This is a genomic window from Duganella vulcania (genome assembly GCF_009857655.1).
Classification (GTDB): Bacteria; Pseudomonadota; Gammaproteobacteria; order Burkholderiales; family Burkholderiaceae_D; genus Rugamonas; species Rugamonas vulcania.
Genome location: NZ_WWCX01000040.1, coordinates 1 through 57,671, shown reverse-complemented (window position 1 = coordinate 57,671; position 57,671 = coordinate 1). Strand labels below are relative to the sequence as shown.

33 protein-coding genes and 1 pseudogene (1 of these 34 running past the window's edge) are annotated in these 57,671 nt (G+C 63.9%); 23 read left to right on the top strand and 11 right to left on the bottom strand.

Translation table 11 applies throughout. The features are described from left to right. The 5 genes from GTP90_RS20235 to GTP90_RS20215 form a co-directional block, all read left to right on the top strand. Window positions 1–215, top strand: the end of a protein-coding gene (locus GTP90_RS20235) for a sterol desaturase family protein (protein ID WP_161085222.1). It extends 781 nt beyond the left edge of the window; 215 of the gene's 996 nt are visible here — the last part of the coding sequence; the start codon falls outside the window, past its left edge; its stop codon occupies window positions 213–215. Then, the gene (locus GTP90_RS20230; protein ID WP_161085221.1) at window positions 215–1,027 is read left to right on the top strand and encodes an EI24 domain-containing protein; all 813 of its coding nucleotides are present in this window, start codon (window positions 215–217) and stop codon (window positions 1,025–1,027) included. The genes GTP90_RS20235 and GTP90_RS20230 overlap by 1 nt, the downstream gene beginning before the upstream one ends. Before the next feature lie 15 nt (window positions 1,028–1,042). Further along, the gene (locus GTP90_RS20225) at window positions 1,043–1,828 is read left to right on the top strand and encodes a competence/damage-inducible protein A (RefSeq protein WP_161085220.1); all 786 of its coding nucleotides are present in this window, start codon (window positions 1,043–1,045) and stop codon (window positions 1,826–1,828) included. Window positions 1,829–2,182: 354 nt separating this feature from the next. Further along, window positions 2,183–5,302, top strand: coding sequence for a transglycosylase domain-containing protein (locus GTP90_RS20220; protein ID WP_161085224.1), 3,120 nt, complete (start codon window positions 2,183–2,185; stop codon window positions 5,300–5,302). Between the two features lie 140 nt (window positions 5,303–5,442). Continuing rightward, on the top strand, window positions 5,443–6,807 hold the full coding sequence (locus GTP90_RS20215; RefSeq protein WP_161085219.1) for a TAXI family TRAP transporter solute-binding subunit: 1,365 nt from the start codon (window positions 5,443–5,445) through the stop codon (window positions 6,805–6,807). Between the two features lie 3 nt (window positions 6,808–6,810). Here GTP90_RS20215 and GTP90_RS20210 read toward each other — a convergent pair whose 3' ends face one another. Further along, the gene (locus GTP90_RS20210) at window positions 6,811–7,269 is read right to left on the bottom strand and encodes a rhodanese-like domain-containing protein (protein WP_161085218.1); all 459 of its coding nucleotides are present in this window, start codon (window positions 7,267–7,269) and stop codon (window positions 6,811–6,813) included. A gap of 311 nt (window positions 7,270–7,580) precedes the next feature. Here GTP90_RS20210 and glnA point away from each other — a divergent pair, with 311 nt between their 5' ends. From glnA to corA, 5 genes are all read left to right on the top strand, one after another. Then, a complete protein-coding gene (glnA, locus tag GTP90_RS20205) occupies window positions 7,581–8,996 on the top strand; it encodes a type I glutamate--ammonia ligase (RefSeq protein WP_161085217.1) in 1,416 nt (471 codons plus the stop codon). Window positions 8,997–9,121: 125 nt separating this feature from the next. After that, a complete protein-coding gene (locus GTP90_RS20200) occupies window positions 9,122–9,625 on the top strand; it encodes a DUF4124 domain-containing protein (RefSeq protein WP_161085216.1) in 504 nt (167 codons plus the stop codon). Beyond that, window positions 9,622–10,716 carry a nitrogen regulation protein NR(II) gene (gene glnL, locus GTP90_RS20195; protein WP_161085215.1) on the top strand — a complete coding sequence of 365 codons (1,095 nt, stop codon included), beginning with the start codon at window positions 9,622–9,624 and terminating at the stop codon, window positions 10,714–10,716. Before GTP90_RS20200 ends, glnL begins: the two co-directional genes overlap by 4 nt. A gap of 69 nt (window positions 10,717–10,785) precedes the next feature. Beyond that, window positions 10,786–12,279, top strand: a complete 1,494-nt coding sequence (ntrC, locus tag GTP90_RS20190) for a nitrogen regulation protein NR(I) (RefSeq protein ID WP_161085214.1) — start codon at window positions 10,786–10,788, stop codon at window positions 12,277–12,279. Between the two features lie 91 nt (window positions 12,280–12,370). After that, entirely contained in the window at window positions 12,371–13,339 is a 969-nt protein-coding gene (corA, locus tag GTP90_RS20185; protein WP_161085213.1) for a magnesium/cobalt transporter CorA, read from the top strand. Window positions 13,340–13,409: 70 nt separating this feature from the next. Here the strand turns inward: corA and GTP90_RS20180 are convergent, their stop codons facing one another. The 3 genes from GTP90_RS20180 to GTP90_RS20170 form a co-directional block, all read right to left on the bottom strand. Next, on the bottom strand, window positions 13,410–16,181 hold the full coding sequence (locus GTP90_RS20180) for a TonB-dependent receptor (protein WP_161085212.1): 2,772 nt from the start codon (window positions 16,179–16,181) through the stop codon (window positions 13,410–13,412). Between the two features lie 372 nt (window positions 16,182–16,553). Beyond that, window positions 16,554–18,194 carry an NAD(P)/FAD-dependent oxidoreductase gene (locus GTP90_RS20175; protein WP_161085211.1) on the bottom strand — a complete coding sequence of 547 codons (1,641 nt, stop codon included), beginning with the start codon at window positions 18,192–18,194 and terminating at the stop codon, window positions 16,554–16,556. Between the two features lie 323 nt (window positions 18,195–18,517). After that, the gene (locus GTP90_RS20170) at window positions 18,518–19,246 is read right to left on the bottom strand and encodes a 16S rRNA (uracil(1498)-N(3))-methyltransferase (protein WP_161085210.1); all 729 of its coding nucleotides are present in this window, start codon (window positions 19,244–19,246) and stop codon (window positions 18,518–18,520) included. Between the two features lie 597 nt (window positions 19,247–19,843). Here GTP90_RS20170 and GTP90_RS20165 point away from each other — a divergent pair. The 4 genes from GTP90_RS20165 (at window position 19,844) to GTP90_RS20150 (ending at window position 27,107) form a co-directional block, all read left to right on the top strand. Continuing rightward, a complete protein-coding gene (locus GTP90_RS20165) occupies window positions 19,844–22,867 on the top strand; it encodes a TonB-dependent receptor (RefSeq protein ID WP_254451961.1) in 3,024 nt (1,007 codons plus the stop codon). A gap of 165 nt (window positions 22,868–23,032) precedes the next feature. After that, window positions 23,033–25,027 (top strand): transketolase, encoded by a 1,995-nt coding sequence (tkt, locus tag GTP90_RS20160; RefSeq protein WP_161085208.1) that lies wholly within the window; start codon window positions 23,033–23,035, stop codon window positions 25,025–25,027. A gap of 48 nt (window positions 25,028–25,075) precedes the next feature. Further along, entirely contained in the window at window positions 25,076–26,086 is a 1,011-nt protein-coding gene (gap, locus tag GTP90_RS20155) for a type I glyceraldehyde-3-phosphate dehydrogenase (RefSeq protein ID WP_008445703.1), read from the top strand. Window positions 26,087–26,231: 145 nt separating this feature from the next. Continuing rightward, entirely contained in the window at window positions 26,232–27,107 is an 876-nt protein-coding gene (locus tag GTP90_RS20150) for an ATP-dependent Clp protease proteolytic subunit (protein ID WP_161085207.1), read from the top strand. Between the two features lie 64 nt (window positions 27,108–27,171). Here GTP90_RS20150 and GTP90_RS20145 read toward each other — a convergent pair whose 3' ends face one another. The 4 genes from GTP90_RS20145 to glnE form a co-directional block, all read right to left on the bottom strand. Then, window positions 27,172–30,129 (bottom strand): TonB-dependent receptor plug domain-containing protein, encoded by a 2,958-nt coding sequence (locus GTP90_RS20145; protein WP_175048164.1) that lies wholly within the window; start codon window positions 30,127–30,129, stop codon window positions 27,172–27,174. A 142-nt stretch (window positions 30,130–30,271) separates the two neighbouring features. Beyond that, a complete protein-coding gene (locus GTP90_RS20140) occupies window positions 30,272–33,193 on the bottom strand; it encodes a TonB-dependent receptor domain-containing protein (RefSeq protein ID WP_161085206.1) in 2,922 nt (973 codons plus the stop codon). A gap of 192 nt (window positions 33,194–33,385) precedes the next feature. Then, window positions 33,386–33,847 carry a cache domain-containing protein gene (locus GTP90_RS20135; RefSeq protein WP_161085205.1) on the bottom strand — a complete coding sequence of 154 codons (462 nt, stop codon included), beginning with the start codon at window positions 33,845–33,847 and terminating at the stop codon, window positions 33,386–33,388. 121 nt (window positions 33,848–33,968) lie between these two features. Then, window positions 33,969–36,716: a bifunctional [glutamate--ammonia ligase]-adenylyl-L-tyrosine phosphorylase/[glutamate--ammonia-ligase] adenylyltransferase gene (gene glnE / locus GTP90_RS20130; protein WP_161085204.1), complete on the bottom strand. Its 2,748-nt coding sequence runs from the start codon at window positions 36,714–36,716 to the stop codon at window positions 33,969–33,971. Between the two features lie 197 nt (window positions 36,717–36,913). On the opposite strand from glnE, the gene GTP90_RS20125 reads away from it, so the two are divergent. Genes GTP90_RS20125 through tldD form a run of 3 tightly spaced genes read left to right on the top strand, consistent with a single transcriptional unit; the run spans window position 36,914 to window position 43,408 of the window. Beyond that, window positions 36,914–41,098, top strand: coding sequence for a YhdP family protein (locus GTP90_RS20125; protein WP_161085203.1), 4,185 nt, complete (start codon window positions 36,914–36,916; stop codon window positions 41,096–41,098). A gap of 11 nt (window positions 41,099–41,109) precedes the next feature. Further along, window positions 41,110–41,907 (top strand): carbon-nitrogen hydrolase family protein, encoded by a 798-nt coding sequence (locus GTP90_RS20120; RefSeq protein ID WP_161085202.1) that lies wholly within the window; start codon window positions 41,110–41,112, stop codon window positions 41,905–41,907. Window positions 41,908–41,947: 40 nt separating this feature from the next. Beyond that, the gene (gene tldD / locus GTP90_RS20115; protein ID WP_161085201.1) at window positions 41,948–43,408 is read left to right on the top strand and encodes a metalloprotease TldD; all 1,461 of its coding nucleotides are present in this window, start codon (window positions 41,948–41,950) and stop codon (window positions 43,406–43,408) included. A 19-nt stretch (window positions 43,409–43,427) separates the two neighbouring features. Here tldD and GTP90_RS20110 read toward each other — a convergent pair whose 3' ends face one another. Continuing rightward, window positions 43,428–43,664 (bottom strand): hypothetical protein, encoded by a 237-nt coding sequence (locus GTP90_RS20110; protein WP_161085200.1) that lies wholly within the window; start codon window positions 43,662–43,664, stop codon window positions 43,428–43,430. A 23-nt stretch (window positions 43,665–43,687) separates the two neighbouring features. Between GTP90_RS20110 and aroG the strand changes: the two genes are divergently transcribed. Both aroG and GTP90_RS20100 read left to right on the top strand, forming a co-directional pair. After that, window positions 43,688–44,767, top strand: coding sequence for a 3-deoxy-7-phosphoheptulonate synthase AroG (gene aroG / locus GTP90_RS20105; RefSeq protein ID WP_161085199.1), 1,080 nt, complete (start codon window positions 43,688–43,690; stop codon window positions 44,765–44,767). 280 nt (window positions 44,768–45,047) lie between these two features. Further along, window positions 45,048–47,969 carry a TonB-dependent receptor domain-containing protein gene (locus tag GTP90_RS20100; protein ID WP_161085198.1) on the top strand — a complete coding sequence of 974 codons (2,922 nt, stop codon included), beginning with the start codon at window positions 45,048–45,050 and terminating at the stop codon, window positions 47,967–47,969. 55 nt (window positions 47,970–48,024) lie between these two features. Here the strand turns inward: GTP90_RS20100 and GTP90_RS20095 are convergent, their stop codons facing one another. Further along, window positions 48,025–50,883: a TonB-dependent receptor domain-containing protein gene (locus GTP90_RS20095; protein ID WP_371875093.1), complete on the bottom strand. Its 2,859-nt coding sequence runs from the start codon at window positions 50,881–50,883 to the stop codon at window positions 48,025–48,027. Between the two features lie 94 nt (window positions 50,884–50,977). On the opposite strand from GTP90_RS20095, the gene GTP90_RS20090 reads away from it, so the two are divergent. Further along, window positions 50,978–51,226, top strand: coding sequence for a hypothetical protein (locus GTP90_RS20090; protein ID WP_161085196.1), 249 nt, complete (start codon window positions 50,978–50,980; stop codon window positions 51,224–51,226). Between the two features lie 129 nt (window positions 51,227–51,355). Here the strand turns inward: GTP90_RS20090 and GTP90_RS20085 are convergent, their stop codons facing one another. After that, window positions 51,356–54,205, bottom strand: a complete 2,850-nt coding sequence (locus GTP90_RS20085; protein ID WP_254451959.1) for a TonB-dependent receptor domain-containing protein — start codon at window positions 54,203–54,205, stop codon at window positions 51,356–51,358. A gap of 533 nt (window positions 54,206–54,738) precedes the next feature. On the opposite strand from GTP90_RS20085, the gene GTP90_RS20080 reads away from it, so the two are divergent. From GTP90_RS20080 to GTP90_RS20070, 3 genes and pseudogenes are all read left to right on the top strand, one after another. After that, complete coding sequence (locus GTP90_RS20080; RefSeq protein ID WP_161085194.1) at window positions 54,739–56,523, top strand: ABC transporter substrate-binding protein; 1,785 nt, start codon at window positions 54,739–54,741, stop codon at window positions 56,521–56,523. Beyond that, window positions 56,520–57,458 carry an ABC transporter permease gene (locus GTP90_RS20075; RefSeq protein WP_117013199.1) on the top strand — a complete coding sequence of 313 codons (939 nt, stop codon included), beginning with the start codon at window positions 56,520–56,522 and terminating at the stop codon, window positions 57,456–57,458. The genes GTP90_RS20080 and GTP90_RS20075 overlap by 4 nt, the downstream gene beginning before the upstream one ends. Next, window positions 57,455–57,671 (top strand): annotated as a pseudogene (locus GTP90_RS20070) (ABC transporter permease); the annotation flags it as partial. The gene GTP90_RS20075 and the pseudogene GTP90_RS20070, both read left to right, overlap by 4 nt.

Sequence of the window (57,671 nt, the reverse complement as noted above, 5' to 3'; positions counted from 1 at the left end):
GCAATTTCGCCGTGCTGCTGCCGATCTGGGACATCATTTTCCGCACCGCCAATTTCACGCCGGCCTTTGTCGCCACCGGCATCCGCGACCAGCTGCCGCAGACCGACGCCCAGGGCACGGTCACGCCGGGACGCGAGTACGGCAAGGGCTTCTGGTCGCAGCAGTGGCTGGGCCTGAAGCGCATGGTTGAATACGCACGCAAGGATGTGGTCTGATGAGCAATGTAATCCGTTCCTGGGGGCGCGCCTTCCTGTCGCAATGGCATGGCAAGATGCTGGCGATGAGCCTGGCGCCGTTCCTGCTGGCGGTCGGCGTGTGGGCCGTGGCCTTGTACTTCTGGCTGCAGCCGCTGATCGACTATGTGCACGCGCAGTTCGCCGAGCACAACCTGTTCGCGCCGGCCGGCAACCTGCTCACCTCGCTGGGCCTGGCCTTCCTGAAGACCGTGATGCCGCCGCTGATCGCCATGCTGCTGTTCCTGCCGCTGATGATCCTGACCGCGCTGATCTTCATCGGCGTGATCGCCATGCCGCTGATCGGCCGCCACGTCGGCCTGCGCCACTACCCGCAGCTGGAGCAGCGCAAGGGCGGCAGCCTGGTCGGCAGCGCCGTTACCGCGCTGGGCGGCATGGCGATCTTCATCGGCCTGTGGATCGTCACGCTGCCGCTGTACTTCTTCCCGCCGCTGGCGATGGTTGTGCAGGCGCTGCTGTGGGGCTGGCTGACCTGCCGCGTGATGGTCTATGATGCCCTGGCCGACTACGCCTCGGCAGACGAGCGCCGCCATATCCTGGCCGAGCACCGCTGGCGCCTGCTGGCAATCGGCGTGATCTCCGGCCTGGCCGGCGCCCTGCCAGGCTCGATCTGGCTGGGCGGCAGCCTGGCGGTGGCGTTCTTTCCCTTCGTGGCGGCGGCGTCGATCTGGCTGTATGTGCTGGTGTTTATTTTCACCGGCTTGTGGTTTGCGTATTATTGTCTCGATGCGCTGGCGCGCTTGCGCGCCGAGGCGCTGGTGTCCACCCCTTAAAGAAAGCAGGCAAGCATGGCGATCGGTCTCATCATCATCGGCGACGAAATCCTGTCCGGCAGGCGCGTCGACCAGCATTTCCCCAAAGTCGTGCAGATGCTGGCGGCGCGCGGCCTGCAGCTGAACTGGGCCGAGATCCTGGCCGACGATCCCGAGCGCATCACGGCCACGCTCAAGCGCACCTTCGCCAGCGACGACATCGTGTTCTGCTGCGGCGGCATCGGCGCCACGCCGGACGACCACACGCGCCTGGCCGCGGCCAACGCGCTGGGCCTGCCGCTGGTGATGCACGAGCAGGGCAAGATCAACATCCAGCAGCGCATCCTGCAAATGGGCAAGGACGCCGGACAGGAGGTCGACCTGAACTCGGAAGAAAACCTGCACCGCCTGAAAATGGCCGAGTTCGCGCAGGGCGCGGCGCTGATTCCTAACCCATACAACAACGTTGCCGGCTTCGCGCTGCACAAGCATTACTTCGTGCCGGGCTTCCCGGTGATGGCCTGGCCGATGATCGAGTGGGTGCTGGACAACCACTACGCCGACCTGTTCAACCGCGAGCCTCGGCTGGAGCAGTCGGTGCTGGTGTACGAGGCGGCCGAATCGGCGCTGACGCCGCTGATGGTGGCGATCGAGGCGCAGTTCCCGCGCGTGAAGGTGTTCAGCCTGCCGAGCGTGGGCGACGCCAACACGCGCCGGCATATCGAGCTGGGGGTCAAAGGCGAAGCGGCCCAGACAGCCACAGCGTTTCTGCATTTGTGCGCGGAGCTCAAGAAGATGAATGTAGAGTTCAGCAACACCTAGTATCACACTGCTATCAGATGGGTCCGGACGGCGTTCTTTCCTCGGAGAGAGCGCCGTTGTTTTTTTGCGAAAAACAAACCGCGCAGTGAAATTATTCTGCCTTCGCGGCGGTTGACGCGCCGCCGATGTGGTGCAATGGAAGCTAGCAAGTCCGAGTAAGTTTTACTGAAACAGCTGACCGGTTTGAATCATATGTTAAGCAATCGTCGTTTCCGCCGGCCCCGTCTTGTTGTCCGCGCAGTGCGCAAATTGCGCGCAGGCGCCGCAGCGTTTGGCTATCGCCGTCCACGGCACTTGCGTGTCGTGCCAGCCCCCACTCCCGAGCAGACCGAGGCCCACCTGGCCCAGGCCCAGATGGACGCGCCGCCGCCCACCGCACCACCGAAGAGCAAGCGCTCGCGCAACGCTTTCCTGCTGGTGCTGCTGGTCGGCCTGTCGTTCGCGGTGTACTGGGGCATCCAGGAGACCCGCACCTCCAGCATGCAGGCGCGCATCTTCACCGACCTGGTCGGCAAGATGACGTACAAGATGGAACCGGGCCCGAGCAAATCGATCCGCTTCCCGAAAGACAGCCCGTACGACGAGCGGCTCGGCTACGCCGGCCTGCCGGACTACCTGGGCAAGCTGAGCGCGCGCGACTACCAGGTCAGCGCGCAGGTGCGCATCTCGCCCAAGATGGCCGAGCTGGCCGACATGGGCGTGTTCGCCACCTACCGCGAAAAGACCAAGACCGGCCTGACGATCTACGACTGCCGCGCGCAGCAGCTGTTCGCGGCCAGCTATCCCGAGCGGGTCTACAACAAGTTCGAGCAGGCGCCGATGGCGCTGGTCAACAGCCTGCTGTTCATTGAAAACCGCGAGCTGCTCGACACCAAATATCCGACCCGCAATCCGGCTGTCGAATGGGACCGGCTGGGCAAGGCCGTGATTGAAAAGAGCGTCAGTTCGGTCGCCGGCGGCCACCGCGCGGCGGGCGGCAGCACGCTGGCCACGCAGATCGAAAAATACCGCCACTCGCCGGAAGGACGCACCGGCTCGATGAAGGACAAGCTGCAGCAGATGGTCTCGGCCAGCCTGCGCTCCTACCAGGACGGGCCGGACACCACCAAGGCGCGGCGCCGCATCGTGATCGACTACCTCAACACGGTGCCGCTGTCGGCCAAGCCCGGCTACGGCGAAGTGAACGGCATTGGCGACGGCATGTGGGTGTGGTACGGCCGCAGCTTCGCCGACTTCAACCGCCTGCTCGGTGGCAAGCTCGATAATCCCGACGCGGATACCGCGCTGACCTACAAGGAAGCGTTGAGCCTGATGATCGCGCAGCGCCGCCCCAGCTACTACCTGGGCAACGGCGCGGCCGACCTGGAGGTGCTGGCCAACAGCCACCTGCGCATCCTGGCGCAGGACGGCATCATCACGCCGGCCATGCGCGACATGGCCTTGCAGCAGAAGCTGCATCCGGCCACCGGCAACGGCGTGGAGTCGGCGCCGGCCATGACCTTCGTGTCGCGCAAGGCGTCGAACGCGATCCGCAACCACCTGGCCAACCTGCTGGGCGACAACCGCATGTACAACCTGGACCGCCTCGACCTGAGCGTGGTCAGCACGCTGGACGCGCAGGCGCAGACCGCCGTCACGCAGGTGCTGCGCGACCTGCGCGACCCCGAGAAGGCCAAGGCCGCCGGCCTGACCGGCAAGGGCATGCTGGGCAATGGCGATCCGGCCAATGTGGTGTACAGCTTCACCTTGCTGGAGAAGGGCGAGCAGAACAACCTGCTGCGCCTGCAGACGGACAACTTCGACCAGCCGCTGGACATCAACGAAGGCGCCAAGCTGGACCTGGGCTCGACCGCCAAGCTGCGCACGCTGGTGACCTATCTCGACATCGTCGACCAATTGCACAAGAAGTTCGGCGGCATGGACGCGGCCGCGCTGGGCAAGGTGACGGTCGATCCGCAGGATAAATTGTCGCAATGGGCGCTGGAGTATTTCAAGGCGCTGCCGTTGGACAAGGGCGGACGCGAGTTGACGCCGATGCTGAACGCGGCCATGGAGCGCAAGTATTCCGGCAATCCGGGCGAGGGCTTCTTCACCGGCGGCGGCCTGCACCACTTCGGCAACTTCTCCAAGGAAGACAACGGCAAGATCCTGACCGTGACCGAGGCGCTGCGCCACTCCACCAACCTGGTGTTTGTGCGCCTGATGCGCGACGTGGCCAAGTACTACATGTTCCAGACGCCGGGTTCGTCGGCGTCGCTGCTGGCCGACTCGGACGACCCGCGCCGCGCGCAATACCTGGCGCGCTTCGCCGACAAGGAAGGCAAGGAATTCCTGGCGCGCTTCTACCTGAAGTACAAGGGCAAGCCGGAGTCCGAGCTGGACAAGATCCTGCTGGCCAACATCCGCAGCACGCCGGTGCGGCTGGCGGTGATCCACCGCACCGTGTATCCGCTGGCCAGCCAGCAGCAGTTCGCCGCCTTCCTGAAGGACAACCTGCCGTCGCAAAACGAAGTGCCGGAAGAGCGCGTGGCCAAGCTGTACGACCAGTACGCGATCGACAAATGGTCGCTGGCCGACCGCGGCTACCTGGCCAGCGTGCACCCGCTGGAGCTGTGGATGGCGGCGTACATGCGCCTGCATCCGGGCGCGACGCTGTCGCAGATGACGGCCGCCAGCGAGAAGGAACGGCAAGAGGTCTACCAGTGGCTGTTCAAGACCCACCACAAGCACGCGCAGGACAAGCGCATCGCCGGGCTGATCGAGGTGGAAGGCTTCATGGAAATCCACAAGCAGTGGAAGAAGATGGGTTATCCGTTTGAATCGCTGGTGCCGTCGTATGCGACCACGCTGGGCGCGTCGGCCGACCGTCCGGCCGCGCTGGCGGAGCTGATGGGGATTATCGTCAACGGCGGCGTGCGCAAGACCAGCCAACGTATCAGTTCGCTGCACTTCGCCGAGGGCACGCCGTACGAGACCATCGTGAGCAAGGCCAAACCGACCACCAACGAACAGGTCATATCGCCGGAAGTGGCGCGCGTGGTGGCCGACGCGATACGCGGCGTGGTGTCGGACGGCACCGCCAAGCGGGCGCGCATGGCCTTTGTCGGCTCGGACGGCAAGGTGATTCCGGTGGGCGGCAAGACCGGCACCGGCGACCAGCGCTTCGACGTGTACGGTGGCGGCGGACGGCTGATTGAATCGCGCTACGTGAACCGCTCGGCGACGTTTGTGTTCAACATCGGCGAGCGCTTTTTCGGCTCAATGACGGCCTACGTGCACGGGCCGGACTCGAAGCACTACGACTTCACCAGCGCGCTGCCGGTGCAGTTGCTGGTGGTGCTGGCGCCTAGCCTGATGCCGCTGATCGAACCGCATCCGGTCGCCAAGCCGGGGGCTGTGCCGCCGGCGATCGTCAAAACCGGCGGCAACGCCACCGCATCCACCACGCCGCCCCTGCAAGCTTGCGGCGGCTAAACATTGGGGTCAAGTCTGACATTCGGACACGAGCTCTAGCGTAGGCGCGTCCTACGGCTGAGCACGTGTCCGAATGTCAGACTTGACCCCACGTTGATTTGTGGGCAATGTATCAGCCCATGAAACCGATACGCCACCACATGTCCAAAATCCTCAAGTTCACGCAGTTTTCGTTGCGGGACTTGTTTGTCGCCGCCGCTCCTTCCATCGCCCTGATCGCCGGCGTCTGCGCGCTGGCCTACTGGCTGGTGGACCCGCAGCCGCCGCGCACGGTGCGCCTGGCGACCGGCCAGGAAAACAGCGCCTATTCGGAATTCGGCAAGAAATACGCGGCCGCGCTGGCCAAGCACGGTGTGAAGGTGACGCTGGTGCCGTCCGCCGGGTCGGGCGAAAACCTCAGGCGCCTCAAGGCCGGCGAGGTCGATATCGCCTTCGTCCAGAGCGGCTCCACCAACGAGGAGGCGGCCGAGCGTGAAGGCCTGACTTCGCTGGGCAGCCTGTTTGTCGAGCCGCTGTGGCTGTTCCTGCGCGAGACCAAGGGCAAGCTGCCCATCACCCAGCTGACCCAGTTGCGCGGCTTGAAGATCAACTACGGCCCCAAGGGCGCCGGCGCGCCGCGCCTGTTCCGCCAGGTGCTGGAGCTGAACGGCGTCGAGAAGGGCGAGGTGGAGCGCTTCTCGCTGGCCAACACGCCGGCCACGGTGGAGCTGCTGGAGGGCCGCATCGACGGCCTGGTGTTCACCTCGGCGCCGGAAGCGCCGTTGATCCAGATGCTGCTGCAAACGCCGGGCATCAAGCTGTTCAATTTCAACCAGGCCGAAGCGTACGCGCGCAAGCTGCCGTTCCTGACGCATGTGGTGCTGCCGCAGGGGATCGTCGACCTGGGCCGCGATATCCCGGCCGAGGACTACAACCTGATCGCCCCGACCGCCACGCTGGTGGCGCGCGACGACCTGCATCCGGCGCTGGTGGACCTGTTCGTGCAGGCGGCCAGCAGCATCCACGGCGGCGCGGGATGGTTCTCGCAGCAGGGCCAGTTCCCGTCGGCCAAGTACACCGAGATCCCGGTCGACGCCGAGGCGGCCAAGTACTACAAGAGCGGCCCGCCGCTGTTGCAGCGCTACATGACGTTCTGGCTGGCCAATTTCCTCGACCGCATGTGGGTGGTGGTGGTGGCGCTGGGCGCGCTGATCCTGCCGCTGTCCAAGGTGGTGCCGCCGCTGTATGTGTGGCGCATCCGTTCGCGCGTGTACCGCTGGTACGGCCAGCTGCGCGCGGTGGAGCAGGCGGTGGAGGAGGCGCCGGAGGAGATCCGCATGCAGGTCTATGAACGCCAGCTGGTGCGCCTGAACGAGATCGAGGACCTGGTCAACCAGGTGTCGATCCCGCTGTCGTTCGCGGATGGCTTGTACGGCTTGCGCAGCCACATCCAGTTCGTGCGCAAGCGTATCCAGTTCCTGATGGGCGAGTCGGCGCCCGCTCCGGACGAGGCCGCGGCGGTGTAGAACCTAGGCGCCGATCCAGGGCAGGTCAGCCTTGCACCAGCCGTTGATGTTCTTGCGGTGGCCGCGCTCGTCCTTCTCGCCCTCGAAGCCTTCGAGGATGTCGTAGCAGTGCTGGTAGCCGTGCTCGGTGGCCAGCTTGGCCGCGCCGCGCGAGCGCACGCCCGAGCGGCACAGGAACAGGATCACCTGGTCCTTGCGCGCCACCGAATTGAGCTGCTCGATGAATTCATGATTGGCGATCCCGCCCGGATACAGGCTCCACTGCACCGCACCATGTTGGGCCTCCGGAATGGCCACCCGGCCGACCCAGTCGCGCTCCGCATGGGTGCGTACATCGACCAGCTTGACCGCGTTGTCCGCGCTGACCAATTCATACGCTTCCTGCGGCGTGACGGCGCCGGCATAGGGCCAGTCTTTGCTGCGGCTGCGCGCCAGCGCAAGAATATCGTCTATTTTGCTCATGTCATGTTCCAGAAATAAGTTTGAGTTTATTATAGGCCTCCTGCGTACGCACCACACGCAGGCGCACCAAAGCCGTGCAATTTTCGGGAAATTTCCCGAAATGCACAGATACGGTGCAAAATCTCGAATATGCACTGAGTTGGTGCGGTGTTGAACTGCCTCAAATAGCGTCACTTGGACTTCCCCGTGAATTTTAGATTCATTTGGCGGCGAGTTCAAAGACGCTACCGACACAAGCCCCGGAAGTTTGGGCTGGCACGGATACTGCTTACCAAGAGCGCACGAGCCCCACATTCCTTTAGGAGATACGCATGGCAATGACAGCCGCAGAAGTTCTGAAAATGGTCCAGGAAAACGAAGTCAAATTCGTTGATTTCCGTTTCGCCGACACCCGTGGTAAAGAACAGCACGTCACCGTGCCTGTGTCGCACTTCGACATCGACAAGTTCGAATCGGGCCACGCCTTCGACGGTTCCTCGATCGCCGGCTGGAAAGGCATCGAAGCTTCGGACATGATTCTGCTGCCAGATCCAAACACCGCGAACATCGACCCGTTCATGGAAGAGACCACCCTGTTCATGCAGTGCGACGTGATCGAACCGTCGGACGGCAAGGGTTACGACCGCGATCCACGCTCCATCGCCAAGCGCGCTGAAGCCTACCTGAAATCGTCCGGCATGGGCGACACCGCCTACTTCGGCCCGGAGCCAGAGTTCTTCATCTTCGACAGCGTGCGCTGGAAGATCGACATGTCCGGCTGCTTCGTCAAGATCGATTCCGACGAAGCTTCGTGGACCACCGACAAGGAAATCGAAGGCGGCAACAGCGGCCATCGTCCGACCGTCAAGGGCGGCTACTTCCCAGTGCCACCAGTGGACAGCTTCCAGGACATGCGTTCGGAAATGTGCCTGATCCTCGAATCGCTGGGCATCCCGGTCGAAGTGCACCACCACGAAGTGGCCGGCGCCGGCCAGAACGAAATCGGCACCAAGTTCTCGACCCTGGTCGAGCGCGCCGACTGGACCCAGAACCTGAAATACGTGGTCTGGAACGTGGCCCACAGCTATGGCAAGACCGCCACCTTCATGCCTAAGCCTATCGTTGGCGACAACGGTTCCGGCATGCACGTGCACCAGTCGATCTGGAAAGACGGCGTCAACCTGTTCGCCGGCGACGGCTATGCCGGCCTGTCGGAAACCGCGCTGTTCTACATCGGCGGCATCATCAAGCACGCCAAGGCGCTGAACGCGATCACCAACCCAGGCACCAACTCGTACAAGCGTCTGGTTCCAGGCTTCGAAGCACCGGTCAAACTGGCGTACTCGGCCCGTAACCGTTCGGCTTCGATCCGTATTCCACACGTGGCCAATCCAAAAGGCCGCCGTATCGAAACCCGCTTCCCGGATCCACTGGCCAACGTGTACCTGTGCTTCGCCGCGCTGCTGATGGCCGGCCTGGACGGTATCGCCAACAAGATCCACCCGGGCGAGGCAGCATCGAAAGATCTGTACCACCTGCCGCCGGAAGAAGACGCGCTGATCCCGACCGTGTGCTCGTCGCTGGAAGAGGCACTGGACGCACTGAACAAGGACCGCGAGTTCCTGACCCGTGGCGGCGTGTTCAGCGATTCCATGATCGACGCCTACATCGAACTGAAAATGCAGGACGTCCAGCGCATGCGCATGACGACTCACCCTGCCGAGTTCGACATGTACTACTCGCTGTAATAGCAACGCATCGGCCACGCCGGTGCCTGTAGCGCAGCAAAAAACGCGGGGCGAGCATGGCTTTCCCCGCGTTTTTCTTTGGATGTTGTATATTCGGGATGGATAGTTTCACCCATGGATTTCGAATGACAACTAGCTTGAAACGATGCGTGTCGATGGCGTCGCTGGCGCTGCTGGGCTGCATTGCGATGCAGGCCCAGGCGCAGATCTACAAATGCGTATCGCCCAGCGGCAGCATCGAGTACACCGACGTCAACCGCGGCAGCCATTGCAAGTCCATGGATTTGCCGGGCGCCGTGATCCCGGCGCCGCCGCGCCGCCAGGCCGCGCCTGCGCGCGGCAACGTGCCGGCGCCGGTCACCACGCCGGGCGATTTTCCCCGCGTCGACAGCGCCGAGCAGCGCGCGCGCGACGCCGACCGCCGCGGCATCCTGGAGGACGAGCTCAAGAGCGAGACGCAAAAGCTGGCCGAGCTGCGCAAGGAGTTCAACAATGGCGAGCCGGAACGGCGCGGCGACGAGCGCAACTACGCCAAATACCTGGACCGGGTGGCCGGCATGCGCGACAGCATCAGCCGCTCGGAAAAAAATATCGAAGCATTGAAACGTGAGATCGCGAACATCCGATGACGAGTCTACATAACGCCGGCAAGCACCGGCCGGCCGCCCTGGCGGGCCTGGAGCTGCTAGCCTCGGCCGTGGTGCTGCTGGACCCCGAGGGCCGCTTCGTGTATGCCAACGCGGCCGCCGAGAATCTGCTGGAGAGCTCGCTCAAGGCCCTGTCGCGCCAGACGCTGAGCGCGCAGTTCCTCAACCCCAGCGAGCTCGACAACATTTGCACGCAGGCGCGCGAGCACAAGTTCTCCGACCTGCGCCAGGACCTGACGCTGGAGCGCGCCGGCCGCGATCCGCTGCATGTGCACAGCATCGTCTCGGCGCTGGACGATCCGGCCGGCCACGTGCTGATCGAACTGCGCGAGCACCTGCAGCACCTCAAGCTGGACCGCGAGGAGCGCATCCTCGACCAGAGCCAGGTCAACAAGGAGCTGATCCGCAACCTGGCGCACGAGATCAAGAACCCGCTGGGCGGCATCCGCGGCGCGGCGCAGCTGCTGGAGATGGAACTGCCGGCGCTGCACGCCGGCCAGTTGCGCGAGTACACCCAGGTCATCATCAAGGAGGCGGACCGGCTGCAGACCCTGGTCGACCGCCTGCTGGCGCCGCACCGCCGGCCGCACATCGTCGGCGACGTCAACATTCACGAAGTGCTGGAGCGCGTGCGCAGCCTGATGCTGGCCGAGTTCCCGTCCGGCCTGACCATCCTGCGCGACTACGACGCCTCGATTCCCGAGTTCCGGGGCGACAAGGAACAGCTGATCCAGACCGTGCTCAACATCGCGCACAACGCCGCCCAGGCGCTGGCCGCGCGCATCGAGGCGGGCGATGCGGAGATCGTTTTCAAGACGCGCGTGGCTCGCCAGGTCACGCTGGCCAAGGTCCGCTACGGGCTGGCATTAGACTTGCATATCATCGACAATGGACCGGGTATCGCACCCCAGATCCGCGACCGGATTTTCTACCCCTTGGTATCGGGCAGGGAGGGCGGCAGCGGCTTGGGCTTGACCCTCGCGCAAACCTTCGTGCAGCAGCACATGGGCGTGATCGAGTGCGAGAGCCGGCCTGGATACACGGACTTCCGTATCCTGCTGCCGTTGCCATAAGCCCTGGCAAGCAGGGGCGGATGCCGAGTCCCTTGATTGACGATCCATATTGCGGGATACATACAACACATGAAGCCAATCTGGATAGTAGACGACGACGAATCGATCCGCTGGGTACTGGAAAAAGCGCTGGCGCGGGAAAACCTCGCCACCAAGAGTTTTGCCAACGCGCGCGACGCCATCGCCGCGCTGGAGTTCGAGACGCCGCAGGTGCTGGTGTCCGACATCCGCATGCCGGGCGACTCCGGCCTCGACCTGCTGCAGCTGGTGAAGTCGCGCTTCCCCGGCCTGCCGGTCATCATCATCACCGCCTTCTCCGACCTGGACTCGGCCGTCGCGGCCTTCCAGGGCGGCGCCTTCGAATACCTGGCCAAGCCGTTCGACATCGACAAGGCCGTCGAGCTGATCCGCCGCGCGCTGGACGAGAGCCTGCGCGAGACCAGCGTTGAATCGGGCCCGTCGGAAACGCCGGAGATTCTCGGCCAGGCGCCGGCGATGCAGGAAGTGTTCCGCGCCATCGGCCGGTTGTCGCAATCGAACGTGACGGTGCTGATCACCGGCGAATCGGGCTCGGGCAAGGAGCTGGTGGCGCGCGCGCTGCACAAGCACAGCCCGCGCGCGTCGCAGCCCTTCATCGCCTTGAACACCGCGGCGATCCCGAAGGACTTGCTGGAATCCGAATTGTTCGGCCACGAGCGCGGCGCCTTCACCGGCGCCCAGACCACGCGCCGCGGCCGCTTCGAGCAGGCCGAGAACGGCACGCTGTTCCTCGACGAGATCGGCGACATGCCCTTTGATTTGCAGACGCGTCTGCTGCGCGTGCTGTCGGACGGCCACTTCTACCGCGTCGGCGGCCACCAGCCCTTGAAGGCCAATGTGCGCGTGATCACCGCGACCCACCAGAACCTGGAACAGCGCGTGCGCGAAGGCTTGTTCCGCGAGGACTTGTACCACCGCCTGAACGTGATCCGTTTGCGCCTGCCCAGTTTGAGGGAGCGGCGCGAGGACATCCCTATTTTGGTGCGCCACTTCCTGGTGCAGAGCGCCAAGCAGCTGGGCGTGGAAGCCAAGCGCATGAGCGACGCCACGCTGCAGTTCCTCAGCGGCCTGGACCTGCCGGGCAATGTGCGCCAGCTGGAAAACCTGTGCAACTGGATCACGGTGATGGCGCCCGGCCAGACGGTGGAGGTGAAGGACCTGCCGCTCGAGCTGACCCAGGAGCAGGGCCACGCGCCGGCGCCGTCGGAAAGCTACGCGCCGATCCAGCACCACGGCACGGTGATGTCGGTGCCGGTGGCCGAGGCCGCCAGCGCGCAGCCGGCGGCCGGCGTGCCGGACGCCTGGCTGGGATTGCTGGAGGCGCAGGCCGCCACCATGCTCAGCGGCGGACAGCAGGAGGTGATGGCGGTGCTGGGCCGGCAGTTCGAGTCGGCGCTGATCCGCACCGCGCTCAAGCACACGCATGGCCGCAAGAACGACGCGGCGGTACGGCTGGGCATAGGCCGCAACACCATCACCCGCAAGATCGCCGAACTCGGCATCGACGGCGCCAAGGACGATTGATACGGCGCCGCCTTCAAACGGCGCCCGCGCGCCGGTTTGAGGTAAGCTCTTGGCTGACGAAGCCAGGAGCTTTTTTTTTAATGGAAACAGTATGCTGATTAATTGTGTGGCCTATCAGGACGGCCAGAAGCTGGCGGACATTCCCGTCGAGGAGATCAGCGAGTACATCGAGAAACCGGAGACCTTTGTCTGGGTGGCGCTGCGCGACGCCCAGCCGGACGAGCTGGCGATCATGCAGCAGGAGTTCGGCCTGCACGAGCTGGCCGTGGAGGATGCGCGGCGCGGCCACCAGCGTCCCAAGATCGAGGAGTACGGCGATTCGCTGTTCGTGGTGGTCAAGACCATCGAGTGCCGCGACGGCGACGTGGCCATCGGCGAGGTCGACATGTTTGTCGGCGACAGCTACGTGCTGTCCTCGCGCGACGGCCACAGCCAGCAGGGCTTTCTCGGCGTGCGGGCGCGCGCCGAGAAGGAGCCGCACATGCTGCGCCTCGGCCCGGCCTTCGTGCTGTACGCGCTGATGGACGCGGTGGTGGACCGCTACTTCCCGGTGCTGGACATGCTGGAGACGGAGCTGGAGAAAATCGAGGAGCTGATCTTCAGCCAGGGCAAGCAGCGCGACAACATCCAGCGCCTGTATGAGCTCAAGCGCAAGGTGACCATCGTGCGCCACGTGGTGTCGCCGCTGATGGAGGCGGTGGGGCGGCTGCACGGCGGCCGCGTGCCGGCCATGTGCCAGGACACGCAGGAATACTTCCGCGACGTGCACGACCACCTGCACCGCATCAGCGCCTCGCTCGACACGATACGCGACACCATCGCCACGGCGATCCAGGTCAACCTGTCGATGGTGGCGATCGAGGAGAGCGAAGTGAACAAGCGGCTGGCGGCGTGGGCGGCGATCTTCGCGATCTGCACCGCGTTTGCCGGCGTGTGGGGCATGAACTTCAAGGTCATGCCGGAGCTGGAATGGAAGTACGGCTATCCGTTCGCGCTGTCGGTGATGGTGGGCGTGTGCCTGTACCTGCACCGGCGCTTCAAGAAGGCCGGTTGGTTGTAGACGAAAAACAGACGAAAAGAAAGCCCGCGCGGCCTGGGTCGCGCGGGCTTTCTGTTTTACGTGTTACCGATTACTTGAACTTGTAGCCAGCGGTCACGTAGATGAAGCGGCCACGTGGATCGTACTGGTTGATGTCGTAGCCGGACTGGAACTGATTGGTCACCGCGGTGCCGATCGGGTCAGGCTGCTTGTCGAACAGGTTCTTCACACCCACCGCCAGGGTCAGGTTCTTGATGCCGCGGTAGGTCACGTTGGCATCGTAGATGGCTTCCGACGAGATGAACACCTTGTTGTTGTTCAGGTCGTGGCCAACCTGGTAGCCGCTGCGATAGTTCTGCACCAGGGTGGTCGACCATGGGCCCTTGGTCCAGGTGCCGGCCAGCTGGTGCTTCCAACGCAGGATCACGCCGCCGTTTTGCGCGCCGATCACCGGAGTGCCGTCCTCGTCGTTGTCAACGATGGTGCCGACCTTGTGCGAGATTACGCCGCTCGGGCTGGTCTGGTCGAAGGTATCCATGTAGGTACCGTTCAGGTTGGCTTCCAGCTTACCAAAGCTGAAGTTATCCTTCCAGTTGGCCGACAGGTCCAGGCCCTGCACATTGGCGTTGCCGGTGTTGGCCAGGATCTGGTGGATGCTGTCGATCTCGTTGCCTTTCAGCGTCACCAGGTTGGCGTAGGCCGGGTCGCCTGCGCGGAAGCGCGATACCACTTCCTGCGCCGATGGCGTGACCAGGATGTCGCGGATGTTGATGTTGAAGAAGTCGACACCGATGCTGGCGGTCGATACCGGCTGCCAGACGGCGCCGAACGAGTATTGCTTCGACTTCTCAGGCTTGAGCTTTGGATCGCCACCGGTCCACGAATTCACCTGCAGGCCGGTTTGCTTGGTTGCCGGATCGGTGAACTGCTCGGAGGTGCCCAGCGTCTGCGGCTGCCACAGGTCGATCAGCGACGGTGCGCGGAAGCCGGTGCCGTAGGAGCCACGCAGCACCACGGTCTTCACTGGCTGCCAACGTACGCTGCCTTTCCAGTTGGCGGTATTGCCAACGTCGTCGTAGTGGTCGTCGCGCGCGCCGAGGGTGACTTCCAGCGCCTTCGTTACAGGAACGATCAGTTCGCCGAACGCCGAGTTCACGGTGCGGTCGCGGTCGACCGGACGGACGGAGCCGCCCAGGCCGGAGATGTCGCCCGACTGGTAGGCTGCGCTCGGATTGGTGGTGTAGTTCTCTTTACGCGACTGGGCGCCCACCGCGTACAGCGGGGTGATGCCACCGATGGTCCAGAACTCGCCGCTGATCTTGGCGTCGAACGAGTTGCTGCTCGATTTGGCGGCCAGGAAGTCGCCGCTGAACGCCGCGCCTTTCAGCTGGTCGGCCAGGGCGCCGGTCTGCACGCCGCCCGCGGCCCATGGGTTCCAGTTGCTGCTGTTGATGATCTTGGCGTAGGCCACCTGCGAGAAGTAGCCGGTGGTCACAGCGCTGTTCAGCTTGGACTCGTTGTGGGTCAGCGCCACTTCGTAGTCGACCGAACCGATGGTGCCCTTGGCGCCGGCGACCACGCGTGCTTGCTTGGCGGTGTCGACGTTCTGGCGCGGACCGAAGTCGAACACGCGCGAGGTGATCGACAGCGGCTTGCCGATCAGCGAGGTGTAGCCCCGGCTTTGCAGGTAGGGCGCGGCGATCGACTGGTAGGCCGGGTTGCTCGGGAAGAGCAGCAGTGCCGCGTCCACGCCTTGCTTGGCGAACTCGCCGTCGGTTTCAAAGAAGCTGGCGCGCGCCGGCGAAGCCTGGTAGGTCTGGGTGACCTTGCTTTGCGAGTACAGCACATCGCCGAACAGCTGGTGCTTGTCGTTCAGCTGATAGGTCAGGTTGCCGGTGAAGTTGAACAGTTCGCGATCAGGCGTCAGGCCGACGTCCGGGCCGCTGTCGTAGTAGCAGTATGGCGAACCCTTGGCGCCGTTTGGCAGCATGCCCATCTTGATGGTGCCGCACTTGTCGCCGATGGCCAGCGGGTTGCCGTAGCCGGAGCCGCCCGTGCTGAAGCCGGAATCCTTGCCGACGCCTGGCGTGAACGAGCCCTGGATGTTGCCCAGGCCGGTCGCGGTGCCGTTGTAGTAAGGCAGCTTGGTCGACGTGGCCGCGTAGTCGCGGTCGCGGCCGAACAGGGCCTTCTCTTTTTCGTAGGAGCCCGAAACAACCAGGTTCAGCTTGTCGGTGTTGTAGCCGCCGGTGATCGTCGCCTTGGTGTTCTGGCCGCCGCCGCTTTGCGATGGGGAGCCGTAGCCGCCGGTGATTTCCACGCCGTCGGTCTGCTTGGACAGGATGAAGTTGACCACGCCGGCCACCGCGTCGCTGCCGTACAGGCCGGACGCGCCATCCTTCAGCACTTCGACGCGCTCGATGGCGGCCAGCGGGATGACGTTGACGTTGACGGAAGCGCCGTCGCTGCCGGCGAACGCGGCCAGGCGGCGGCCGTTGACCAGCACCAGGGTGCGGGTCGAGCCCAGGCCGCGCAGCGAGATCGACGACAGGCCGCCGGTCGAGGTGCCGGCGCCGGTGGCGTTGCTGGTGCCGCCGGCCGACGAGAACGCCGAGATCGACTGCAGCAGCTCTTCGGTGCTGGTGGCGCCGGTGCGGGCGATGTCCGCCTTGGTTACGATTTGAACCGGCAGCGACGTTTCAGCGTCTACACGCTTAATCGACGAGCCGGTGATTTCCACGCGTTGTATGACAGGGGTGTCCTGTGCAAATACTGGCTGGGCCAGCAGGCCTGCACCGATCAGTGCAGCGCTGCCCGAAAACATCAGGCGCAGTGAACGCGAAATTACAGTTTCCATCATCATTGCTTTGAACTCCTAGCGAGGTTACGGCTTAACACTTTGTTATTTAAATTCCCACAATGGATAATCCATCAGTAAATTATCCAAGGCGGCCATGAGACCACTTGAGTCCGCCGAGGTCAATTCACCAACTGTAACAACGGTGAAATAAACAACACATTTCTCGGTAATTTCAAAAAATGGCGATTTTTTTACACAAAAATACAAAGTATTTGGTCGTTTATGGCCAATTAGTGCTAAGAGGTCGTCAAATATGCAACCATGTTCATATGACCAGATTGCAAGATCTGATGACGGATTGCGGGCCTTGATCAAGGCGTGGGGAGGGGCGCCGGCCGCCGCGCTGTCTTGCCGCGGCCGGTCAGGGGGAGGGGATCAGGGCTGCTGGTCGGCGGCCATCGACAAGGCGACCGCCTCGGCCACCTTGATGCCGTCGACGCCGGCCGACAGGATGCCGCCGGCATAGCCGGCGCCTTCGCCGGCCGGGAACAGGCCGCGCGTGTTGAGGCTTTGCAGCGTGTCGTCGCGGCGCTTGATGCGGATCGGCGACGAGGTGCGCGTCTCCAGCCCGGTCAGCACGGCGTCGTGCTTGAAGTAGCCCTTGACCTGCTTGTCGAACGCCGGGAAGGCTTCGCGCAGCGCCGTCACGGCGAACTCCGGCAGGATGGTGGCCAGGTCGGTCAGGTGCACGCCCGGCTTGTACGACGGCACCACGCTGCCGAATGCGGTCGAGGCGCGGCCGGCGACGAAATCGCCCATCAGCTGGCCCGGCGCGTTGTAGGTGCCGCCGCCCAGCTCGAAGGCCTTTTCCTCCAGGCGGCGCTGGAACTCGATGCCGGCCAGCGGATGGCCGGGGTAGTCGACTTCCGGCGAGATGCTGACCACGATGGCGCTGTTGGCGTTGCGCTCGTTGCGCGAGTACTGGCTCATGCCGTTGGTCACCACGCGGCCCGGTTCGGACGCGGCCGCCACCACCGTGCCGCCCGGGCACATGCAGAAGCTGTACACGGCGCGGCCGTTGGACGCGTGGTGCACCAGCTTGTAGTCGGCCGCGCCAAGGATGGGGTGGCCGGCGTTGGGGCCGAAGCGGCAGGCGTCGATCAGCGACTGCGGGTGCTCGACGCGGAAGCCGATCGAGAACGGCTTGGCCTCGATGTAGACGCCGCGCTGGTGCAGCATCTCGAAGGTGTCGCGCGCGCTGTGGCCGATCGCCAGCACCACGTGGTTGGTGACGAGCTTCTCGCCGCTCTCCAGCGTCAGGCCGCGCACCTGGCCGCCGTCCGGGCCCTGCTCGATGTCGATGTCGACCACCTTGCTCTCGAAGCGGTATTCGCCGCCCATCTGCTCGATGTTGGCGCGCATCTGCTCGACCATCTTCACCAGGCGGAAGGTGCCGATGTGCGGCTTGCTGACGTAAATGATTTCCTCCGGCGCGCCGGCCTTGACGAACTCGGTGAGCACCTTGCGGCCGTAGTGCTTGGGGTCCTTGATCTGGCTGTACAGCTTGCCGTCCGAGAAGGTGCCGGCGCCGCCTTCGCCGAACTGCACGTTCGACTCGGGATTGAGCTCGCGCTTGCGCCAGAAGCCGAAGGTGTCGACCGTGCGTTCGCGCACCTGCTTGCCGCGCTCGAGGATGATGGGGCGCAGGCCCATCTGGGCCAGGATCAGCGCCGCGAACAGGCCGCACGGGCCGGTGCCGATCACCACCGGGCGCGGATTCCGGTCGTGGCCGGCGAGCTGCTCGCCGTGCGCGACGAACTTGTACGAGGTGTCCGGCGACGGCATCAGGTGGGTGTCGTGGTGCAGGCGCTTGAGCACTTCGGCCTCGTCCTTGACGTCGACGTCGAGCGAGTAGATCAGCACGATCGCGGTTTTCTTGCGGGCGTCGTAGCTGCGCTTGAAGACGGTAAAGCCGAGCAGGGCGTCGGCGGCGATGCCCAGGCGGGCCAGGATGGCGGCCGGCAGCTCGGCCTCGGTGTGGTTGAGGGGGAGTTTTACTTCATTGAGTCGCAACATGGCAGATCGTTCCGAAAAATTACCGGGCCCCGTAGTTAGCGGGGAGGAAGGCGGGGGCGGCCCGCAAGCCGCTATTTTACCGTATGCCTCCACGCATAAAAAAGCCGCCGGCGTCAGATCGCGGAACGTAAATATATTCAAGGCATTAAATCCAGGATGTGAAAACGGCCTGAAAAGCGATGTAAAAAAAACCACATCCATTTTTCAGGCCTTAAAACATATCCGTAATTCAATTAGTTTATTCAAAGCATGGCCGATATTCTTTGTGCCGCCGGCATCAATGTCATTTTATGGACGGCAATATGGCCCGGCCGGTGCCGTGCCTAATCCATGCCGCCCCAGCTTGCGCTCAGTATCGCGAGCGCGGCCAGGCCGGCGGTTTCGGTGCGCAGGATGCGCGGCCCCATCGCCAGCGGCAGCGCGCCGCGGGCGATCGCTAGCTGTTCTTCCTCCTCGTTCAAGCCACCCTCGGGGCCGACCACCAGCGTCACCGGCTGCGCTGGCTGGTGGCGCGCCCAGTAGGCTAGCGACTGTTCGGCGCGCGGCGTCAGGATGATGCGCTTGTGCAAGTCCTGCTGGCCGATCCACTGTTTGTAATGTTGCAGCGGCGCCAGCCGGCCCAGCCGGTTGCGTCCGCTCTGCTCGGACGCCGACACCACGATGCTTTGCCAGTGCTCCATTTTTTTCTCCGCGCGCTCGGCCGACAGGCGCACCACGCAGCGCTGCGTCGCCAGTGGCTGGATGCCCGACACACCGAGCTCGATGGCTTTTTCGATGATCCAGTCCATTTTGCTGGCCTCGGGCAGTGCCTGCGCCAGGGTGACGGCAAACGGCAACTCGACCTCACGTACGTGGTGGGCGTTGACCTCGGCCGTGACACTGCGCCGCGCGATCTGGCTCAGGGTGGCGCTGTATTCGCCGCCGGCGCCGTCAAACAGCGTGATGCGTTCGCCCTGGGCCAGGCGTAGCACCTGGATATGATGGGCCACGGCGTCGGGCAGGGTGAGGATCTGGCCGACGGCCAGCGGGGGGGGGGCGTAGAAACGGGGCATGCGGGGATCCGGTCAGGTTGTCATCGGCAATTTTAATCGCTGCCTGGACCGGGCGGGGAATTGCCGCTGTTTTGGCGACTGAAAGTCACCTGGATGGGGCTTGTGACGCGGGAAGGATCCACCTTGTTGGCGCCGGGCTGTCGCTACCGCGCCACACTAGCGCCGTAGGAAAATCGCCGGATTACCCGGCTGACGAAAATTCCGTCATTTGCGGAATTTAACAATTTTGTATCGAAAAAATAACGAATATCAATATAAAATTTTCAAGATCTGCAATCCGAAAAGGGAACGTGCGTCTTTATCATAAAGTATTGTTGGAATAATGGATATTGATTTATACCGTTTAATACAGATTTTTTGCGATCACGTTGTTTTCTTGTGTAAGCGAAAGTTGCGTTGTTGACAGCTTTGCCATACGCATGTTTTTATAAGAGAAGGGCTGAGTTATACAGCCCTGATTTTGATAAATAAGTCTCCACGAGAGACGGGGCTTTATTGCCTACAGAGGCAAAATTTTTTTATTTATAATTGGGAAAAAACATGCTCAGGAAAACAGTTTTAGTCAACGCCCTGTCGATCGCGTTCGGAACAGCGGCAATGACCGTTGCCGTGATGCAGCCGGCAATGGCGCAGTCGAACGCCAGCGGTACCGTCTACGGTCGCGTTGCTCCAGGCACCGCGACCGCTGTCGTGCTGAAAAATCTGGACACCAACCAGACGCGTACCACCGCGGTCGACGCCAGCGGCGGGTTCAGCGTCTCCTCCATGCCGATCGGCCGCTACAGCGTTACGCTGATGAACGGCGGTGCGGCGGGTTCGACCACCAGCCTTGAAGTGCTGGCGGGCCAGGGTGTCGAGGCCGTGTTCAGCTCCGGCGTGCAGTCGGTGCAAGTGACCGGCCGCCGCAGCCGCATCGACATCTCCAGCGCCAACAACGGCGCCACCTTCACCGCGCGCGAACTGGACAAGCTGCCGATCGCCCGCAACGTCGACGCCATCGTGCAACTGGCGCCCAACACCACCCACGGTGATCCGACCTATGCTGCAGGCTCCAGCCTGGGCGGCGGCGGCGCGTCGGAAAACGCGTACTACATCAACGGTTTCCCTGTCACCAATCCGCTGACCCAGCTGGGCGGCTTTGAACTGCCGTTCGGCGCGATCGCCCAGGCGCAGGTGCTGACCGGCGGCTACGGCGCCGAATTCGGCCGTTCGGTCGGCGGTGTGGTCAACATCACCACCAAATCCGGCACCAACACCTGGGAAGTCGGCGGCATGGTCTCGACCACGCCGAAAGACACCCGCGCCCGCTACAAGGACATGTACTACGCCAACACCGGCAAGTTCCCGTACACGCCGGCTACCGCGACCACCCCGGCCAAGGGCACCGACGGTTCGCTGCGCATCCGCCGCGAAGACAACGACCGCGAACAGAACCAGTATTCCGCCTATGTCGGCGGCCCGCTGATCAAGGATAAGTTGTTCGCCTTCGTCGCCCTGGAGCAGACCGAAGACAAGGTATCGGGCGTCTATAACGGCCGCACGGCGCTGACCAATGCCGCCAACGGCTGGCGCGACTACCAGACCAACACCAAGCGTTACTACATGAAGTTGGACTGGAACATCAGCGAGAATCACCGTCTCGAGTACACCGGCCTCGGCGATCTGCCGCAGACCAACACCCAGTACCGTTCGTACGACTACGCGACCCGTGCCATCGGCAGCCAAGTCAATTCCTCGACCCACGAAGAATACGGCCCGTTCAACCCGAACGGCGGCCAGGCCAACATCCTGCGCTACATTGGCAACATCACCGATGACCTGACCATCAACGCGCTGTACGGCAAATCGCGCGCCAGCCACGTCTATACGCCGGCCGGCTACGATCCAGCGCTGGCGCAGGTCACCGCCTCGCCTGAGAACCAGGCCCCGGGCCTGAACTACGCCGGAGGCCAGCCGTTCAGCACCAACCAGCCATTCAACGGCTCCAAGGACAACGTCATCTCGAAACGTCTGGACCTCGAATACAAGCTGGGCGACCACAAGCTGCGCGCCGGTCTGGACAACAACTCGATGTCCTCGCTCAACGCCGGTGACGCGCTGGCGGGCGGCTCGCTGTGGACCTACCTCAAGACTGATCCGAGCAAGCCGACCACCGTCGCCGGCGGCACGGTGCCGGTGCTGGCTGGCCGCGGCCCGCTGGCGTCGCAGGGCTACTATGTGTCGAAGACCTTGTCGTCGACCATCTCCAACGCCTACGCCGGCCAGGACGCGCAGTACCTGGAAGACCAGTGGCAAGTGACCAAGAAGATCCTGGTCACCGGCGGTATCCGTCGCGAGGGCTTCTACAACGCCAACCAGGACGGCACCAAGTACATTGAGATGAAGAACCAGATCGCGCCGCGCCTGTCGGCCGTCTGGGACGTCAACGGTGACTCGTCGTTCAAGGTCTTCGGTAGCGCCGGCCGCTACACGCTGCAGATGCCAACCCTGATCGCGCTGCGTGGCGCCAACGGTTCGCTCAACACCAGCGAGTACTTCACCTACACCGGCACCGACGCGCACGGCGCGCCGACCGGCCTGACCCCCGTGACCGGCGTGCTGTCGGCCAACAATGAATTCGGCCAGGCCAAGGATCCGAAGACCGTTGCCGCGCTGGACATGAAACCGTCGTTCCAGGACGAGATCACGCTGGGCTTCGAAAAAGCCTACAGCCCTGACCTGAACTTCGGTGTCAAAGGTACTTACCGCACCCTGAAATCGACCATCGACGACTTCTGCGATGGCCGCGTGTTCACCAAGTACGCCAAAGACCACAACATCGACACGTCGAACTATGAAGGTTTCAGCTGCGCCTCGTTCAATCCGGGCGAAGCCAATGACTTCCTGGTCGACTATGCCGGGACCAAAAGTAACTACACCCGCGTCCACCTGACCCAGTCCGACCTGGGCTTCGACAAGGCCAAGCGTAAGTACGCCGCGCTGGACTTCTTTGCCGAGCACCCATACCGGAACGGTTGGTACGGCAAGGTGAACTACACCCTGAGCCGCAGCACCGGCAACACGGAAGGCCAGACCCTGTCGGACACCACGACCGGCCAGGGCGACGTCGCGGCGACCCAGACCTGGGATTACGCCCAGCTGATGAAGTACGCTGACGGCCTGCTGCCTAACGATCGCAAACACCAGATCAAGGGCTACGGCTTCTACGACGTGACGCCACAGCTGACCGTCGGCGGTTTCGTGACCATCGCCTCGGGTCGCCCACGCTCGTGCTCGGGTACCAACCCGACCACGCTGAACGACACCGGCTACAACTACCAGTCGGCTTCGCACTACTGCTTCGGCGCCACCGGCGACCTGAACACGCCATCGCCACGCGGTACCCTGGGTCGTCTGCCATGGGAAAAAACCCTGGACCTGAACGCGTCGTACAAGCCGGTCGCCCTGCCTGGCCTGACGCTGAAAGTTGACGTCTACAACGTCTTCAACGATCAGTCGGTCCAGAAAGTTGTCGAGCGTTACAACACCAACCTGGCCCGCTACGCTCTGTACGAATCGGTACTGAACATGAGCGCGCCACGTTCGATGAAGTTCAGCGCGGAATTCAACAAGAAGTTCTAAGCGCGTCACACGCCGGCCCCGGCCGGCTGCTGACCAAGGGGGGGGCGTTCCGTCAAGGGGCGCCCCCCTTTTTGGTTTGCCGGGCGCTGCTCTGGTAAAATACGCAGCTCAGAAAGTAGCGCGCCTACTGCCAACGAATTCAAACTCCGTGATTGACACACCACCATGACTTCTACGCTCCCGCATACCCCAATGGCTAACGCGATCCGCGCGCTGGCAATGGACGCCGTCCAGAAGGCCAATTCCGGCCACCCAGGCATGCCGATGGGCATGGCCGAGATCGCCGTGGCGCTGTGGAGTGGCCATTACAGCCACAACCCGGCCAACCCGAAATGGGTGAACCGCGACCGCTTCCTGCTGTCCAACGGCCACGGCTCGATGCTGCACTACGCGCTGCTGCACCTGTCGGGCTACGCGGTGACCATGGACGACATCAAGTCCTTCCGCCAGATGCATTCGAAAACCCCGGGCCACCCGGAAGTCGATGTCACGCCGGGCGTGGAAACGACCACCGGCCCGCTGGGCCAGGGCATCGCCAACGCGGTCGGCATGGCGCTGTCGGAGTACCTGCTGGCGGCCGAGTTCAACAAGCCGGGCCTGGACATCGTCAACCACTACACCTACGCGTTTGTCGGCGACGGCTGCCTGATGGAAGGCATCTCGCACGAAGTGTGCGCGCTGGCCGGCACGCTGGGCCTGAACAAGCTGATCGCGCTGTATGACGACAACGGCATCTCGATCGACGGCAAGGTCGAGGGCTGGTTCACCGACGACACCCCGGCCCGCTTCGAAGCCTACGGCTGGAACGTGATCCGCGCGGTTGACGGCCACGACGTGGCCGCCGTCTCGGCCGCCATCGCGGCCGCCAAGACTTCGAGCAAGCCGACCCTGATCTGCTGCAAGACCATCATTGGCAAGGGTTCGCCCAACCTGCAGGGTGGCGACAAGGTGCACGGCGCCGCGCTGGGCGACAAGGAAGTGGCGGCCGTGCGTGAATACATCGGCTGGAGCGCCGCGCCGTTCGAGATCCCGGCCGACGTGTACGCCGCCTGGGACGCCAAGGCCGCCGGCGCCGAGCGCGAGTCCGCGTGGAGCGCCAAGTTCGCGCAATACAGCGCCCAGTTCCCGGCCGAAGCCGCCGAGCTGAGCCGCCGCATGGCCGGCGAGCTGCCTGCCGCCTTCGAGGCCACGCTGGCCGCCGGCATCGCCGCCTGCGTCGAGAAGAAGGAAAACATCGCCACCCGCAAGGCCAGCCAGAACGCCATCCAGGCGCTGGCCCCGGTGCTGCCGGAATTCCTGGGCGGCTCGGCCGACCTGACCGGCTCCAACCTGACCAACTGGAAAGAGTGCGTGGCGCTGCGTTCCGGCAAACCAGGCAACCACATCAATTATGGCGTGCGCGAATTCGGCATGTCGGCCATCATGAACGGCATCACGTTGCATGGCGGCTACATCCCGTTCGGCGCCACCTTCCTGACCTTCTCGGACTACAGCCGCAACGCGCTGCGCATGGCCGCGCTGATGAAGCTGCGTTCGATCTTCGTGTTCACCCACGATTCGATCGGCCTGGGCGAAGACGGCCCGACCCACCAGTCGGTCGAGCACATCTCGTCGATGCGCCTGATCCCCAACCTGGACAACTGGCGTCCGTGCGACACCGTCGAATCGATGGTGGCGTGGGGCGAGGCGGTCAAGCGCAAGGCCGGTCCTTCGACGCTGATCTTCTCGCGCCAGAACCTGCCGTACCAGGAGCGTTCGGCACAGCAGATCGCCGACATCGCCCGCGGCGGCTACGTGCTGAGCGAAGTGGCGGACGCCAAGGTCACGCTGATCGCCACCGGTTCCGAGGTGGAGCTGGCCGTGGCCGCCGCTTCCGCGCTGGCGGCGGAAGGCATCGCCGCGCGCGTGGTGTCGATGCCGTCGACCGATGTATTTGACCGTCAGGACGCCGCCTACAAGGCCAGCGTGCTGACCAAAGGCTTGCCACGCGTGGCAATCGAAGCCGGCGTGACCGATTTCTGGTACAAATACGTCGGTCTGGAAGGCGCGGTGGTCGGCATCGATACCTTCGGTGAATCGGCCCCGGCAGGCGTGCTGTTCAAGCACTTCGGCTTCACGGTGGAAAACGTCGTGGCGAAAGTCAAATCTGTCATTGCATAATCTATAATTGCTTGTTGCATTACCTATTTTTCTAATCAGGAGCATAGTATGACGATCAAAGTTGCAATCAATGGCTACGGCCGTATCGGCCGCAATGTGCTGCGCGCTTTCTACGAAGGCGGCAAGAAACAGGACATCCAGATCGTTGCGATCAACGACCTGGGCGATGCCAAGTCGAACGCCCACCTGACCCGCTACGACACCGCCCACGGCAAGTTCCCAGGCACCGTGACGGTGGACGGCGACAACATGATCGTGAACGGCGACGTGATCCGCGTGTTCGCGCAGCGCAACCCTGCGGAAATCCCATGGGGCGAGCTGGGCGTGGACGTGGTGCTGGAGTGCACCGGCTTCTTCACCACCAAAGAGAAAGCTTCGGCCCACCTGAAGGGCGGCGCCAAGAAAGTCATCATCTCGGCACCGGGCGGCAAGGACGTCGACGCCACCATCGTGTACGGCGTCAACCAGCACGTGCTGAAGTCGACCGACACCGTGATCTCGAACGCGTCGTGCACCACCAACTGCCTGGCCCCGCTGGTCAAGCCGCTCAACGACGCCATCGGCGTGGAAACCGGCCTGATGACCACCGTGCACGCCTACACCAACGACCAGGTGCTGAGCGACGTGATGCATGAAGACCTGCGCCGCGCCCGTTCGGCCACCATGAGCATGATCCCGACCAAGACCGGCGCCGCCGCCGCGGTCGGCCTGGTGCTGCCTGAGCTGAACGGCAAGCTGGACGGTTTCGCGATCCGCGTGCCGACCATCAATGTGTCGCTGGTCGACCTGTCGTTCATCGCCAAGCGTGACACGACCGTGGACGAAGTCAACGCGCTGATGAAGGCCGCCGCCGAAGGCGCGCTGAAGGAAGTGCTGACCTACCAGACCGAACCGCTGGTGTCGATCGACTTCAACCACAATCCTGCCTCGTCGAACTTCGACTCGACCCTGACCAAAGTGTCGGGCCGCCTGGTCAAGGTATCGTCGTGGTACGACAATGAGTGGGGCTTCTCGAACCGCATGCTGGACACCACCGTTGCACTGATGACCGCGAAGTAAGCTTCCGCGATTCAAGTAGAGCCTGCCGGCGCAAACCGGCAGGCTTTTTTTTGGTCTATCGAAAATGGAGTGTTATTATATATTTAATATAATCTATTTAACATTGACCATGTACTCACCTCGCCGAACCGCACTGAGCTTGTTGTTGATGAGTGCGTTGTGGCCTTTGCCCGGCGCCGCACAGGCGCCTACGCCGGCCTATATCAGGGAGACGGTTGGGAAAAACCTGCGACTCAGTTTTACAGTGCTCTCCACGGGGGCCCGGCACGTCACGCTGATTGGCACGATAGACGGAGACTTGGCCGAGCAGTTCAAGGCCGCGGTAGCTGCGGACAGTCATGTCGATACCGTGGTGGTCGATTCGTACGGCGGCAATGTTGCCAGCGCCTTGGACATTGCCGACGTGATCCGCAAGCGGAACATGCGTATTGTGGTCGACGGCCGGTGTTTGTCGGCATGCGCCAGTTATTTGTTTTCGGCTGCTGCCACCAAGACAGTCCTTCCTGGCTCGGTTGTCGCGATACATGGCCTGACCTTCGACTATCTTGATGGCGCCAAGGTCGTGCATGCGACGGAATCACAGGCCGGCGAGTTGTTTCTCTCGTCGACTATGGGCGGCAATCGTGACTTCTTTGTTCGCTTGGCTGCGCGGCAAAACGAATTTTATCGGCAGCTTGGTGTGTGCAGTGATTTACGCGACGCCTTTGCGCGCTACCTGGCCCACCGTAAGCAATTGCTGGGCACTGATATGATCACGGCGCAGCAGCATGCGCCCGGCTGTCCGCCGGTGCAGATGTGGGCACTGGACAAGGCCCAGTTGGAAGCAGCTGGCGTGCGCGGCATCGGCGCGTTCTGGACGCCGTCCGGCGACGAGCAAAAAGCCCAACTGCTGCGCGACCTCGGACTGCCTGCGGATTTCCTGTACTACGGCCCGGCGGCGGGTCTGGAGCAGCTGTGCACCCAGCCGCCCGGCCGCATGGCGGCGGTGAAGCGATGGCTGGCGCGCACCTTCACCCGCTAGGCGAAAAAAAACCCATCGGCGCCAAGCAAGCTCGGGCCGATGGGTTTTTATTTAGCTATGGCGATTACAGCGAAACGCGCAGGCCCAGGTAGTAGCGGCGGCCGATGGCGTCGTAGGTCGACGCATCGGTCTCGGTGCCGACGGAGCTGCCCGGCAGGCCGCTGATGATCGGTGCCGGCTTGGCGTCAAACGCGTTGTTGATACCGAAGTATACCTGCATCGACTTCTTGGCGTCCTTCGTGATGTCGTAGGTGAACTGGAAGTCGTTGTAGGTCTTCGAGCCAACGCCCACGGTGCCCGGTGCAATGCTCAGGCTCTTCAGGAACTGGTCGTCCAGCGCCACAGGGCCGGTGTAGGTTGCGGTCCAGGTCGCGCCGAAGCTGCCCCATTTGTACGCCGTGTTCAATACTGCCTTGTTGCGCGGAGCATTGATGTTGTTGGCCGTGACTTCGCCGACATCGTCATTGCGCGGGGTCAAGGAAGGATTAACCTTGTCTTCAGGAATGTCCCGGCGCCAGAATTGACGCAGATAGGTGTACGCCAGTTGCGCGTTCAGACGGCCAGGACCGACCTTGTCCGCCCACGACAGGGTCATGTCGACGCCTTCGGTACCCATGCCGCCGCTGTTGGTGACGGCGGTATCGCTGTACTGAATGGAACCGGCGCTCAGGTTGCCCGTTTGCGCAGGACGGCGGGTGATGAATTTGCAGAACACTTGGTTGTTCTGGTTGTAGCACTGATCCAATGCATACTGACGGTCGGTACCGACGATGGCGTCCGCGATATTGATCTTGAAGTAGTCCGCCGTAAAGGTGAACTTGTTCAGCATCGGAATCGAACGTGGAGTGATGACCACACCGATCGTGGTCGAACGGCCTTTTTCAGCTTTCAGGTCCGGATTGCCGGTGTTGTAGCCGCTGATGCCCTGCAGGTCGGGCTGACCCAGCGTGAAGACGCCGCCGTGTGCCGCCATGTTGGCCGCCACGCCAGGCGCGTTGCGGCAGTTGATCGCCAGCGGGGTAGTTGCTGACGACGTTACGCCGTCGCATGGATCGACCAGGCCGTTCGGGAAGTCCTGGCTAGGCGCCTGGTACAGCTCGTTGATGTTCGGCGCGCGGGTCGATTGGGCGCGGGTCGCGCGGATCTTGAAGTCCGAGGTCACTGCCCATTCGCCGCCGGCGTTCCAGCTGTTGGTGCTGCCCACGGTCGAGTAATCGCCGTGGCGGAAGGTGCCCAGGAAACTCAGTTCCTTGGCGAACGGCTTGTCTTTCAGCAGCGGGACGCGGGTTTCCACGAACGCTTCACGCACCTGGAACTTGCCGTAGGTCGGTGGCGTTGCGTTGCCCGCGTTCAGGCCGGCCTGGGTCAGCGGATCTGGAACCGAGCTCGACTCTTCGCTGCGCCACTCGAAACCGGCTGCCAGGCCCACTTTACCAGCCGGCAGGGCGAACAGGTCGCCGCTGACCGATGCGCCGGCCAGTTTCTGGGTGACGGCGGTCAGCAGCGAACCAGGCGCGGTCACATATTTCAGCGCTGCGGGCGTTACGGTGTTGAAGCCGAAAATGTTGATCGGCACGCAGCCTTCGGCTACCGCGTTGGCGTCGCTGCAGACCGGGGCGCCGCCGGCCGCGCCGGGGATCGCGCTCAGTGCATTGCGCAGGTTGGGGATATTGACCTGGCCGGTGGAGCTCTGCGCTTCCTTGGTCTTGCCGTAGGTGATGTAGGTCTCGTAGTTCCAATCCTTGACCGTGCCTTTCAGGCCGGTGGAAATGCGGAAGGTGTCGCGGTCGACATCGGAGTGGCGCGCACCGAACTCGGACAGGCGCCGGGTGAAGAAGTAATCCGGGATGCCGTCGCCGTCGGTGTCGCTGATGCGGTCGTACAGGTATTGCGGCACCAGCGGGTTCTTGACCAGCTTGCCGTTGACCATGGCGCCGGCCGGTACCTGGCCGCCGCTGCCTTTGAAGACCTGGTCCGAACCGAGCGGGAAGGCTTCGATATTGCTCGAGGCCTTGGTCGAGGCATACGTGCCTTCGAAGAAGGCGCTATGGTTGTCGTTGAAGGCGTGGGTGCCGTTCAGCGCAAACAGGTAGCGTTCGGTTGGTACGGCGATGGTGCGCAGGGTGGAGCGGTTGTAGCCGGTCGCGCCGACGCCCTTGACGCCGTTGGTGCTCCACGGGATGACATTGCCGTTCTTGTCGTAGGTGAAGTCTTCGGAGTCGCCGAAGAAGTGGCCCTGCGGCGCGTAGCTCGAGAAGTTCGGGGATTTCGGGATGAAGGCCAGTTCGGGGTGTCCCTTGCTGATGGACGAGGTCTGGTCCATCGACGAGCGGTCGCGGTCTTTGGAGAACACCGCGCCCTGTTTCGAGTAGCCGAAGTGACCCATGATGTTGCTGGCGCCGTCGGCGCTGGTGGTGCCGAAAGTGAGCGCCAGTTTTTTCTTGAGGTCGTCGCCTTTGCTGCTGCGGCCGGATTGGCCATCGATCAGTACGCCATCGAAGTTTTTCTTCAGGATGATGTTGACCACACCAGCCACCGCGTCCGAACCGTAGGTCGCCGAAGCGCCGCCGGTCAACATCTCGACGCGTTCGATGAAGTCGGTCGGAATGGTGTTCAAGTCCACCGAGGTGCTGCCGGGCACGCCGGAAACGAAGCGGCGGCCATTGACCAGCACCAGGGTGCGCGAATCGCCGAGGTTACGCAGGTTGACGGTGGAAACGCCGGCGCCCGAGGTCAGGAAATTCGAGTTGGTGCGGCTCAGCGTTGGCGTGCCCAGCGTCGGATTCTTTTGCAGCAGTTCCTGCAAGTTGACCGCGCCCGAGGCGGCGATATCGGCCGAGGTCAGGATTTGCAGTGGCGACGGCGATTCCGCGCCGGGTGTCGAAATGCGTGAACCAGTGATTTCCACCTTCTGCATCGGCTGCGTCGTGGCATCCTGGGCGTGGGCGGCCTGTAGGCCGAGCGCCAGTCCGCCCACGCAGATCATGCGTACGGAACGGGACAACGTTGTTTCCTTGATCATTACCAAATCCTCCAATTGTCATGAGCATCGCGAACTTCGGGAAAAGATTTTTCCCGACTGGCCAATGTATTGGGTGGATGATATATTTGTAAACATAAAATGACAAAATAACCAAAAAAATAACGTCCCTGTTCTTTTTACGCTACAAGGTGATCCGCAGCCCCAGATAATAGCGGCGGCCGATCGCGTCATAGGTCGAGGTATCGGTCTCGGTGCCGGTGACGCTGCCGGGCAGGCCGCTGATGATGGGCGGCGCCTTGGCGTTGAAGGCATTGTCCATGCCCAGGTACAGTTGCACGGACTTCTTCATGTCGTAGGTGAACTGGAAATCGTTGTAGGTGCGTGAGCCCACGCCCACCGTCCCCGGCGCGATGCTCAGGCTTTTCAGGAACTGGTCGTCCAGCGAGACCGGCCCGGTGTAGGTGGCGGTCCAGTTGACGCCGTACGGCCCCCATTTGTATGCCAGGTTGAGGCCGGCGCGGTTGCGCGGCGCGTTGGTGTTGGCGGCCGTGACCTCGCCGACGTCGCTGTTCTTCTCCGCCTCCGGCGTGGCCTTTTGCCACAGCTGGCGCAGCCAGGTCCAGGCCAGGCGGGCGCTCAGGCTGCCCGGGCCGACCTTGTCCGCCCAGGAGGCCGTGACGTCGACGCCCTCGGTGCCGAAGCCGCCGCTGTTGGTGGCGGCGACATTGCTGTATTGGATGGAGCCGGAACTCAGGTTGCCCACCGGCGCCGGACGGCGCGTGATGAAGCTGCAGAAGGTCTGGTTGTTTTGGTTGTAACATTGATCCAGCGCATATTGACGGTCGGTGCTGACGATGGCGTCCGCGATCTTGATAGTGAAATAGTCGACCGTGAAGGTGAAGCGGCGCAGCATCGGGACCGAACGCGGCGTCACCACCAGGCCGATGGTGGTGGAGCGGCCTTTTTCCGCCTTGAGATTGGGGTTGCCGGTGTCGTAGCCGCTGATGCCCTGCTGGTCGGCCTGGTTCAGCGTGAAAATGCCGCCATGTGCCGCCATGTTGGCGGCAACGCCCGGCGCGTTGCGGCAATTGACGGCCAGCGCGCTGGTCCCGGACGACGATACGCCCTCGCAGGGATCGACCAGCCCGGCGGGGAAGTCCTGGCTGGGCGCCTGGAACAGCTCGTTGATGTTGGGCGCCCGCGTCGATTGCGCACGCGTGCCGCGCAGCTTGACGTCCGTGGTGATGCCCCATTCCAGGCCGGCATTCCAGCTGTTGGTGCTGCCGACGGTGGAATAGTCGCCATGGCGCACCGTGCCGAGGAAGCTCAGGTCGCGGGCGAATGGCCGGTCCTTCAACAGCGGCACCCTGGCTTCGACAAACAGCTCGCGCACCAGGAAGTTGCCGAACGTGGGCGGCAGGGCGTTGCCGGCGTTCAGGCCGGATTGGGTCAGCGGGTCGGGAATCGCGCTGGACTCCTCGCTGCGCCATTCGAAACCGGCGGCGACGCCGATGCGGCCGGCGGGCAGGCCGGGCACTTCGCCGGTGGCCGAGCCGCCCACCAGCTTCTGGGTGATCGCCGTTTCCAGCGAGCCGGGCGCGGTCACATATTTGAGCGCGGCCGGCGTGATGCTGTTGTAGCCGAAAATACTGATCGGCACGCAGCCCTCGGCCACCGCATGCGGATCGCGGCACACCGGCGTGCCGTCGGGGCCGGGAATCGCCTCCAGCGCGTTGCGCAAGCTCATGACATTGACCTGGCCGCTGGAGTTCTGCGCCTCCTTGGTCTTGCCGTAGGAGAGATAGGCTTCGTAACTCCAGTCGCGCACCGTGCCTTTCAGCCCGGTCGCCAGGCGGAAGGTGTCGCGGTCCACGGTCGAGTGGCGCGGGCCGAACTCGGACAGGCGGCGGGTGAAGAAGTAGTCGGGCAGGCCGTCGCCGTCGGTGTCGCTGATGCGGTCGTACAAATACTGCGGCACCAGCGGATTCTTGACCAGCACGCCGTTGACAAGCGACGCGGCCGGCACCTGGCCGCTGGGCTTGTAGACCTGGTCGGAGCCGAGCGGGAAGGGCTCGATATTGGTATCGACCTTGGACGAGGCATACGTGCCCTCGAAAAACGCGCTGTGGTTCTCGTTGAAGGCCCAGTTGCCGTTGGTGGCGAACAGGTAGCGCTCGGTCGGCACGGCGATCAGGCGGTAGGCCGAGCGGTTGAAACCGGTGGCGCCGGCGCCGCTGCCGGGCGCGCCATTTTGCTTCCAGGGGATAATGTTGTTATTCGCATCATAGGTGAAATCCTCGCTGTCGCCGAAGAAATGGCCTTGCGGCGCGTAGCCGGAAAAGTTGGGGCGCTTGGCCACGAAGGCCAGTGCCGGATGCTTCTGGGTGATGGCCGAGGTCTGGTCGATGGCCGAGGCGGGGCGGTCGCGCGAGTACACCGCCCCCTGTTTCGAGTAGCCGAAATGGCCCATGACGTTGCTGGCGCCGTCTGCGCTGGTGGTGCCGAAAGTAAGCGCCAGTTTCTTTTTATAATCGTCGCCTTCGTTGCTGCGGCCGGTCTGCGCGTCGAATAACAGGCCGTTGAAGTTTTTCTTCAGAATAATATTGACCACGCCGGCCACGGCATCCGATCCATAGGTGGCCGAGGCGCCGCCGGTTAATAATTCCACCCGTTCAATAAAATCCGTTGGAATAGTGTTGAGGTCGACGGCAGTATCTCCGGGTACGCCGGAAACAAACCGCCGGCCATTAATTAATACCAGGGTGCGTGAATCGCCGAGGTTTCTTAAATTAACCGTCGATACGCCGGCGCTCGATGTCTGGAAATTGGAATTGGCGCGGCTGATGGTCGGCGTGCCCATGGTCGGGTTTTTCTGCAATAAATCTTGCAGATTGGTCGCACCGGACGCGGCAATATCCACCGAGTTTAATACCTGCAATGGCGAAGGCGATTCCGCCGCCGCCGAGGCGATGCGGGAGCCGGTTATCAGCACCTTCTGCATGGGTTCGGCGGCTTGCTGGCCGAAGGCGGCTTGTGTGCCCAAAGCCAGGCCGCCAAGACAAAGCAGGCGGATCGCGCGGGCGATCGAAGTTTCATTATTCATTATCCGACTCCTAGGGTGTGTCGCGGTTATTGTTGAATGCCACCGCATATAGACTGACTAGGCTGCCGAAGAGTTCCCGACGATCGTAAGCTCGATTCTGGCATTTACGTGCCAATTTTTAGCTTGTTTTCAGAGGGAAGGCGAAAAAAAACCGGGACATCGTCCCGGTTGTTCGCTTGCGCCGCTGTTTTGTTATTTGTAGATGCCGGAGCCGACCATCATATCGTCGACTTTTTCAATGTAGCCGGACTTGGCTTCCACCGCCTTGGTGACCGGATTCGGCCATTTGAAATCCACCCAGCCTTTCCCCTTGGATTTGGCGAGGTCGACCATTTCTTTAATCATCGGTTTGCCTTCATTATCCTTGAGGCCAATCAAAGGCTTGCCGACCATTTTAGGATTATTACCGTGGGCTAATGCAACGCCATTCAAATCATAAACATAGATATACAGATCGCGGTCGTGGAAAGTCGTATTGGCCGGATCGGAAATGGCGGCGAAGGCTTTTTCCTTGCCGTCGGATTTAATCAAGGCAACCGCCTTTTTAACCATGGCAACGGCTTCGTCGGGCGATCCCTTGTCGGCGGCCAGAGCGGTCGATGACATTGCAAACAAGCTCAAGCTAAGTGCCGCGGCACCGAATAAAGCTTTCATATCACTTCTCCTTTGAGTAAAACTGCGACGGCGCTGCGCGCTCTGATGTTTGTGGATTTCAATATTACTGCAGTTAATGAATTTAAACGGGTTCACAAGCAGGTACGCACAGATATCGTTGTTATGTGGCAACGTTGTCACCGAAGATAGCGCGCCATAAGGCCGTCACGTCGGCGGCCTGCGCGGCCACCAATTGCGGATCGACGCGCGCCAGGTCCTGGCCTTGCAGCCGTAGTTGGTGTTGTAACTTGCGCAACTGTCGATAGGCGTCGGCCACGCGCGCCGCCAGTCCCGCGTCGATCAATCCCAGCTCGCCGCACATTTTCAAAAGTGCAATGTTGCCGAAATTCGCGGTCAGTTGAGGGTAGGCCGCGGCGTGCTGCAGCACCAGGAACTGGACGATGAACTCGATGTCGATCATGCCGCCCGGATCCTGTTTCAGGTCGAACAGCGCGCTGTGATTCGGCTTGGCTTCCATCATGCGTTTCCGCATCGCAATGACTTCCTGTTTCAGCGGACCGTCGGCCGGGCGTTCCTTGCGCAGCACCGCCTCGCGGATCTGCTCGAAGCGGGCGCCGATGGCCGCATCGCCGGCGCAGAAGCGGGCGCGGGTCAGCGCCTGGTGCTCCCACACCCAGGCCGAATTGCTCTGGTACTTTTCAAACGCCGCCACGCTCGACACCAGCATGCCGCTGGCGCCGTCCGGGCGCAGCGCGGTGTCGATGTCGAACAGGATGCCGGCCGAGGTGTGCGATGTCATCCAGGTGATAAAGCGCTGCGCCAGCTTGGCGTACTGGGCCGGCGCCTCCTGGTCGCTGTCGTCGTACAGGAAGATCACGTCCAGGTCGGACACATAGCCCAGCTCCTTGCCGCCCAGCTTGCCGTAGGCGATCACCGCGAACTGCGGCACTTCGCGGTGGCGCGTGGCCACCGTCTGCCAGATCGCCTTGATGGCGGCGGCCACGATGGTGTCGGCCAGCGCCGACAGGTGGTCGGCCAGCTTTTCCACCGTCAGGTCGCCAGCCAGGTCCTGCGCCAGCAGGTGGAACAGCTGGGCGTGGTGGATTTCGCGCAGGATGTCCATCAGCCGCTCGGTGTCGCCCGGCGCCGAGGCCAGCTGGGTTTCCAGGTCGGCCGCCAGCGCCACCGGGTCGAACACGGCGTTGCGCACCCGGTCGTCCAGCAGCTCGTCCAGCAGGATGGGGTGCTGGCTGAGGAATTGCGCGGCCCAGCCGCTGGCGTGCACCATGCGGATCACCCGCGCCAGCGTGTGCGGATACTCGGTCAGCAGCGACAGGTAGGCCGAACGGCGCGCAATCGCCTCCAGGAAATCGAGCAGCCGGCCCAGCGTGGCCTGCTGGCTGCCGCCGCTGGACTCGCGCGAGCACTGGACGATCAGCGGCAGCGCCGCGTTGACCAGTCCCAGCAGCCGGTTGCGGCTGGCTTCCGGCAGCGATTGCAGGCGCGGCGCCTGCCAGGTCGAGATCAGGCGCTTGGCCGCGCCCTCGGGATCGTCGAAGCCCAGCGCGGCAAAGCGCGCCACCATGGCTTCGCGGTTGTCGGGGTCGGCGCACTCGTTGCTGGACTGCGGGTTGATGTCGCCGTCGCTGCCGCTGGTCTTGTCCGAGAACATCTCGTCGAACTGGCCGGCGACGAACTGGCGGTGGGCTTCCAGCTGGGTCAGCAGGGTGGCGGTGTCGGGCAGGCCCATCATCTGCGCCACCAGCAGGCGGTCGGCGTCGTTGGCCGGCAGCGTGTGGGTCTGGGCGTCGTCCAGGTATTGCAGGCGGTGCTCCAGATTGCGCAGGAAGGTGTAGGAAGCCAGCAGTTGATAGACGATGGCGTGGCTTAGCAGGCCTTTCTCGGCAATGATGCGCAGCGTGGTCCGGGTCGAACGGTCGCGCAGGGCGGCGTCGCGCCCGCCCCGTATCAGCTGGAACACCTGCGCCAGGAACTCGATCTCGCGGATGCCGCCGCGGCCCAGCTTGACGTTGTTGCTGCGGTCCGGATGCAGCCGCTCCTGGCGGTTCACCTCGGCGCGGATTTGCGCGTGCATGTTGCGGATGGCGTCGATCACGCCGAAATCCAGGTAGCGGCGGAACACGAACGGGCGCACGATGGCGTCCAGCGCGGCGATATCCTCGCTGCGGCCGGTGACGGCGCGCGCCTTGACCCAGGCATAGCGCTCCCACTCGCGCCCCTGGACGATCAGGTACTGCTCCACCATGTTCAGGCTGGCGGCCAGCGGACCGGAGCCGCCGTTCGGCCGCAAGGCCATATCGACGCGGAACGTGTAGCCATCTTCCGTGATCTCCGACAGGGCCGCGATCAGCTTCTTGCCCAGGCGCACAAAGAACTCGTGGTTGGACAGGCTGCGCTGGCCCGCTCCGGCCACGGTGTCGCCATCCTCCGGGTAGACGAAGATCAGGTCGATATCGGACGACACGTTCAACTCGCCGCCGCCTTGCTTGCCCATGCCCAGCACGATCAGCTCCTGCTGCTGGCCGGAATCGCGGCCGATGGGCGTGCCGTGCGCGGCCACCATCTCCGCGTAAATCTCCTCCAGGTGCCGCTGGATGGCGAAATCGGCGACGCGGGTCATGGTTTCCACCACCTCGGCCAGGTTGGCCTTGCCTTCCAGGTCGCGGCGGATCAGCACGCACACCAGCAGGTTGCGCAGCCGGCGCATGGCGCGCATCAGCGGCAGCGGCGGGGCGCCTTCGGGCACGGCGGCGGCTTCTTTTGCTAAATAATCAGCAAGATTGATCTGGGCAAGCGATAATTGCGCTAAATCATCAGCCTTGGCGGCGCGGTCGGGAGCGGCGGCCAGCCAGCGCTGGTAAAAACGTGAGACGGTGGGTGCAATCATTGGCAACGTGTTTCCTGATGCAAAGTTGGTCGGTAACGGCAAAGTAACGCTCTGTAAAGCATGTAAAACCGGCGCGGGTCTGCCCTAAGTGGCGCTGTCTCGCACGGGGGATACGGTAGAATTGCTACGCAGGCATAAAAGCTTGAAACCGAGTTTAGCGATTTATTTGACGCATGGCCTGATTTATTAGCTTATTGATGCAAAAACCAGAAGAGGAGACTGTGACAGGCGAGGGCCCTTTGGCTGCGCGCTGGCATCGGATTCGTGCCGCCTATCGTTTCTGCAACCTGGCCACCCACCATGTGCTCGGCTTCACGCTGAAGCTGTTCCTGCTGCTGTATTTCGCCTTCGCCATCCTGTTCCTGACGCTGCGCTACGCGGTGCTGCCGAATATCGACCACTACAAGGGCGACATCGAGCGCGCCGCCAGCAGCGCGGTGGGCAATCCCGTCACCATTTCCCGCATCTACGCCTCCTGGCGCGGCCTGCGCCCCAGCCTGTTCCTGGGCGACGTGGTGCTGCACGACCAGCTGGGCAACCAGGCGCTGGCCTTGCCGAGCGTGTCGGCCACGATCTCGTGGTGGAGCGTGCTGGCGGGCGCGGTGCGCTTCGAATCGCTGGAGCTGGTGCGCCCCGAGCTCGACGTGCGGCGCGAGGCCGACGGCCGCCTGTATGTGGCCGGCATCTATATTGACCTGCGCAAGCCGAGCGACGGCAAGGGCGCCGACTGGCTGCTGTCGCAGCGCGAGATCGTCATCCGCGAAGGCCGCCTGCGCTGGACCGACCTGCAGCGCAGCGCGCCGCCGCTGGCGCTGGAAGGCGTCAACATCGCGCTGCGCAACCAGTGGCTGCACCACCAATTTGCGCTGAAGGCCACGCCGCCGGCCGCGCTGGCCGCGCCGCTCGACCTGCGCGCCGACTTCACCCATCCCGCCTTCGGCGCGCGCGTGTCCAACGTGTCGATGTGGAAGGGCGAGGTCTACACCGACCTGCGCGACACCGACTTGCAGGCCTGGAAGCCATGGCTGGATTTCCCGTTCGAGCTCAACAGCGGCGGCGGTTCGCTGCGCGCCTGGATCAGCATCGAGCAATCGCGCCTGACCAGCTTTACCGCCGACGTCGGCCTGCGCGACGTGTCCGCCGTGCTGGGCAAGGATTTGCCGGTGTTGGACCTGCGCCAGCTGACCGGCCGCCTGGCCGCCCGCGAAGACATCCCGGCCACCGCGCCGCTGGTCCGCAAGGGCGGCGAGCGTCCGCGCTTCGGCGCGCTGGGCCACAGCATCGAGCTGAGCAACCTGACGCTGACCACCAGCGACGGCCTGGTGATGGCGCCCACCTCGCTGTCCGAACACTACACCCCGGCCGCCGGCGCCAAGCCGGAGCGCTACGAAGTGCGCGCCCGCCAGCTGGACCTGCAAACCATGGCCGGCCTGGCCGAGCGCCTGCCGCTGACCGAGCACCAGCGCAAGCTGCTGGCCGACATGGCGCCGCGCGGCCTGCTGCAGAATTTTTACGCCGAATGGCAGGGCACTTTCCCGGCCCTGCAGACCTACCGCCTCAAGGGCGACCTGGTCGGCCTGGGCCTGAAGCCGCAGCCGCCGCGCCTGGCGCAGCCCAAGACCGCGAAGACGCCGGCCATCGCCGGCATGCCCGCCATCCCCGGCTTCGACAATTTGACCGGCGCCATCGACGCCACCGAGAAGGGCGGCAGCTTCAGCCTGGCTTCGGAGCAGCTGGTGCTGCAAATGCCGGACTACTTCAGCGAACCGTCGATGCCGTTCGACCACCTGAACCTGAAGGCGCGCTGGTCGTTCGAGCCGGACAACCAGCTGCTGTTCGAGATCGACAGCATGGACTTCCTGCAGCAGGGCCTGAGCGGCACGCTGCAAGGCTCGCACCGCATGCCGCTGGCCGGCAAGGGCGTCGGCAATGTCGACCTGACCGGCACCTTGAACGGCTTCCAGATCAACCGCATCGACAACTACCTGCCGATGCAGACGCCGCACGACCTGCGCGCCTGGCTGACCGGCGCGCTGGAAGGCGGCGTCGCCAGCGAGGTCACGGTGCGCCTGCGCGGCGACCTGGCGCACTTCCCCTTCCACAGCGAGGCCGACAAGGCGCGTGGCGAATTCCGCGTGGCCGGCAAGCTGACCGAGGGCAAGCTCAATTATTCGCCGAGCCACTTCCTGCACGACGGCAAGGAGCTGGGCAAGGATGGCAAGCCGCTGCCGCTGTGGCCGCAGGCCGAGCACATCAAGGGCAGCTTCGCGTTCGACCGCGCCCGCATGGAGATACGCGGCGACACCGCCACCACCGGCGGCGTCGCGCTGTCGGGCGTGAAGGCGGTGATCCCCGATTTGACGCTCCACGATTCGATGCTGGAAATCGACGGCAACGCGGCCGGGCCGATGCAGGAATTCCTCAAGTACGTGGCCAACAGCCCGGTGCTGGAATGGATCTCGCACTTCACCGACGAGACCCAGGCCAGCGGCAACGCCAAGCTGGCGCTGAGCCTGCGCCTGCCGCTGTCGCACCTGATCGACGCCAAGGTGCAGGGCGCGCTGCAACTGATGAACAACGACATCACGCTGATGAACGACCTGCCGCCGGTGCTGGCCTCGCAGGGCAAGATCGAGTTCAACGAGCACGGCGTCAACCTGAACCAGCTGTCGGGCGCCTTCCTGGGCGGGCCGGTCAGCATCACCGGCGGCAGCCAGAAGGACAACTCCATCGTCGTCAAGCTGGGCGGCATGATGACGGCCGACGGCTTCCGCAAGACCTATCCGATGCCGGCCATGCAGCGCCTGGCCAGCCACTTCTCGGGCGCCACGCGCTACAGCGGCACGGTCACGGCGCGCGACCACCAGGTGGTGGTGGCGGTCGACTCCACCTTGAGCGGCCTCGGCATCGAACTGCCGGCCCCGGTCCGGAAGGCCGCGCCGGACGCGATGCCGGTGCGCTTCGTGCTGACCAGCGCGCTCACGCCGGACGCCGCCGGCGCCATCCACGACGACATGCGCATCGGCCTGGGCACCAACATCGCCGCGCGCTACCAGCGCCAGAAATTCGGCAAGGCGCCGTGGAAGCTGGTGCGCGGCGGCATCGGCGTCAACACGCCCGCGCCCGAGCCCGACAGCGGCATGGCCTTCAATATCAGCCTGCGCGCGCTGAACGTCGACTCGTGGCTGGACTTCGGCAACGAGATCGCCGGCAAGGCCGACAGCGCGCCATCCACCGCCGACAGCGCCGACATCGCCCAGTACGTGATGCCGGACTCCATCGCCGCGCGCGCCAGCGAGCTGGTAATCGGCGACCGCAAGCTGGAGAACGTGGTGGTCGGCGTCAGCCGCCAGAAAACGGTGTGGCAGGCCAGCGTCGATTCCAGCCAGGCCAACGGTTACGTGACGTGGAGCGAACCGTCCACCGGCCAGGGCCTGGGCAAGGTGACGGCGCGCCTGTCGTCGCTGGTGATCCAGGAGTCGGCGTCGAAGGACGTGCAGGATCTGCTGGACGGCAAGAGCGCGGCCGCCACCATCCCGGCGCTGGACGTGGTGGTCGAGCGCTTTGAATTGTTCAACAAGCCGCTGGGCCGGCTGGAACTGCAGGCCAGCAACGCGCAGATGCAGAACGCCCGCGAATGGCGCATCGGCAAGCTGTCGCTGGCCAATCCGGACGGCGAGTTGAAGGGCACCGGCAAATGGGTCACCAAGGATGGCGCCCACACCACCAGCCTGAACTTCAACCTCGACATCGCCGACGCCGGCAAGTTGCTGGACCGCTTCGGCTTCGCCGGCACGGTCAAGAACGGCAAGGGCACGCTCAACGGCGACATCGCCTGGAAGGGCCTGCCGTATTCGCTGGACCTGCCGAGCCTGTCCGGCGACATCAAGCTGAACGTCGAGAAGGGCCAGTTCCTCAAGCAGGACCCGGGCGCCGCCAAGCTGCTCGGCGTGCTCAGCCTGCAAGCGCTGCCGCGCCTGCTCAAGCTGGACTTCCACGATGTGTTCTCGGAAGGCCTGGCGTTCGACGGCATCACCGCCAACGCCGCCATCAACCGCGGCATCGCCAAGACCGACAACTTGAAAATGCACGGCGTCGCCGCCACCGTGCTGATGGACGGCAGCGCCGACATCGCCAACGAAACCACCAACCTGCATGTGGTGGTGATCCCGGAAGTGAACCTGGGCACGGCGCCGCTGGTGTACGCGCTGGCGGTCAATCCGGTGATCGGCCTGGGCAGCTTCCTGGCGCAGCTGTTCCTGAGTGCGCCGGTGATGAAGGCCTTGACCTATCATATGCAGGTCACCGGGCCGTGGAAGGCGCCGGTGGTGACCAAGCTCGACGCATCCAAAGTGGAAGTGCCCGCCAAGGGCGCCAATTGAACGGGACCATCATGAACACAGTCGCCGCAGTACAAATGATTTCCTCGCCGTCCGTGACGGACAACATCGCCACCGCGCGCCGCCTGGTCACCCAGGCCGCCGAGGCCGGCGCCACGCTGGTGCTGCTGCCGGAATACTGGGCCATCATGGGCCTGAACGACAGCGACAAGGTGGCCGTCGCCGAGCCGCTGGGCCAGGGGCCGATCCAGGACTTCATGTCCGCGCTGGCTAAGGAGCTGGAAATCTGGCTGATTGGCGGCACGCTGCCGCTGGCGTCCGACGATCCGGAAAAAGTCGTCAACACCACGCTGGTCTACAACCCGCAGGGCGAGCACGTGGGCCGCTACGACAAGATCCACCTGTTCGGCTTCACCAAGGGCACGGAGTCGTACAACGAAGCGAAGACCATCGTGCCGGGCAAGCATGTCGGCGTGTTCGAGGCGCCGTTCGGCAAGGTCGGCATGTCGGTCTGCTACGACCTGCGCTTCCCCGAGCTGTACCGCGCGATGGGACCGGTGTCGCTGATCGTCGTGCCGGCCGCGTTCACCTACACCACCGGCCACGCGCACTGGGAGATCCTGCTGCGCGCGCGCGCCATCGAGAACCAGTGCTACGTGCTGGCGGCGGCGCAGGGCGGCAACCACCCGAACGGCCGCCGCACCTGGGGCCACAGCATGCTGATCGACCCGTGGGGTACGGTCAAGGCCGTGCTGGCCGAGGGCGAGGGCGTGGTCCACGGCGACATCGATTTGATGTTCATGGACAGCGTGCGCCAGAGCCTGCCGGCACTGAAGCACCGGACCATGTGAACTCCGCTACAATTGCATCACATTCTTAGAAGACACTATCATGAAGCCATTTGAACCGAACCTGTCCACCCTGGCCGTGGCGCGCGACATCCTGCTGACGCCGTTCGGACTGGACGAAGCCAAGCTGCTCAAGACGCTGGGCTCGATGTTCACGCACAAGGTCGACTACGCCGACCTGTATTTCCAGTTCACCAAGAACGAGGGCTGGAGCCTGGAAGAGGGCATCGTCAAGACCGGCAGTTTCTCGATCGACCAGGGCGTCGGCGTGCGCGCCGTGTCGGGCGACAAGACCGCCTTCGCCTACTCGGACGACATCTCCGAAGCGGCCCTGATGGACGCGGCCTCGGCCACGCGCACCATCGCCCGCGCCGGCGCCGGCAAGATCAAGGTGGCCGGCGCGATGACGCCGACCGGCGGCCGCTCGCTGTACCTGCCCAACGACCCGCTGGCCTCGCTGGACGCGACCGCCAAGGTCAAGCTGCTCGAACGCGTGGAAAAAATGGCGCGCGCCAAGGATCCGCGCGTGGTGCAGGTGATGGCCAGCCTGGCCGGCGAATACGACGTGGTGCTGGTGGTGCGCAGCGACGGCGTGCTGGCGGCCGACATCCGCCCGCTGGTGCGCGTGTCGCTGACGGTGATCGTCGAGCAGAACGGCCGTCGCGAGATGGGCTCGTCCGGCGGCGGCGGCCGCTACGACTACGGCTACTTCAGCGATGCGCTGCTGGAGCAATACGCGACCGACGCCGTCAGCTCGGCGGTGGTCAACCTCGATGCGCGTCCGGCCCCGGCCGGCCCGATGACCGTCGTGCTGGGACCAGGCTGGCCCGGCATCCTGCTGCACGAGGCGATCGGCCACGGCCTGGAGGGCGACTTCAACCGCAAGGGTTCGTCGACCTTCTCCGGCCGCATCGGCGAGCGCGTCGCCGCCAAGGGCGTGACGGTGGTGGACGACGGCACGCTGGCCGACCGCCGCGGCTCGCTCAACATCGACGACGAAGGCAACCCGACCCAGTGCACCACGCTGATCGAGGATGGCATCCTGAAAGGCTACATCCAGGACACCATGAACGCGCGCCTGATGAAGATGCCGGTGACCGGCAACGCCCGCCGCGAATCGTTCGCCCACCTGCCGATGCCGCGCATGACCAACACCTACATGCTGGGCGGCGACAAGGACCCGGCGGAAATCCTGGCCTCGGTCAAGAACGGCCTGTACGCGGTCAACTTCGGCGGCGGCCAGGTCGACATCACCAACGGCAAGTTCGTGTTCTCGGCCAGCGAGGCCTACATGATCGAGGACGGCAAGGTGACCTACCCGGTCAAGGGCGCCACCCTGATCGGCAACGGCCCGGAAGTGCTGAACCGCGTCTCCATGATCGGCAACGACATGCGCCTGGATCCGGGCGTGGGCGTGTGCGGCAAGGAAGGCCAGAGCGTGCCGGTGGGCGTCGGCCAGCCGACCCTGCGCATCGACGGCGTGACGGTCGGCGGCACGGCCTGAGCCACGGATAGCCATAAGCTTATAGCCATAAACTGCTTGCCAATCCGCGAACAATAGCGTTATAGTCGTTTAAACACCACACGGAAACCCGTTCATGACCCGCTTCTTCTTTACCGGCCATTTTTACTTTAGCAATTCCAACCCAAAGGCGGTGGAGTAGCGGCCGGTACACGTAGAAGCAAAAACGAGTTCCTGCAAATTCCAAAAAAACCGCCTTCCGAGGCGGTTTTTTTTTAATGTTTTTTTGAACTTTCACCCTTAGCTCAATTGGAGAACAGCATGCCCCGTACCGATGATTTGCGCATCCGCGAAATGAAGGAATTGACGCCGCCGTCCCACCTGATACGCGAATTCGCATGCACCGAGCAAGCCGAGCAGACCGCCGCCGACGCCCGCGTCGCGCTGCACCGCATCCTGCACGGCCAGGACGACCGCCTGATGGTGGTGATCGGCCCGTGCTCGATCCACGATCCCAAGGCCGCGATGGAATACGCGCGCCGCCTGGTGGTGCTGCGCCGCGAACTGTCGGCCGACCTGGAGATCGTCATGCGCGTGTACTTCGAGAAGCCGCGCACCACGGTCGGCTGGAAGGGCATGATCAACGACCCGTACATGGACAGCAGCTTCCGCATCAACGACGGCCTGCGCATGGCGCGCCAGCTGCTGCGCGACATCAACGAGCTGGGCCTGCCGGCCGGCACCGAATACCTGGACGTGATCAGCCCGCAATACATCGCCGACCTGATCAGCTGGGGCGCGATCGGCGCCCGCACCACCGAATCGCAGGTGCACCGTGAGCTGGCCTCCGGCCTGTCGTGCCCGGTCGGCTTCAAGAACGGCACCGACGGCAACGTCAAGATCGCGGTCGAGGCGATCAAGGCCGCCTCGCAGCCGCACCACTTCTTGTCGGTGACCAAGGGCGGCCACTCGGCCATCGTGTCCACCAACGGCAACGAGGATTGCCACATCATCCTGCGCGGCGGCAAGGCCCCCAACTACGACGCGGCCAGCGTCGACGAAGCCTGCAAGGCCATCGCGGCCCAGGGCCTGGCGGCGCGCCTGATGATCGACGCTTCGCACGCCAACAGCTCGAAGAAGCCGGAGAACCAAGTGCCGGTGTGCGCCGACATCGGCCGCCAGGTGGCGGGCGGCGACAACCGCATCGTCGGCGTGATGGTGGAATCGCACCTGGTGGCGGGTCGCCAGGACCTGGTGCCCGGCAAGGAACTGACCTACGGCCAGTCGGTCACCGACGGTTGCATCGACTGGGATAGCAGCGTGCAAGTGCTGCAGGACCTGGCCGCCGCCGTGCGCCAGCGCCGTCTTGCCACCCAGGCGGCGGAGGCCGCTTCCAAGTAACAAAACGTAGCGCCGTTACACTCCAGATACAAAGGGACCCAATTGCCATATGGGTCCCTTTGTTTTTGCGGATTGCTAGCAATACTGTTGTAAGAACCACGAATGTGACACGAGTTCGATTGACGTTGACTTCCTCGCATGTTTTTATGTAAAGCACGGACGGTGTCCCGGAACACCTTCCTGCGTTAGCTCACCAGTCCCATCCAAAACTTGCGACCTGTTGCCATCCCGGCGGCGGGCGTCGGACCGGTGCATCCAAAAATAATAGCGGAGGTTAGTCATGATTCAAGAAACAGTGTTGGCGCGTTCCCTGCGGTTGATGTTCTCGGGCGGCGCCCTGGCCGGACTGGGCCTGCTGGCCCTGCCGGCGATGGCGCAGGACGCGCCGGCCAGCGGCCAGGCCGCGCAGCCGATGCAGCGCGTCGAGATCACCGGCTCGGCCATCAAGCGCATCGCCAAGGAGGGCGCGCTGCCGGTGCAAGTGCTGACCAGCGCCGACATCAAGCAGAGCGGTGCCACCTCGGCGACCGATTTGATCCAGATGCTGCCGTCGATGCAGGGCTTCGTGCCGGCGTCCAGCTCGGTCAACGGCGGCGGCGCCGGCGTCACCACGGCCTCGCTGCACTCGCTGCCGTCGAAGTACACACTGGTGCTGCTGGACGGCCAGCGTCTCGCGCCCAGCCTGCTGGGCACCGGGCAGGGTGGCGGCTACGCCGTCAACATCGAGAGCATTCCGCTGGAGGCGGTGGAACGGGTCGAGATCCTCGGCGACGGCGCCTCGGCGCTGTACGGCTCGGACGCGATCGCCGGCGTGGTCAACTTCATCCTGAAAAAGAACCTGACCAAGGGCGAGGCCTACGCCACCTACGGCCAGCCGCGCAAGTCAGGCGGGCGCTGGTCCAGCGCCGGCCTGACCAAGGGCTGGGGCGACCTCGACACCGACAAGTTCAACATCCTGTTCTCGTACAGCCACGACGAGCAGCAGCGCCTCACCGCGCTGCAGCGCGACTTCTCGGCGCAGGGCGCCTTCTTCAAGTTCGGCAGCGGCGGCAAGCAGTACTGGTTCGACCAGCGCACCGGCAACACCGAGCCGGCCAACATCACCTTCAACGTGCGGCCGCGCGGCTCGGCCGATACGGTCGAGACCAGCGGCGTGGCGATCAATCCCTACCTGGCCGCGCGCGGCAATTGCGGCAGCCCGCTGGCCGGCCCGCTGGGCGCGCAGTGCCGCTTCAACTACGGCGCCACCGTCGAGGACGTACCCGGCTCGCGGCGCGACAGCGGGCTGTTGAAAGGCACCTGGCAGCTCAACGAGGACACCAAGCTGTGGGGCGAACTGGTGCTGTCGAGCTATTCGATGACGGCGCAGTACGCGCCGTCCGCGCAACCGATGGGCATCAATTCCACCGACCGCTTCCCGCAGCTGTACCAGCGCTACATCCAGCCCTACCTGGACGCCAACAACCTGGAGAACCCGACCGGCGACGCCACGCTGGGCTACCGCTCGGTGCTGATCGGCGGCCGCGCCGACGAGTACATCACCGATGCCCGCCACTTCGCGCTCGGCATCGACGGTAACGCCTGGGGCTGGAACTACAACGCCAGCCTGATCCTGTCGCAAAACAAGATCAAGGACAACGCCGCCGGCGGCTACTCGGACTTCGACAAGCTCAACGCGCTGGTGGCGTCGGGCGTCTACGATCCGGTGATGGGCACCGGCGCCGACCAGCTGCGCGGCGCGCTGGTCAACGGCACCACCTTCTCGACCAACACCTCCAAGCTGAACACGCTGCACGCGGGCGCGCAGCACGACCTGTTCAGCCTGCCGGGCGGCACCTCGATCGTCTCGCTGGGCGGCGACTATTCCAAGACCCGCTACCAGATCGCCTACCATCCGACCATCCTGGCCAACTCCGGCTACGTCAGCCAGCCGGCCTCGGCCAACTACCCGGTGGGCGGCAACTACGGCCAGGTGCCGTTCGACGCCCGCCGCGACAACTGGGGCGTCTACGGCGAGGTGCTGCTGCCGCTGGCCAAGACCTTCGAAGCCACCGTCTCGGGCCGCTACGACAGCTACGACAAGACCCACAGCGAGTACATCTTCGCCAAGCTGGCCGACGCCAGCGGCCTGCGGCCGCGGCTGCCGTCCGGCGAGGTCGGCAACTCCTTCAGCGCCGGCACCTACAAGGTCAGCGCGCGCTGGACCCCGGTCGAGACGCTGCTGCTGCGCGCCGCCTACGGCACCGGCTTCAAGACGCCCAACATCAGCGACATCGCCGGCGCGCCGACCTTCTACGGCAGCACCGCCGGCAGCTACGCCTGCCCGTTCCCCGGCTCGCCGGGCTGCCAGGTGGGCCAGGCCCAGTATGACCTGCTGACCGGCCCGAACGGCGCCAGCGGCAGCGAGGGCTTGCAGCCGGAAAAATCCAAGCAGTGGACGCTGGGCGGCCGCATCGAGGCGCTGCGCGGCCTGTCGCTGGGGCTGGACTTGTGGAATGTGCAGATCCGCAACCAGGTGCTGTCGGCCGGCGTGCCGGAGCAGGTCGGCTTCGCCAACCCGCAGCAGTACCAGCGCCTGTTCGTCAATCCGTATCCTGATCCGGCCGGCTACACGACGATCGGCTACCTGCAGGCGCCGATCAACGGCGGCGTCGCCAACTACCGCGGCGTGGACTGGGACTTCAGCTACCGCAACAAGTCGCCGTTCGGCGACTGGAAGGCGGCCTGGACCGGCACGTACATGATCAAGCAGAACTACACCACCCAGGCCGGCGGCGACATCAACTCCGACCTGGGCCGCTTCGGCCCGGACAACGGCGTGGTGTTCCGTGTACAAAGCAACCTGGCGCTGAGCCTGACCAACGGCAAGCTCACCAACACGCTGACGGCGCACTACAAGTCGGGCTACCACGACCAGGCCTATCCGGCGGACACGGCCATTTTCGCCGTCAACCCGGACGGCAGCGTGGGCGAGCCGGTGGCCTTCGACGGCCTGTGGACGCCGTCGTACACCACCTTCGACTGGCAGGGCAAGTATGACTTCGGCCGCTTCTCGCTGACCGCGGGCATCAAGAACCTGTTCGACCGCAATCCGCCGCTGACCCTGCAGAACGCCGGTGGCGGCAACCAGCTCGGCTACGACGGACGCTACACCGATCCGGCCGGGCGCTCGTTCTACCTGACCGGCAACTACAAGTTCTGACGCCCCAAAGAAAAACCCCCGGCGCAGGCCGGGGGCTCAGGATTGCAGCTAAGGCTTAGAACTTGTACGAAGCGTTCACGTAGAAAGTACGGCCCAGTGGATCGGTATAGCGGCCGTCGTAGCCCACCTGGTTGCCGCCGCCCGAGTTACGCACGGACAGTGGAGGGTCCTGGTCCAGCAGGTTCTTGATGCCGGCGGTCAGGGTCAGGTTCTTGATGTAGTCGGCCTTGATCTGGTAGTCGACCGTGGTGTACGACTTGACGTCGCGTACCATGGCGGACGGGGCGCCGATGCTGCCATCGTCCTTGACCACGCGCACTGCAGCGTCATCCTCGGTCAACGGCTTGTCGTGGTAGCCGCTGCGGTAGTTGACGGTCAGCGAGTTGGTCATCTTGTCCGACGATTTCAGCGAGAACACCACCTTCGAGATCACGCGGAACACCACGTCGTCGTAGGAGTTGAAGCGGCCGATGCCTTTCTCCACCCCCAGGCTTTGACCGGTGCTCGGGTCCGGCACGTCCTGTTCAGCCTTGAGCATGTAGGTACCGGTCCAGTTCACGCTGGCCTTGCCGATCGGCGTGGCCGAGCGGAAGGTGGTGTCCCAGTCCAGGCCGCGGAAGTGCGACGTCGCCAGGTTCAGCGGTTTGCGGATCGCCACCAGCACATTGCTCTTCTGGATAGGGTCGGCGTACACGGCGATGTACTGGTTGGCCAGCACCGGCATGGTGTACAGCTGGTCCTGCGAGTAGGTGCGGATCTGGTTCTTCAGCTTGACGTCCCACATGTCCAGGCCGAACGACAGCATGGTGTTCGGTTCCAGGCGGAAGCCCAGCGTGGCCTGCTTGGATTCCTCCGCCTTCAGCGCGCCGGCGCCGGTGGCCGGATTGCCCACGTCGAGCAGCGCGTATTCCGACGAGCCGGGACGGCAGTACTTGGAGCGCGGATCGGTCGGGGCCGTGATCGGGCAAGGGAAGGGGTTCGACGAGCCGGCGTTCTTCAGCGGATCGGCGATGTTGTTCATCGTCGGCGCCTTGAAGCCGGTGCCGTACGAGCTGCGCAGCAGCAGTTGCTGGGTCGGGGTGTAGCGCACCGACAGCTTGTAGGTGGCCTTGGCCACATCCTCGCCGACCTTGCCCGATGGCGAAGCCTTGCCGGCGGTGTCATAGCTGACGTTTTTCTTGTCGACGGCGGCGTAGCTGTCGTAACGCACGGCGGCGGTGGCTTCCAGGTTCTTGGCGACCGGCATCAGCAGCTCGCCGAACGCGCCCCAGTTGGTGCGGCTGGCGTCAAGCGCCTGGGCGCCGGTGCCGCCGCCGATTTCCACGTCGGTCCAGCCTGGATTGCCGGGGCCGGGGCCCATGGCGATCTGCGATGGCGTGTCCTGGTAGGTCTGCTTGGTGAAGTCCGCGCCCACGCCCAGCGAGGCGGCGCCGCCCGGCAGGTCGAACACTTCGCGCGACGCGTGCGCGCCGATCACGTCGATCTTGGATTTGGTCACGTCCAGCTGCTGGTGCAGCACGGCCGGCGCCAGCACCGCGGCGGCGCCGCTGTTGGAGACGAAGGGATTGTAGGCGCCGGTGCGGACCAGCTCCTCGAACTTGTTGCCGCTCATGTAGCCGGCCAGCGCCTGGTCGGTCTGCTTGTTCTGGGAGTGGGTGTAGGTCGCGCCCATGTCCCAACCGGCGTACGAGCTGTCGACGCCCAGCACGAAGTGGGCCGCGTCGGTGCGGTATTCGTCGGTGCGGCCGCCGGCGTCGGCGCCGCGGTAGTTCCACAGCACGTCGGTGACGTCGGCCGGATTGATCTTCTGGCTCGCCAGCAGCGGCACGATGGTCGAGTTGTAGGCGCCGATGTAGTTCTGGTTGACGGTCTTGACGTGGGTGTCCGGATCGGTGGTGAACACGGTCAGCGGCTGGGCGGCCGGCGCGTAGCGCGCGGTGCTGGCGAACTTCGACAGCACCAGTTCGCTGAACACGGTGGTTTCTTTACCGAGGCGCAGCTTGCCCGATGCGAACAGGCTGTCGCGCTTCAGTTCCGGCAGCAGCTGCACGGTGGCGGGGAAGTCGAAACGGCAGGCGCCGTTGCGCGGGAAGGTGTTGGGCTGGGTGCAGGAACCCTTGGTCAGCAGGTCGGTGTTGAGCACGACATCGTCTTTGGCGGTCTGCACCTCGACGTTGGCCGGGGTCGAGTTGATACTGGTTTGCCAGGTCGCGTACTGCTTGCCGTTTTCAGTGAAGCGGCGCGCGCCGGTCTTGGCGAAGTCGCGCTGGCTGGCGTTCAGTTCCTTCTGCTCGTCGTGGCTGTAGGCCAGCAGCACGTTGTAGCCGTCGGTTTCCAGGTCGCCGAAACCCTTGGTGATCGAGATGTTGCCGCTCTTGCCGCCCGCTTTCTGCGGGATGTCGAAGGTGCCTTCGATGGTCAGGTCGCGCACGTTCTTTTTCAGGATGAAGTTGACCACGCCGGCGATCGCGTCCGAGCCGTACAGGGTCGAGGCGCCGTCGGTCAGGATCTCGACGCGCTCGACGGCTGACAGCGGAATGCTGGCCAGGTTGACCGCGCTGCCGGTGCCGTAAGGCGCCATGCGGCGGCCGTTGAGCAGCACCAGCGTGTACTGGGTGCCGATGGCGTGGATCGACGCGGTCTGCACGCCGGCGCCGCCGCCGTTGATCGAGGTCGACGAGGTGATGAAGCCCTGCATCGACGGCAGCTGCGCCACCAGGTCGGCCACGTTGTTGGCGCCGCTTTGCTCGATGTCCGCGCGGGTCAGCGTCTGGACCGGCAGCGAACCTTCCTTGGCAATGCGTTTGATCGACGAACCGGTGATCTCGACGCGGGCGACGTTGTTGGCGTCGCTCGTTTGCGCGACCGCCGCATGCATCCCCAGGGCCAGGCCGCTGGCACACAACAGACGCACGGACCGCGCCAATACTGTTTCAACCATCATTATCTTTCTCTCCCATGTAAAAACGATAAACCCCAGAGGTCTTCTGAATCTTGTGAAAAGAATCATGTATTCTTCACCGCTTCATCAGAGCATCCGCCCGTATTTACTGTCAATGATGGAAACATTTATTAATGGACAAAAAGACGCCGCCGCCCGCGCCGGCGGATTGGCATCAATTTCAAGCGAAATGCGCTCTAATTTGGTGCATTTGGTGTTGCAATGTACAAAAGGTTGTTTATTTTGTAAAAAGAAGGGAAAGTATGGCGTGGCCGTCGTCGGTGTGCAACACGTTGGTGCACGCGCGGCGTCGTGAACCTGGTTTAGGTGCGATACAAAACGTTACATTAATGCGACAGTCAAGGCCGCCATCAACGCAAAAAGCCCCGTCTTCCGAAAAAGACGGGGCTGCAAGGTCATCGGCCGGGCGCCGATGGTCCGGGGCTTAGAACTTGTATGCTGCGGTCAGGTAGAAGGTGCGGCCCAGCGGATCGGCGTAGCGGCCGTCGTAGCCCACCTGGTTGCCGCCGCCCGAGTTACGCACCGAGAACGGTGGGTCCTGGTCCAGCAGGTTCTTGATGCCGGCGGTCAGGGTCAGGTTCTTGATGTAGTTGGCCTTGATCTGGTAGTCCACGGTGGTGTACGACTTGACGTCGCGCTCCATCGCCGCCACGCCGCCGATGCTGCCGTCGGCGTTGACCACGCGGACCGCTGCGTCGTCGGCGGTGAAGATCTTGTCGTGGTAGCCGGAACGGTAGTTCAGGGTCAGCGAGTTGGTCATCTTGTCGGAGGTCTTCAGCGCGAACACGACCTTGCTGATGACGCGGAACACCACGTCGTCGTAGGAATCGAAACGGCCGATCGATTTTTCCGTGCCGACGCCAGGAACGTCCTGCTCAGCCTTGAGCATGTAGGTACCGGTCCAGTTCACGCTGGCCTTGCCGATCGGCGTGGCGGCGCGGAAGGTGGTGTCCCAGTCCAGGCCGCGGAAGTGCGAGGAGGCCAGGTTCAGCGGTTTGCGCACGGCCACCAGCACATTGCTCTTCTGGATAGGGTCCGCATACACGGTGATGTACTGGTTCGCCAGCACCGGATTGGTGAACAGCTGGTCCTGCGAGAAGGTGCGGATCTGGTTCTTCAGCTTGACGTCCCACATGTCCAGGCCGAACGAGATCATGGTGCTTGGCTCCAGGCGGAAGCCAACGGTCGCTTGCTTGGACTCCTCGGCCTTCAGCGCGCCGTCGCCGGTGGCAGGGTTGCCGCTGTCGAGCAGGCCGTATTCCGATGCGCCCGGACGGCAGTAGACAGCACGCGGATCCGGTGCTTTGACCGGGCACGGGAAGTTGTTCGACGAGCCGGCGTTCTTCAACGGGTCGGCGATGTTGTTCATCGTCGGCGCCTTGAAGCCGGTGCCGTAGGAGCCGCGCAGCAGCAGCGCCTGGGTCGGCGTGTAACGCACGGCCAGCTTGTAGGTGGCCTTGGCCACGTCTTCGCCGACCTTGCCCGATGGCGAAGCCTTGCCGGAGGTGTCGTAGCTGACGTTTTTCTTGTCGACGGCGGCGTAGCTGTCGTAACGCACAGCGGCGGTCGCTTCCAGGTTCTTGGCGACCGGCATCAGCAACTCGGCGAAACTACCCCAGTTGTTGCGGCTGGCGTCGAGCGCCTGCGAGCCGGTGCCGCCGCCGATTTCCACGTCGGTCCAGCCTGGATTGCCTGGGCCGGGGCCCATGGCGATCTTCGATGGCGTGTCCTGGTAGGTCTGCTTGGTGAAGTCCGCGCCGACGCCCAAGGCTGCTGCGCCGCCCGGCAGGTTGAACACTTCACGCGAAGCGTGCGCGCTGACCACGTCGATCTTGGACTTGGTCACGTCCAGTTCCTGGCGCAGCACGGCCGGCGCCAGCAGCGCGGAGGCGCCGCTGGTGGAGACGAACGGGTTGTACGCGCCGGTGCGGACCAGTTCCTCGAACTTGTCGCCGCTCATGTAACCGGCCAGGGCGCGGTCGGTCTGCTTGTTTTGCGAATGGGTGAAGGCGCCGCCGACATCCCAGCCCGCGTACGAGCTGTCGATGCCGATCACGAAGTGGGCCGCGTCGGTGCGGTACTCGTCGGTACGGCCGCCGGCGTCGGCGCCGCGGTAGTACCACAGCGCGTCGGTGACGTCGTTCGGGTTGATCTTCTGGCCCGGCAGCAGCGGCACGACGCTCTTGTTGTAGGCGCCGATGTAGCTGTTGTTGATGGTCTTCACGCCCGTCACCGGATCGGTGCTGAACACGGTCAGCGGCTGGGCGGCCGGCGCGTAGCGCGCGGTGTTGGTGAACTTCGACAGCACCAGTTCGGTGAACACGGTGGTGTCCTGGCCGAGGCGCTTGGTGGCGGAGGCAAAGACGCTGTCGCGCTTCAGCTCAGGCAGCAGCTGGACCGTGGAAGCATAGTCGAAACGGCAGGCGCCGCTGCGCGAGAAGGTGTGCGGCTGGGTGCAGGAACCTTTGTTGAGCAGGTCGGTGTTGAGCACCACGTCGTCGTCGGCGGTCACCACTTCGACGTTGGCCGGGGTCGAGTTGATACTGGTTTGCCAGGTGGCGTACTGCTTGCCGTCCTTCGTGAACTTTTGCACGCCGGAGTTGGCGAAGTTGCGCTGGCTGGCGTTCAGTTCCTTCTGCTCGTCGTGGCTGTAGGCCAGCAGCACATTGTAGCCGTCCGCTTCCAGATCGCCGAAGCCTTTGGAGATGGCGATGTTGGTGCTCTTGCCGCCCGATTTCTGCGGCGCGTTGACGGTGCCTTCGATGGTCAGGTCGCGCTGGTTCTTTTTCAGGATGAAGTTGACCACGCCGGCGATCGCGTCCGAGCCGTACAGGGTCGAGGCGCCGTCGGTCAGGATCTCGACGCGTTCGACGGCCGACAATGGAATGCTGGCCAGGTTGACCGCGCTGCCGGTGCCGTAAGGCGCCATGCGGCGGCCATTGAGCAGCACCAGCGTGTACTGGGTGCCGATGGCGTGGATCGACGCGGTCTGCACGCCGCCGCCGCCGCCGTTGACCGAGGTCGACGAGGTGATGAAGCCCTGCATCGACGGCAGCTGCGCGACCAGGTCGGCCACGTTATTGGCGCCGCTTTGCTCGATGTCCGCGCGGGTCAGCGTCTGCACCGGCAGCGAACCTTCCTTGGCGATACGTTTGATCGACGAACCGGTGATCTCGACGCGGGCGACGTTGTCGCTGTCGCTCGTTTGCGCGAATGCGGCGTGCATCCCCAGGGCCAGGCCGCCGGCGCACAACAGGCGTACAGAGCGGGACAATACAGTTTCAACCATCATTATTTTCTTGCTCCCATTTGAAAACGGTAAACACAGGGGTGTGATTTGTTTTTTTTATCGGCGGTGTCTTGCCGCTTGAAAAAAACACCAACGTTCTTTTCATCTGGTCATCAGATCATTGGGCGACATTTACTGTCAACGGACAAGCTTTCATAGGGATATCTAATTGTTATTCTTTACGGGATAGCAACAATGCGCCAAAATAGGGGTGAAAAACGCTCTAATTTGGTGCATCCGGCAAAAAAATGAGGAATAACGTTGATTTATCATCAAAAAAGAATCGAATATCTGGTGATATCGTCGGTTAGCCGCAACAAGTTGGTGCGATGCAATTTTATGAACCTGTCTTCATGCCGACACGAAGCGTTACATTTATGCCACAAGCGCCCCCGTCACGGCCGCATCGAGGTTGCCTGCGAGTAAGTCGATGTTAGTTAATGGCTATCGGGCGATGATTCCGGCGGCGGAAAATTTGCTGTATTGTTCGAGCACTTACCAAGGGCTCGAGGACGTCTATGCAGCGCATCAAATTCGCCGCCGTCGTGGCCGCCGCGTGCTGGTCGCTGGCGGCACTGGCGGCGGCGCCGGTCAAAACCCTGCGCTACATCCTGCCGGCCGCCGAGGCCAGCTTCGATCCGGCGCTGGGGCGGGACCTATATACCGGCCACATCACCGAAGCCATCTTCGAGACCCTGTACACCTACGATTACCTGGCGCGCCCGGTCAGGCTGGCGCCCGAGACGGCCGCCGCGCTGCCGGAAGTGTCGGCCGACGGCCGCAGCTATCTGATCCGCCTGAAGCCCGGCATCCACTTCACGCCCGATCCCGCGTTCGGCGGCAAGCCGCGCGAGCTGACCGTGGCCGATTACGTCTACTCATGGAAGCGGCTGTTCGACCCCAGGCTGGCCTCGCCCAACAGCTGGCTGTTGGAGGGCAAGGTCGTCGGCCTGGACGCGCTGGCCGAGCGGGCCAGGCAGACCGGCCATTTCGACTACGACGCCGACGTGCCCGGCCTGGAGCAGGTCGACCGCTACACGCTGCGCATCCACCTGACCCACACCGACTTCAGCCTGGGCATGATCCTGGCCTATGCACCGCTGGCGGCGGTGGCGCGCGAGGTGGTGGAGAAGTACGGCGACAGCAAGGGCGAGGTGGCCGGCCATCCGGTCGGCACCGGCGTCTACCGGCTGGGCCAGTGGATACGCGGCAGCCGAATTGTCCTCGAGGAAAACACCGGCCACCGCGCCGAAACCTGGGATTTCGCGCCCAGCGCCGAGGACCGCGCCGACGACGAGCGCATCGTGCGCCAGATGAAGGGCAAGAAGATCCCGCAGATCGGCCGCATCGAGATCAGCATCCAGCTGGAGGACCAGTCGCGCTGGCTGTCCTTCACCAGCGGCGAGGCCGACCTGTTCTGGCTGGACGGCCCGCTGGCGCCCAAGGGCCTGGTCGACGGCAAGCTGCGGCCGGAGCTGGCGGCGCGCGGCATCCAGCTGTCGCGCATCGTCGATCCGGTGCTGACCTATTACTACTGGAATATGCGCGACCCGGTGGTGGGCGGCTTCGGCAAGGAGAAGATCGCCCTGCGCCGCGCCATCGCCATGGCGCACGACGTCGACGAGGAAATCCGCCTGGTGCTCAACAGCGAGGGGCGGCGGCTGGTGTTCCCCATTCCGCCCGGCGTGGTCGGCCACGATCCGGATTACCAGGGCCTGCTGCGCTACGATCCGGTGCTGGCCAACCAGCTGCTGGACCGCTACGGTTATAAAAAGGGCGCCGACGGCTGGCGCACCCAGCCCGACGGCAAGCCGCTGCTGATCCGCTATACCTCGCGCAACGAGGCGGCCGGCGTGCTGATGGCCGAGCTGTGGCGCAAGACCTACAACCGGCTCGGCATCCGCATGGAAAACCAGCGCATGATCTTCAGCGACATCCAGCAGGCCGAGATGCTGTGCAAGCTGCAGACCCGCACCTACCAGTGGCTGGCCGACTATCCCGACGGCGACAACTTCATGCAGCTGTTCTACGGGAAGAACATCAACCAGAACAACAATGGCTGCTACCAGGACGCGCAGTTCGACCAGTGGTACGAAGCCAGCCACGGCATGCCGCCGGGCCCGCAGCGCGACGCGCTGTACCGCAAGATGGCGCGGCTGCTGGAAGTGCAGGCGGCGGCCATGCCGGCCTACTCGCGCTACCGCAGCATGCTGGCGCAACCGGGCGTGCTGGGGTATAAGAAGCATCCCATCCTGCATCAGGAATGGAAGTACATCGATATCGAGCGCAAGGACCACGAATGATTGCCTATGTAGTGCGCCGCCTGTGGCAGATGCTGCCGACCATGCTGGGCGTGGTGCTGCTGGTGTTCGTGCTGTTTAACTGGGTGGGCGGCGACCCGGCCTTCATCCTGGCCGGCAAGATGGCCAACGCCGAGAGCATCGCCAACATCCGCCGCCAGCTGGGCGTGGACCAGCCGTACTACGTGCAGCTTTGGATCTTCGTCAAGCAGATCGCCAGCTTCGACTTCGGCCTGAGCTGGGCGACCGGCGAGCCGGTGTCGCACATCATCGCCACGCGGCTGGGGCCGTCGCTGACGGTGCTGCTGCCGCTGACGCTGCTCGAGACGCTGCTGGGCATCGCGCTGGCGCTGGGCGTCGCCTTCGTGCGCGGCTCGCTGACCGACCGCGCGGTGATGATCGCCTGCACCGTCGGCATGTCGGTCAGCATCCTGGTGTACATCATCGTGTTTCAGTACGGGCTGGCGTACAAGCTGGGCCTGTTCCCGGTGCAGGGCTGGGGCGAGGGCTTTTGGGAGAACCTGCTGCGCTACGCCACCTTGCCCATCCTGATCGGCCTGGCCGTCTCGATCGCGCCGACCCTGCGGCTGTACCGCAGCTTCGTGCTGGACGAGGTCGGCCAGGACTACGTGCGCACCGCGCGCGCCAAGGGCCTGGGCGAGCGGCGCGTGATGTGGGTGCACGTGCTGCGCAACGCCGCCATCCCCATCATCACGCACGTCATGGCCAACCTGCCGGCGCTGTTGATCGGCGCCTTCCTGCTGGAGCGTTTCTTCGGCATCCCCGGCATCGGCCGCGAGGTGATCCTGGCGGTGGAGCGCAGCGACTTCCCGGTGATCAAGGCGATCACCGTCTACGTGGCGGCGGCCACCATGGTGTTCAACCTGCTCACGGACCTGATGTACCAGGCGGTCGATCCACGGGTGCAGCTGACATGACGGCCATCGTGCATAACGCCTCGCCCGGCTTGTGGCGCCTGGCCTGGCGGCGCCTGCGCGCCGACCGCGTGGCGATGGCGTCGCTGGCCGTGGTGGCGGCCTTCCTGCTGATGCTGGTGCTGTCGGCCAGCGGCTTGATCGTGGCCGATTGGGAGCGGGAGGTCGGCGTCAACTACGCGCCGCCCGGTTTTGCCGGCGCCGCGCCGGCGATGC

Coding starts and splice junctions, on each gene's coding strand:
- GTP90_RS20165 (WP_254451961.1), top strand. CDS start 19,844: ATGACCGTTGCCGTGATGCAGCCGGCAATGGCGCAGTCGAACGCCAGC.
- GTP90_RS20140 (WP_161085206.1), bottom strand. CDS start 33,193: ATGAATAATGAAACTTCGATCGCCCGCGCGATCCGCCTGCTTTGTCTT.
- GTP90_RS20215 (WP_161085219.1), top strand. CDS start 5,443: ATGTCCAAAATCCTCAAGTTCACGCAGTTTTCGTTGCGGGACTTGTTT.
- GTP90_RS20100 (WP_161085198.1), top strand. CDS start 45,048: ATGATTCAAGAAACAGTGTTGGCGCGTTCCCTGCGGTTGATGTTCTCG.
- GTP90_RS20125 (WP_161085203.1), top strand. CDS start 36,914: ATGCAAAAACCAGAAGAGGAGACTGTGACAGGCGAGGGCCCTTTGGCT.
- GTP90_RS20200 (WP_161085216.1), top strand. CDS start 9,122: ATGACAACTAGCTTGAAACGATGCGTGTCGATGGCGTCGCTGGCGCTG.
- tkt (WP_161085208.1), top strand. CDS start 23,033: ATGACTTCTACGCTCCCGCATACCCCAATGGCTAACGCGATCCGCGCG.
- aroG (WP_161085199.1), top strand. CDS start 43,688: ATGCCCCGTACCGATGATTTGCGCATCCGCGAAATGAAGGAATTGACG.
- glnL (WP_161085215.1), top strand. CDS start 9,622: ATGACGAGTCTACATAACGCCGGCAAGCACCGGCCGGCCGCCCTGGCG.
- GTP90_RS20170 (WP_161085210.1), bottom strand. CDS start 19,246: ATGCCCCGTTTCTACGCCCCCCCCCCGCTGGCCGTCGGCCAGATCCTC.
- GTP90_RS20080 (WP_161085194.1), top strand. CDS start 54,739: ATGCAGCGCATCAAATTCGCCGCCGTCGTGGCCGCCGCGTGCTGGTCG.
- GTP90_RS20220 (WP_161085224.1), top strand. CDS start 2,183: ATGGACGCGCCGCCGCCCACCGCACCACCGAAGAGCAAGCGCTCGCGC.
- GTP90_RS20210 (WP_161085218.1), bottom strand. CDS start 7,269: ATGAGCAAAATAGACGATATTCTTGCGCTGGCGCGCAGCCGCAGCAAA.
- GTP90_RS20135 (WP_161085205.1), bottom strand. CDS start 33,847: ATGAAAGCTTTATTCGGTGCCGCGGCACTTAGCTTGAGCTTGTTTGCA.
- GTP90_RS20230 (WP_161085221.1), top strand. CDS start 215: ATGAGCAATGTAATCCGTTCCTGGGGGCGCGCCTTCCTGTCGCAATGG.
- ntrC (WP_161085214.1), top strand. CDS start 10,786: ATGAAGCCAATCTGGATAGTAGACGACGACGAATCGATCCGCTGGGTA.
- corA (WP_161085213.1), top strand. CDS start 12,371: ATGCTGATTAATTGTGTGGCCTATCAGGACGGCCAGAAGCTGGCGGAC.
- GTP90_RS20180 (WP_161085212.1), bottom strand. CDS start 16,181: ATGATGATGGAAACTGTAATTTCGCGTTCACTGCGCCTGATGTTTTCG.
- gap (WP_008445703.1), top strand. CDS start 25,076: ATGACGATCAAAGTTGCAATCAATGGCTACGGCCGTATCGGCCGCAAT.
- tldD (WP_161085201.1), top strand. CDS start 41,948: ATGAAGCCATTTGAACCGAACCTGTCCACCCTGGCCGTGGCGCGCGAC.
- glnA (WP_161085217.1), top strand. CDS start 7,581: ATGGCAATGACAGCCGCAGAAGTTCTGAAAATGGTCCAGGAAAACGAA.
- GTP90_RS20090 (WP_161085196.1), top strand. CDS start 50,978: ATGTATTCTTCACCGCTTCATCAGAGCATCCGCCCGTATTTACTGTCA.
- GTP90_RS20120 (WP_161085202.1), top strand. CDS start 41,110: ATGAACACAGTCGCCGCAGTACAAATGATTTCCTCGCCGTCCGTGACG.
- GTP90_RS20145 (WP_175048164.1), bottom strand. CDS start 30,129: ATGATCAAGGAAACAACGTTGTCCCGTTCCGTACGCATGATCTGCGTG.
- GTP90_RS20225 (WP_161085220.1), top strand. CDS start 1,043: ATGGCGATCGGTCTCATCATCATCGGCGACGAAATCCTGTCCGGCAGG.
- glnE (WP_161085204.1), bottom strand. CDS start 36,716: ATGATTGCACCCACCGTCTCACGTTTTTACCAGCGCTGGCTGGCCGCC.
- GTP90_RS20175 (WP_161085211.1), bottom strand. CDS start 18,194: ATGTTGCGACTCAATGAAGTAAAACTCCCCCTCAACCACACCGAGGCC.
- GTP90_RS20075 (WP_117013199.1), top strand. CDS start 56,520: ATGATTGCCTATGTAGTGCGCCGCCTGTGGCAGATGCTGCCGACCATG.